General features: G+C 70.1%; 46 protein-coding genes (2 of these 46 only partly in view). 21 read left to right on the plus strand and 25 right to left on the minus strand.

All coding sequences use genetic code 11. The annotated features are described in order from the left end of the window. The 3 genes in view from AC6CCG_RS28295 to AC6CCG_RS28305 are tightly spaced (each overlapping or abutting the next) and all read right to left on the minus strand, a layout consistent with a single transcriptional unit that may run on beyond the window. Positions 1 to 920, minus strand: partial view of a carbon-phosphorus lyase complex subunit PhnI gene (locus AC6CCG_RS28295; protein ID WP_496658108.1) — the 5' portion only. 232 nt of this gene lie to the left of the window's left edge; only the first 920 of its 1152 coding nucleotides appear in the window; its start codon is at positions 918 to 920; its stop codon lies beyond the left edge, outside the window. Continuing rightward, complete coding sequence (gene phnH / locus AC6CCG_RS28300) at positions 920 to 1540, minus strand: phosphonate C-P lyase system protein PhnH (RefSeq protein ID WP_496658109.1); 621 nt, start codon at positions 1538 to 1540, stop codon at positions 920 to 922. The genes AC6CCG_RS28295 and phnH overlap by 1 nt, the downstream gene beginning before the upstream one ends. Then, a complete protein-coding gene (locus AC6CCG_RS28305) occupies positions 1537 to 1959 on the minus strand; it encodes a phosphonate C-P lyase system protein PhnG (protein ID WP_496658110.1) in 423 nt (140 codons plus the stop codon). The genes phnH and AC6CCG_RS28305 overlap by 4 nt, the downstream gene beginning before the upstream one ends. Positions 1960 to 2312: 353 nt before the next feature. Here AC6CCG_RS28305 and AC6CCG_RS28310 point away from each other — a divergent pair, with 353 nt between their 5' ends. Further along, the gene (locus AC6CCG_RS28310) at positions 2313 to 3485 is read left to right on the plus strand and encodes an amidase (RefSeq protein WP_496658111.1); all 1173 of its coding nucleotides are present in this window, start codon (positions 2313 to 2315) and stop codon (positions 3483 to 3485) included. On the opposite strand, the gene phnE is transcribed toward AC6CCG_RS28310, so the two are convergent. The 5 genes from phnE to AC6CCG_RS28335 all read right to left on the minus strand — a co-directional run bounded on the left by phnE (position 3478) and on the right by AC6CCG_RS28335 (position 8563). Then, positions 3478 to 5232 carry a phosphonate ABC transporter, permease protein PhnE gene (gene phnE, locus AC6CCG_RS28315; protein ID WP_496658112.1) on the minus strand — a complete coding sequence of 585 codons (1755 nt, stop codon included), beginning with the start codon at positions 5230 to 5232 and terminating at the stop codon, positions 3478 to 3480. The genes AC6CCG_RS28310 and phnE overlap by 8 nt on opposite strands. Positions 5233 to 5238: 6 nt before the next feature. After that, on the minus strand, positions 5239 to 6060 hold the full coding sequence (gene phnC, locus AC6CCG_RS28320; protein ID WP_496658113.1) for a phosphonate ABC transporter ATP-binding protein: 822 nt from the start codon (positions 6058 to 6060) through the stop codon (positions 5239 to 5241). A gap of 2 nt (positions 6061 to 6062) precedes the next feature. Then, positions 6063 to 7052 carry a phosphate/phosphite/phosphonate ABC transporter substrate-binding protein gene (locus AC6CCG_RS28325; RefSeq protein WP_496658114.1) on the minus strand — a complete coding sequence of 330 codons (990 nt, stop codon included), beginning with the start codon at positions 7050 to 7052 and terminating at the stop codon, positions 6063 to 6065. A 144-nt stretch (positions 7053 to 7196) separates the two neighbouring features. Continuing rightward, the gene (locus AC6CCG_RS28330) at positions 7197 to 7904 is read right to left on the minus strand and encodes a GntR family transcriptional regulator (RefSeq protein ID WP_496658115.1); all 708 of its coding nucleotides are present in this window, start codon (positions 7902 to 7904) and stop codon (positions 7197 to 7199) included. A gap of 83 nt (positions 7905 to 7987) precedes the next feature. Then, entirely contained in the window at positions 7988 to 8563 is a 576-nt protein-coding gene (locus AC6CCG_RS28335) for a TetR/AcrR family transcriptional regulator (protein WP_496658116.1), read from the minus strand. Positions 8564 to 8694: 131 nt separating this feature from the next. On the opposite strand from AC6CCG_RS28335, the gene AC6CCG_RS28340 reads away from it, so the two are divergent. Continuing rightward, on the plus strand, positions 8695 to 9123 hold the full coding sequence (locus AC6CCG_RS28340) for a nuclear transport factor 2 family protein (protein WP_496658117.1): 429 nt from the start codon (positions 8695 to 8697) through the stop codon (positions 9121 to 9123). A 222-nt stretch (positions 9124 to 9345) separates the two neighbouring features. Next, on the plus strand, positions 9346 to 10866 hold the full coding sequence (locus AC6CCG_RS28345) for a sodium:solute symporter family protein (RefSeq protein WP_496658118.1): 1521 nt from the start codon (positions 9346 to 9348) through the stop codon (positions 10864 to 10866). 52 nt (positions 10867 to 10918) lie between these two features. On the opposite strand, the gene AC6CCG_RS28350 is transcribed toward AC6CCG_RS28345, so the two are convergent. The 3 genes from AC6CCG_RS28350 to AC6CCG_RS28360 form a co-directional block, all read right to left on the minus strand. Next, the gene (locus AC6CCG_RS28350) at positions 10919 to 15067 is read right to left on the minus strand and encodes a heparinase II/III domain-containing protein (protein WP_496658119.1); all 4149 of its coding nucleotides are present in this window, start codon (positions 15065 to 15067) and stop codon (positions 10919 to 10921) included. Positions 15068 to 15128: 61 nt separating this feature from the next. Next, positions 15129 to 17420: a hypothetical protein gene (locus AC6CCG_RS28355; protein WP_496658120.1), complete on the minus strand. Its 2292-nt coding sequence runs from the start codon at positions 17418 to 17420 to the stop codon at positions 15129 to 15131. Between the two features lie 15 nt (positions 17421 to 17435). Continuing rightward, the gene (locus tag AC6CCG_RS28360; RefSeq protein WP_496658121.1) at positions 17436 to 20633 is read right to left on the minus strand and encodes a heparinase II/III domain-containing protein; all 3198 of its coding nucleotides are present in this window, start codon (positions 20631 to 20633) and stop codon (positions 17436 to 17438) included. Between the two features lie 145 nt (positions 20634 to 20778). Here AC6CCG_RS28360 and AC6CCG_RS28365 point away from each other — a divergent pair, with 145 nt between their 5' ends. Continuing rightward, on the plus strand, positions 20779 to 22167 hold the full coding sequence (locus AC6CCG_RS28365) for a hypothetical protein (RefSeq protein WP_496658122.1): 1389 nt from the start codon (positions 20779 to 20781) through the stop codon (positions 22165 to 22167). A gap of 94 nt (positions 22168 to 22261) precedes the next feature. Continuing rightward, complete coding sequence (locus AC6CCG_RS28370) at positions 22262 to 24064, plus strand: hypothetical protein (protein ID WP_496658123.1); 1803 nt, start codon at positions 22262 to 22264, stop codon at positions 24062 to 24064. Here the strand turns inward: AC6CCG_RS28370 and AC6CCG_RS28375 are convergent, their stop codons facing one another. Further along, positions 24065 to 24979, minus strand: a complete 915-nt coding sequence (locus tag AC6CCG_RS28375; RefSeq protein WP_496658171.1) for a VOC family protein — start codon at positions 24977 to 24979, stop codon at positions 24065 to 24067. On the opposite strand from AC6CCG_RS28375, the gene AC6CCG_RS28380 reads away from it, so the two are divergent. Beyond that, positions 24911 to 25258 (plus strand): hypothetical protein, encoded by a 348-nt coding sequence (locus tag AC6CCG_RS28380; protein WP_496658174.1) that lies wholly within the window; start codon positions 24911 to 24913, stop codon positions 25256 to 25258. The genes AC6CCG_RS28375 and AC6CCG_RS28380 overlap by 69 nt on opposite strands. A gap of 447 nt (positions 25259 to 25705) precedes the next feature. Continuing rightward, a complete protein-coding gene (locus tag AC6CCG_RS28385; protein ID WP_496658124.1) occupies positions 25706 to 27616 on the plus strand; it encodes a DUF4838 domain-containing protein in 1911 nt (636 codons plus the stop codon). On the opposite strand, the gene AC6CCG_RS28390 is transcribed toward AC6CCG_RS28385, so the two are convergent. After that, on the minus strand, positions 27564 to 28928 hold the full coding sequence (locus AC6CCG_RS28390) for a neutral/alkaline non-lysosomal ceramidase N-terminal domain-containing protein (protein ID WP_496658125.1): 1365 nt from the start codon (positions 28926 to 28928) through the stop codon (positions 27564 to 27566). The genes AC6CCG_RS28385 and AC6CCG_RS28390 overlap by 53 nt on opposite strands. 10 nt (positions 28929 to 28938) lie before the next feature. Further along, positions 28939 to 30165 (minus strand): DegT/DnrJ/EryC1/StrS family aminotransferase, encoded by a 1227-nt coding sequence (locus AC6CCG_RS28395; protein WP_496658126.1) that lies wholly within the window; start codon positions 30163 to 30165, stop codon positions 28939 to 28941. A gap of 169 nt (positions 30166 to 30334) precedes the next feature. Here AC6CCG_RS28395 and AC6CCG_RS28400 point away from each other — a divergent pair, with 169 nt between their 5' ends. The 8 genes from AC6CCG_RS28400 (at position 30335) to AC6CCG_RS28435 (ending at position 38404) form a co-directional block, all read left to right on the plus strand. Beyond that, positions 30335 to 31543, plus strand: a complete 1209-nt coding sequence (locus tag AC6CCG_RS28400) for a DegT/DnrJ/EryC1/StrS family aminotransferase (RefSeq protein ID WP_496658127.1) — start codon at positions 30335 to 30337, stop codon at positions 31541 to 31543. A 29-nt stretch (positions 31544 to 31572) separates the two neighbouring features. Then, positions 31573 to 32589 carry an NAD-dependent epimerase/dehydratase family protein gene (locus AC6CCG_RS28405; protein WP_496658129.1) on the plus strand — a complete coding sequence of 339 codons (1017 nt, stop codon included), beginning with the start codon at positions 31573 to 31575 and terminating at the stop codon, positions 32587 to 32589. Then, entirely contained in the window at positions 32589 to 33641 is a 1053-nt protein-coding gene (locus tag AC6CCG_RS28410; RefSeq protein ID WP_496658130.1) for a dihydrodipicolinate synthase family protein, read from the plus strand. The genes AC6CCG_RS28405 and AC6CCG_RS28410 overlap by 1 nt, the downstream gene beginning before the upstream one ends. A gap of 282 nt (positions 33642 to 33923) precedes the next feature. Further along, the gene (locus AC6CCG_RS28415) at positions 33924 to 34691 is read left to right on the plus strand and encodes a putative ABC transporter permease (RefSeq protein ID WP_496658131.1); all 768 of its coding nucleotides are present in this window, start codon (positions 33924 to 33926) and stop codon (positions 34689 to 34691) included. A gap of 158 nt (positions 34692 to 34849) precedes the next feature. Beyond that, a complete protein-coding gene (locus AC6CCG_RS28420; protein WP_496658132.1) occupies positions 34850 to 35125 on the plus strand; it encodes a hypothetical protein in 276 nt (91 codons plus the stop codon). A gap of 89 nt (positions 35126 to 35214) precedes the next feature. Further along, positions 35215 to 35871, plus strand: a complete 657-nt coding sequence (locus AC6CCG_RS28425) for a TetR/AcrR family transcriptional regulator (protein ID WP_496658133.1) — start codon at positions 35215 to 35217, stop codon at positions 35869 to 35871. Then, positions 35868 to 36797 carry an ABC transporter ATP-binding protein gene (locus tag AC6CCG_RS28430; protein WP_496658134.1) on the plus strand — a complete coding sequence of 310 codons (930 nt, stop codon included), beginning with the start codon at positions 35868 to 35870 and terminating at the stop codon, positions 36795 to 36797. Before AC6CCG_RS28425 ends, AC6CCG_RS28430 begins: the two co-directional genes overlap by 4 nt. Further along, on the plus strand, positions 36794 to 38404 hold the full coding sequence (locus tag AC6CCG_RS28435; RefSeq protein ID WP_496658136.1) for an ABC transporter permease: 1611 nt from the start codon (positions 36794 to 36796) through the stop codon (positions 38402 to 38404). The genes AC6CCG_RS28430 and AC6CCG_RS28435 overlap by 4 nt, the downstream gene beginning before the upstream one ends. Before the next feature lie 30 nt (positions 38405 to 38434). Here AC6CCG_RS28435 and AC6CCG_RS28440 read toward each other — a convergent pair whose 3' ends face one another. From AC6CCG_RS28440 to AC6CCG_RS28470, 7 genes are read right to left on the minus strand one after another with little or no spacing between them, the layout of a single operon-like run. Continuing rightward, the gene (locus tag AC6CCG_RS28440; RefSeq protein WP_496658137.1) at positions 38435 to 40069 is read right to left on the minus strand and encodes an extracellular solute-binding protein; all 1635 of its coding nucleotides are present in this window, start codon (positions 40067 to 40069) and stop codon (positions 38435 to 38437) included. Positions 40070 to 40074: 5 nt separating this feature from the next. Next, a complete protein-coding gene (locus AC6CCG_RS28445) occupies positions 40075 to 41733 on the minus strand; it encodes a heparinase II/III domain-containing protein (RefSeq protein WP_496658139.1) in 1659 nt (552 codons plus the stop codon). Then, the gene (locus AC6CCG_RS28450; protein WP_496658140.1) at positions 41730 to 42482 is read right to left on the minus strand and encodes an SDR family oxidoreductase; all 753 of its coding nucleotides are present in this window, start codon (positions 42480 to 42482) and stop codon (positions 41730 to 41732) included. Before AC6CCG_RS28450 ends, AC6CCG_RS28445 begins: the two co-directional genes overlap by 4 nt. 11 nt (positions 42483 to 42493) lie before the next feature. Continuing rightward, a complete protein-coding gene (locus AC6CCG_RS28455) occupies positions 42494 to 43558 on the minus strand; it encodes a zinc-dependent alcohol dehydrogenase (protein ID WP_496658141.1) in 1065 nt (354 codons plus the stop codon). Further along, positions 43555 to 44391 (minus strand): amidohydrolase family protein, encoded by an 837-nt coding sequence (locus AC6CCG_RS28460; RefSeq protein ID WP_496658142.1) that lies wholly within the window; start codon positions 44389 to 44391, stop codon positions 43555 to 43557. The genes AC6CCG_RS28455 and AC6CCG_RS28460 overlap by 4 nt, the downstream gene beginning before the upstream one ends. Then, positions 44388 to 45140 (minus strand): amidohydrolase family protein, encoded by a 753-nt coding sequence (locus AC6CCG_RS28465; RefSeq protein ID WP_496658143.1) that lies wholly within the window; start codon positions 45138 to 45140, stop codon positions 44388 to 44390. Before AC6CCG_RS28465 ends, AC6CCG_RS28460 begins: the two co-directional genes overlap by 4 nt. Then, entirely contained in the window at positions 45137 to 46417 is a 1281-nt protein-coding gene (locus tag AC6CCG_RS28470; protein ID WP_496658144.1) for an aminotransferase class III-fold pyridoxal phosphate-dependent enzyme, read from the minus strand. Before AC6CCG_RS28470 ends, AC6CCG_RS28465 begins: the two co-directional genes overlap by 4 nt. Before the next feature lie 133 nt (positions 46418 to 46550). On the opposite strand from AC6CCG_RS28470, the gene AC6CCG_RS28475 reads away from it, so the two are divergent. From AC6CCG_RS28475 to srmL, 4 genes are all read left to right on the plus strand, one after another. Beyond that, the gene (locus AC6CCG_RS28475) at positions 46551 to 47591 is read left to right on the plus strand and encodes a Gfo/Idh/MocA family protein (protein WP_496658145.1); all 1041 of its coding nucleotides are present in this window, start codon (positions 46551 to 46553) and stop codon (positions 47589 to 47591) included. A gap of 13 nt (positions 47592 to 47604) precedes the next feature. Beyond that, positions 47605 to 48591 carry a Gfo/Idh/MocA family protein gene (locus tag AC6CCG_RS28480; RefSeq protein ID WP_496658146.1) on the plus strand — a complete coding sequence of 329 codons (987 nt, stop codon included), beginning with the start codon at positions 47605 to 47607 and terminating at the stop codon, positions 48589 to 48591. A gap of 244 nt (positions 48592 to 48835) precedes the next feature. Continuing rightward, the gene (locus AC6CCG_RS28485; RefSeq protein WP_496658147.1) at positions 48836 to 49600 is read left to right on the plus strand and encodes an IclR family transcriptional regulator; all 765 of its coding nucleotides are present in this window, start codon (positions 48836 to 48838) and stop codon (positions 49598 to 49600) included. Between the two features lie 280 nt (positions 49601 to 49880). Beyond that, positions 49881 to 51011 carry a PheS-related mystery ligase SrmL gene (gene srmL / locus AC6CCG_RS28490; RefSeq protein WP_496658148.1) on the plus strand — a complete coding sequence of 377 codons (1131 nt, stop codon included), beginning with the start codon at positions 49881 to 49883 and terminating at the stop codon, positions 51009 to 51011. A 523-nt stretch (positions 51012 to 51534) separates the two neighbouring features. On the opposite strand, the gene AC6CCG_RS28495 is transcribed toward srmL, so the two are convergent. Beyond that, positions 51535 to 52743 (minus strand): Gfo/Idh/MocA family protein, encoded by a 1209-nt coding sequence (locus AC6CCG_RS28495; RefSeq protein ID WP_496658149.1) that lies wholly within the window; start codon positions 52741 to 52743, stop codon positions 51535 to 51537. Between the two features lie 146 nt (positions 52744 to 52889). On the opposite strand from AC6CCG_RS28495, the gene AC6CCG_RS28500 reads away from it, so the two are divergent. Next, a complete protein-coding gene (locus AC6CCG_RS28500; RefSeq protein WP_496658150.1) occupies positions 52890 to 54155 on the plus strand; it encodes a hypothetical protein in 1266 nt (421 codons plus the stop codon). Here AC6CCG_RS28500 and AC6CCG_RS28505 read toward each other — a convergent pair whose 3' ends face one another. Together AC6CCG_RS28505 and AC6CCG_RS28510 are read right to left on the minus strand one after the other, a co-directional pair. Then, a complete protein-coding gene (locus AC6CCG_RS28505; RefSeq protein WP_496658151.1) occupies positions 54156 to 55163 on the minus strand; it encodes a Gfo/Idh/MocA family protein in 1008 nt (335 codons plus the stop codon). Next, positions 55160 to 56161: an alcohol dehydrogenase catalytic domain-containing protein gene (locus tag AC6CCG_RS28510; protein ID WP_496658172.1), complete on the minus strand. Its 1002-nt coding sequence runs from the start codon at positions 56159 to 56161 to the stop codon at positions 55160 to 55162. Before AC6CCG_RS28510 ends, AC6CCG_RS28505 begins: the two co-directional genes overlap by 4 nt. 142 nt (positions 56162 to 56303) lie before the next feature. Between AC6CCG_RS28510 and AC6CCG_RS28515 the strand changes: the two genes are divergently transcribed. Further along, positions 56304 to 57221 (plus strand): dienelactone hydrolase family protein, encoded by a 918-nt coding sequence (locus AC6CCG_RS28515; RefSeq protein ID WP_496658152.1) that lies wholly within the window; start codon positions 56304 to 56306, stop codon positions 57219 to 57221. Positions 57222 to 57224: 3 nt separating this feature from the next. Here AC6CCG_RS28515 and AC6CCG_RS28520 read toward each other — a convergent pair whose 3' ends face one another. Continuing rightward, positions 57225 to 57671 carry the final stretch of a LacI family DNA-binding transcriptional regulator gene (locus AC6CCG_RS28520; RefSeq protein WP_496658153.1) on the minus strand. 534 nt of this gene lie beyond the right edge of the window, so only the last 447 of its 981 coding nucleotides appear in the window; its start codon lies off the right edge, out of view; its stop codon occupies positions 57225 to 57227.

Below are 57671 nucleotides of genomic sequence, written 5' to 3' on the forward strand. Positions count from 1 at the left end.
GCGGCCAGATCGAGACTGGCCATCGCGATCGTCTTCCGCTCGTTGTGGCCGAGTGCCATCCCGTAGCCGACGTCGAACCTTGCGGCGTCCTCGCCACGGTCGGTGAGGTGGGTGATCGCCTCGGTCTCGGTCACCCGGATCCGGCCGATCTGCACCGGGTTGCCGGTGTGCGGATGGCGGACCCGGACCGGCACCCGGCCGTGCCGTACCTCACCGAGGGTGACCGACTCGTCGGTGTAGCCGTCCGGGCCGATGATCGACTGGTACCAGATGTTGATCAAGCCGCCGGTCTCGGCGAGCGCCATCGCGGACAACAGGGCCGACCGGTCGGCCGGCAGCTGCGGCGCCACCAGAGCCAGGTCGAACGGCTCCGGGTCGTCGGGACCGTGGCGGTCGGCCAGCACACCTCGGTCGGCCAGGTAGTCGCGGTAGCGGCGGAACGGTACGTCCTGCGGCGGCTCCGCCGGCTCTTCGTCGGGAGCCGGCGGTTCGACCGGCAGCGGCGGTTCGCTGTCCCACGGCGCGTCCGGCGGGTGCAGCAGGCGGGCCGTGTAGTCGACGGTCTCGCCGAGCAGCTGCGGGCCGTCCGGCTTGCGGTGGGCCGGCACGATCCGGCGCAGCAACTCCAGTTCCTGGGGATTCACCGGTTCCGAGTACGCCAGCCGCGGCAGGGTCGACCGGTGCGCCCGGAGCAGGTGCACCGCCTCCGCGGAGTCGCCGCCGGCCTGCAGGAACGCGGTGGCCGCGGTCCGCGGATCCCACAGCCCGCCCTCCCCCATGATCTTGTCCAAGGCACTCGGGAAGCCTTCGATCACCTGGTCGACGGTGATCATGCCGTCCAGCATCGCCCGCCGCTGCAGCACCAGCCGCTCGGCCGCGATGATCGCCTCGGTGCCGCCCTTGTTCGTACCCGCGTACATCAGCCGACCTCGATCCGGGTCGTCCGCGGGATGCCGATCATGGTCCCGTCGTCGGTGATCAACACCAGGTCGACACCGGTCGGGAACGCCGCGGTCAGCTCGGCCCGCGCGGCGAGGAACGCGCCGCTGAGCCCGGTGACCGTGATCTTGGTCGTGTCCTTGATGCCTGGCCCGCTCAGCGTCAACTCCGTGCCCTGAGCCTGTCCGAGGGCCGCGACCCGCTGGCTGAGCAGGGCGCCGAACTCGGGCGACCAGGTGCTGCCGACGGGCAGCCGGAGCAGCTCCTCGTGATCATCGTCGAGCGCTACGGCGAACCTCGCCTGGTCGGGTTCGACGTACCGGGCTCCGGTCGCGGTCGCGATCCGGCGGGCCAGACCGGCCGCCCGGCCGAGACCGGTCAGCGGTGTCATCAGGTCGGTCAGGGCCAGCGGGACCAGCGCCGCAGCAGGAACTTGGGCGGGCAGTTCGCCGGTCGGCAGCCGGTGCGCGGTGCCGGGCCGGGCCAGCGCGCCGAGGCAGGCGCGGAACACCTGCTGGGACGCCGTCGGCGACAGGGCGGGGAGCACCGGCCACGCGGAGCCGGGCGCGGCGGTCGGTGTGGAGCGGGCGGTCAGCGTCACGGGATCTCCTCGAACTCGACGACGGACGGAGCCAGCCGGGCCCATTCGGCGGCCCGCTCGGCCTCCCGGCGGGCCCTGCCCTCACGGCACAGGTCGAGCACCCGGCTCGCGTACGGGCCGGACGAGACGACCTCGGCGTCGCAGATCGCCGCCGCCAGCGCGGCCCGCCGGTCAGAACCCAGCCGCATCCCCCAGCCGAGGTGGCCGCGCAGGCTGACCTCGGCGGAGCAGGCGAGCGCGTCGGCGAGGATGAATCGCTGCTCGGCCACGGGTTCGCGGACCTGGGTGACCACACTGCCGACGGTCGGCGGCCTGGTGATCATGAGGTCGGGTTCGTCGGCGACGCACTCGTCGGCGAGCGCGATCAGTCCGGACGCGTCGATCATGCTCAACTCGGAACAGACGTCTTCCCTGGTCATCGCATCCATCGGGCCTCGATTCTCGGCGGGGTGCTGGACGTCTCCGAGCCTGCAGCGCCAGCCCTGCGCCAGACTCGCCGCAACCTGACCGACCGATGAACACCCCAGAAACACCGGATCCCGTTGTCACCTCCGCGAGATCACCGGACAACGTGGAACCCGGCGCCGGGTCTGGTGCCCTCGAAGTTCCACGTTGACCCTGGGATGGGCGTGCCGCAGTGTCGACGAACCGACGCCGTGGCTCGGATGGGCCGTGAGAAGGTCGACAACGCCGCACTCTCCTGGAGCGATGACCGGGGCGAGCCGGGTCGAGTGTGGTGCCAGGGGTCGGAGGGTACGCCACGGTTAGTCTCGTGACGGTGGACATCGAGGAGCGGGTCGAGGCCGCGTTGTCGGCCATGGCCCGGCTCGATGCCGATCTTCATTTCGTCGTCGAGCCTTGGCCGGAGACGGCTCGTGCCCTGATCCGCAAGGTCGCCGCTCAACCGGCCGCCGAGCGCGGGACCCTGGCCGGGGTGCCGTTCATGATCAAGGACGGCACCGGGCCGGAGACGCCGATCGTGCAGCGCCTCATCGAGGCCGGGGCCGTACCGATCGGCACCACGACCCGCCCCGATCCCCGGGTCAGTTCACAGACCTGGGGCTGGAACGGTCGTGATCACACGCGCAATCCCTGGTCGCTGGATCGCACGTCGGGCGGCTCCTCGGCCGGTGCGGCAGTGGCGGTCGCGGCCGGGGTGGTCCCGTTCGCGACCGGCGGCGACAGCGCCGGCTCGCTGCGGATCCCGGCCGCGTTCTGCGGCGTCGTCGGGTTCAAGCCGACGGCGGGCCGGATCCCGCGGACCGGCGGCCGGGGCCTGGCCCAGCTGACCTGCGCCGGCGTCATCGGCGCCACGCTCGACGACGTCGTCGCCGCTGTCCGGACAGCGAGCGGCAGCCATCCATTGGACCCGACCGCGCTGCCGCCCTGGCAGCCGGCCGACCCGACGGCCGAAGGTCCGCCGCGCGTGGCGTTCTCCGCCGATCTCGGGTTCGCCGCCCCGGGTCCCGTCCTCGCCGCGTCGGTACGAGATCGCGTCGCGGCCCTGGCCGACGCAGGTGAGGTGGCCTTGGTCGACCGACCGGTGCACCTGGAGGACCCGCGCGACGCCTGGCACACCCTCTACGCCCTGGACCGGGGCGCCGACGTCGATCATGAGGACCTGCGGTCGGCGCTCGCGTACCGCAAGGTCCTGGACAGCGCACTGGCCGGCTTCTTCGCCGAGGCGGATGCCTTGATCACGCCGGCCACCCCGCAGACCGCCTTCCCGTACCGGGACTACCAGGATCATGTCGCCTGCGACCTCTGCTGGGCGTTCAACGTGTCCGGGCATCCGGCGATCACGGTCCCCATCGGGCTGCTCGACGGCCTGCCGGTCGGCGCGCAGGTGATCGCCGCTCCGTATCGGGACGACGTCGCGGTCCGGGTTGCCCGGCGGGTCATGGAGCGGCTACCGCGTACGCCCCACGCGCTCCGGCTCAGCTGACCCGGCGGCGGACCCAGATCGCCAGCGCCTCGATGGTCAGGATCACCACCAGGATCATGATCATGCAGCTGGTCACGACCTGATAGTTGAGCACCCGGTTGGCGTTGGTCATGTAGTAGCCGATGCCGCCCGCGCCGACGACGCCGAGGTTGGTCGCGCCCCGTACGTTCACGTCGAGCTGGTGCATCACGTGGGCGACCACGGACGGCGCCGCCTGGCGCAGCGTGGCGGCACCGAAGACCTGCAGCCCGCCGCCGCCGGTGGACCGGACCGCCTCCTGCACCGCGACATCGGTCTCCTCGATCGAGTCGGCGATGATCTTGCTCAGGAAGCCGACCGCACCGAAGGAGAGGGCCAGTGCACCGGCGACCGGACCGAGACCGGTGATCACGACGATGCAGATCGCGATGATCAGGTCGGGGAACGCGCGGACGCCGACGATGATCACCCGGCAGCAGGTCGCCACGCCGGGCCGAGGCGCGACGTTCCGGGCCGCCAGGACGCCGATCGGGATCGCGGTGACCAGCCCGATCAAGGTCCCGGCCAGGCCCATCTGCACGGTCTCCAGCATGGCGGCGACCAGCTTGTCGCCGATCCCGCCGAGTCCCGGCGGCAGGTAGAGCGAGCTGATCTGCAGCGCCTGCTGCAGGCCGCCGGCGATCTGTTCCGGGGTGATCTGGGCACCGGCCAGCGATGCGCCGATGACGACGGCCGTCAGCAGGTACGACAGCGTGCGGCCGATCCGCTCCGCGTTCCACGGCGGACTGACCCGGCCCGCCGCCCCGCCACCCGGAACCGGTGCAACCGCCTGCGCCGAACCGCTCACCCAGCCGCCCGCTGCCCGGTCGGCCCGGTCCCGGAGCCGCCGCGCCCAGGCCAGCGGTGAGCGCCGGGTCGTGGTCCGGCCGAGCAGTGCCATCCGGATCAGCCCGGACAACAGCTCGGTGACCAGGCAGATCACCAGCAGGATCATCGCCAGCGCCAGTCCGCGCCGGTAGTTCATCGTGTTGAGTGCCCCGGCGAGCTCGAGCCCGATCCCGCCGACCCCGACGAAGCCGAGGATCACGGAGCCGCGGAGATTGATGTCGAACCGGTGCAGCGCGGTCGCGACCAGGGCCGGGCCGAGCCGCGGCAGGATCGCCCCGGTGAGTTGCTGCAGACCGGAGGCGCCGGTGGCCCGGACTGCCTCCCGCGGGCCCGGGTCGAGTTCCTCGATCGCGTCCGCGTACAGCTTGGCGACCATGCCGACCGAGTGCAGCCCGAGCGCCAGGATGCCGGCCAGCGCGCCGAGTCCGAAGATCCGCAGGAAGAACATCGCCAAGATCAACTCGGGCAGCGCCCGGGCCACCACGATGATCACCCGGGCGCCGCCGCGGGTGGCCGAGTTGATCGTGGTGTTCCGGGCGGCGAGCAGCGCGACCGGCACGCTGAGCAGCACCGACAGCACGGTGGCGCAGACCACGATGGCCAGGGTCTGCCCCACCATGGTGAGGATCTCGCCCGGCGGCGGGAAGTCCAGCGGCACCACTCGGCGCAGGAACGCGATCGCGTAGTCGATCCCGTCGATCATGGTGGCCAGGTTGATCTTGAGGTCGACGATCGACCAGATCGCGGCACCGAGCAGGCCGAGCAGCACGACGTTCATGATCACGTGGCCGAGCGGCGTCCGCGGCCGCGGCGGGAACCGGACCGGTTCGCGGCCGCCGGTGCCCGGACCGACGCCGGACCGGGTGTCCAGGACGGTCATCGACCGCTACCCGGCCAGTGCGGGCTGTCCCACCCGGACCGGCCGGGCCGGCACCGTCGCTCTCTCCGGCTGGACGACGACGGAGCCGTAGATCTCCATCGCCTGCTCCCGGGAGAGCCCGGCCGCGGCGCGGTCCAGCACGACCGCTCCGGACCGCAGGCCGACGATCCGGTCGGCGAAGTCGAGGGCCAGCTCGACCTGGTGCAGGCTGCACAGCACGGTCAGGTCGTCCTCGGCACCGATCGCGCGGATCAGCTCCATCACCTGTGCGCTGGACTCCGGATCGAGCGAGGCGACCGGCTCGTCGGCCAGCAGAATCTTCGGCCGCTGCACCAGGGCTCGCGCGATCGCGACCCGCTGCTGCTGCCCGCCGGACAGGGTGTCGGCCCGCTGGAACGCCCGGTCGGCCAGCCCGACCCGGTCCAGTTGTTCCAGCGCCTGCCGGCGGACCGAGCGCGGATACATGGCGAGCCCGAGCCGGGGCCCGAACAGCGAGCCGAGCAGTCCCGTACACACGTTCTCCAGCACCGTGCACGGCCCGACCAGATGGAAGTTCTGGAACACGAAGCCGATCTGCCGCCGCAGTGCGCGCAGCGACCGGCCGCGGGTGTCCGACACCTCCGCGCCGAGCACCCGTACCGTCCCGGTGGTCGGCTGCTGCAGCCCGTTCACCTGCCGGAGCAGCGTGGACTTGCCGGAGCCGGACAGGCCGAGCAGCACCACCACGGTGCCGGCCTCGACCGCGAACGTCACGTCGTCCAGCGCGACGGTGTCGCCGAACCGCTTGCCGACGCCGTCGAACTCGATCACCGTCGTATGGCCGGTCATGATCAACTCACCTGGCAGGAGTCGGACTTGGTGATCGTGCAGACCTCACGGATGCCGTCGTACGTGGAGTCCTCGACCGGCTTGAAGCCCCAGGCGCTGGAGCTCTCCTCGCCCGGCAGCGGGCAGTCGTCGGCGCCGGCGCAGTAGCCGTTGGCGGACAGCCAGTCGACGTTGAGCTTGTTCGTGAAGATGTCGGTGAGCTTCTCCTTCAGCGGAGCCGACAGCGAGTCGCTCATCACGATCGGCGAGGACGGGATCAGGGCCGACTCCCAGACCTCGGTCACCGCTCCGTCGGCGATCTGGCCGCTCTTGGTGAGTTCCTCCGGCATCGAGTCCTGGGAGAACCCGGCCTCACACTGCCGGTTGGCGATCGCGATCACCGACGAGTCGTGGCCGCCCGCGAACACGGGGGTCACGTCCTTCTTCGGATCCAGCCCGGCCTCGAGCAGACCGGCCGAGGGATAGAGATAGCCCGACGTCGAGGTCGGATCGACGAAGCAGACTCGTCTGCCCTTGAAGCCGGCCAGATCCTTGATCGGCGAGCCCTTCGGCACCCAGGCGACCGAGTGGTAGCCGCCGGTCGAGTCCTTGCTGTCGGCGAGGAACCCGAGGGCGGTGATCCCGACGCCGCTGTCCTTCGCGACCACGTACGAGAACGGGCCGTAGGACGCCAGTTGCACCTTGCCCGCCCGCTGCGCCTCGATCACCGCGGCATAGCTGGTCGCCGGCTGGAACTCGACCTTCTTGCCGGTCTCCTTCTCGATCACCTTCATCACGAGCCCGTACTCCTCGTCGATGTTGTTGGAGTTCTCGCTCGGGATGTGACCGAGCATCAACACGTCCGGGTCGGCGCCTTGCTCCGGTCCCGCCACGGCGCTCTCGCCGCAGCCGGCCAGAACGCCCGCGCCGACGAGCAGCGCCGCGGCCAGCACGGCCCGGCCCTTCCTGGTCGCGACCGCGACCTTCCCCCTGCTGAGCGGGCCGACCTTCATGTGGACTCCTCGCGAATCGGATCGTCAACTGCCGTCGTCGATCACTGTCCGCGCCGGGCCTGACGCCCACGTCAGGCCGAGGTGAACAATCGGAAATCCTCGCTGACAATCGCCGCGGGTCTGGCGGACAAGTTCGTGATGGACTCATTCCTCCAACTCGAGGACCATCCGGACGAGGTCCGGCCGGGTCCAGGCGGTGCTGCACATCAGCTGCCGCGCGTCGCCCCGGTTCCGGGTCAGGCTCTCCACGATCCAGGTCGGTCGCGGCCCGTCCAGCCCGAGCCGCTCGCCGACCGCGGTCGGCGGGGTGTCCAGGCCGATCCGGCACCAGGCCCGGACGGGGTCGTAGCCGCGGCCGCGGAGCACCTGGTCCAGCGATTCGATCACTCGCAGCCCGACCTCGATGTGATCGCAGACGTCGAGGCTGATCCATTCCTCCGAATAGCCGGACACCTCGTCGTCGATGTAGCTCATCCGGATCAGCCGTTGCGCCTCGGTTCCCGGAGCCAGGCCGAGCCGTTCGGCGACCTGCTCCGGCACGGCACGGAGTTCTGCACCGACCAGATGGGTGTACGCCTTCGCACCGGCGCCGGCGATCGTCTCGTGCAGCGACGGCCGGCGGCTGCGTGAGATGACGTAGTCGATCCGCCGGTTGACGAACGTCCCCGACCCCTGCACCCGGCGCACCAGATATTGATCATGGAGTTCCTTCAGCGCGGCGCGGACCGTGCTGCGGCTGACTCCGAACCGCTTCATGATCGCGTGCTCCCCGTCCAGCCGATGCCCGGCCGGCAGTTCGCGGATCTCGGCCGCCAGCACCGCGGCGACTTCCCGGGACAGTTTGGCCACCATGGTTCGACGATGGGCCTTCGACCTGCCCTCCGGGCGAGCGGCACCCGACGACGGACTGAACCCGGCCTGAACGGGACCTGAACTCAGCCCGGACGCATCCCGGCGAAGATGATCTTGGTGGTACGGTCCCGCAGCTCGGCGTTCCAGCCGGCCGACAGCGCCGCCTGACAGGTGCCGATCAGCAGCGCCATCACCTCGGGCACCTCGATGTCGCGGCGCACCTGGCCGGCCTCCTTGGCCCGCTCCAGCAGCGGGGCGATCATCGCCTGCAGCGAACCGATCGGCTTGTCGACGCTCAGGTCCACCCCCTCCAGCGCCAGCGCGTCGACGACCGACTTCCGCCCGGCGGCGATGGCGACCAGGTCGCCGAAGAAGGTGAAGAAGGCGTCCGGGTCCTCGGCTTGGTTCAGCTGCTCGGCCAACTCGGCGACCCGTACCCAACGATCCTTGACGATCGCCGAGAGCAGGTCGCGCTTGGTCGGGAAGTGCCGGAACACGGTGCCGACGCCGACCCCGGCGACCCGGGCGATCTCCGCCGTCGACGCGCTCGGGCCGGACCGGTCGAAGACCTCCTCGGCGGCGGCCAGCACCCGCGCGCGGTTGCGGACGGCGTCCGCGCGTTGCCTGGAGACCGGAGGGGTCGGTTCGTTGCTCGGCACAGTGCCTTGAATCTAGCGACTCGCCGACCGCGGCACCCGACTTCTTGCGAACCGGAGCCAGCACTCCGTATTCTGGATGCAAGCGGACTGGCTGCTCCGCTTCACTCGGAGGAAGAGATGAGGACTCGCACATGACCCCCAAGGAGATCTACCTGCGCCAGCTCGAACTGGCCATCGCCGGCGATCGGGACGCCCAGGCGACCTACTACGCGCCGGATGCGGTCGTCCATTTCCCGTTCGCCCCGCCCGGCGTGCCGGACCGGTTCGAGGGCCGGGACGCGATCCGGGCCATGTCCGTCGCACTGGACCGAGCCCGTGGCGAGACCGCACCCGTGCCGGCCGAGTCCGACCTGACCGTGCACGAGACCACCGACCCGGAGTTGATCATCGCCGAACTCAATGCCGTGGTGGTCGACCCTGCGTCAGGGGTACGGCAGCGGATCCGGCAGATCCACGTGGTCCGGGTCCGGGACGAGTTGATCATCGAACACCGCGACTACTTCGCCGGCGCCTCGGCCGACCTGGTCCGACAAGCACTGGCGACCCCGACCGCGCCCTGAACCTGTCGAAGGGCCGGACCACCCCCCGCAACCGCGCCCTGAGCCTGTCGAAGGGCCGAACCACCCCCACAACCGCACCCTGAGCCTGTCGAAGGGCCGAGCCAGATGCAGCCTTGCCCTTCGACACACTCAGGGAGCACCGTGGCCGGCTGACCCCTTCGACAAGCTCAGGATGCGTCGCCACCCCTTGACCTGCAACCGATTGCATGCCACCGTTTCCCGATGCAGGCACTGGACTGGGTGATCGTCGGCGGCTACTTCCTGGTCATGATCGGGATCGGCCTCTGGGCGAAGGCGCGGGTGAAGGACTCGGCCGACTACTTCACCGCGGGCGGCCGGATGCCCTGGTGGCTGTCCGGCATCTCCCACCACATGTCGGGCTACAGCGCGGCGGTGTTCGTCGGCTACGCCGCGATCGCGTACACCGAAGGCTTCGTGCTCTACGTGTGGTGGGCGCTCGGGATCACGGTCGCCATGGTCGTCGGCGCGTTCCTCTTCGCACCGCGCTGGCCCCGGCTCCGGCAGCGACTGAACATCATCTCGCCACTGGAGTACCTCAAGATCAGGTACAACCTGCCGACCCAGCAGCTGCTGGCCTGGAGCGGCACAGCCCTGAAGGTGTTCGATGTCGGAGCGAAGTGGACCGCGATGGGCATCCTGCTCAACGTCTTCGCCGGGGTCCCGCTGGTCTGGGGCATCCTGCTCACCGGCGGGGTGACCCTGGTCTACTCGACGGTCGGCGGACTCTGGGCCGACGCGCTGACCGATACCGGCCAGTTCCTGATCCAGTTCGTGGCCGGGATCGTGCTGTTCGTCGTCGTGCTGACCTCACTGGACGGCGTGGCCACGCTGTGGACGTTGTGGGACCGGCTGCCGGAGGGCCACGGCGACGCGTTCAACGGGCAGTACACGGTGCTGTTCGTCGCGGTCTATCTGTTGATCAACACGCTGTCGTACAACGGCGGCACCTGGAACCTCGCCCAGCGCTTCATCGCGTCACCGACCGGCAGTACCGCCCGCCGGGCCGCACTGCTCTCGGCCGGGCTCTACCTGGTCTGGCCGCTGATCATGTTCTTCCCGATGTGGGCGGCGCCACTGCTGGTGCCGGACCTGGCCGACCCGTCCCAGGCCTACGCGCGGCTCGCCCTGCAGCTGCTGCCGGCCGGCCTGGTCGGGCTGGTGCTGGCCGGACTGTTCTCGCACACGATGGCGATGACGGGATCCGATGCGAACGCGATCTCCTCCGTCGTCACCCGGGACATCCTGCCCGCACTCTGGCGGCGCCCGGGCGGCCTGAGCACGCGGACCGAACTGACCGTCGGCCGGATCGCGGTGTTCAGCTTCATCGCCCTGAGCATGGTGATCGCCCTGACCTCGGGCTCCTTCGGCGGTGTGCTCGGGTTGTTGATCACTTGGTTCGGCGGCCTGGTCGGGCCGATCGCGATCCCGATGCTGCTCGGCCTGCTGCCGGCCTTCAAACGGTGCGGCCCGTCCGCGGCGATCATCTCCTGGGCCGCCGGCCTGGCCGTCTTCGTGATCACCAAGTTCGTCCTGCCGAAGCAGATCGCCGCGCTCGCGCCGGACCAGGCCACGGCGATCACCGTCGGCGGCCCGGTGCTGGTCGCACTGGTGATCTTCATCGCAATCGGCCTGGTCCGGCCCTGGCGGAACACCGAGTCGGACCGGCTGGTCGACTCGCTGGGTACGGACTCCACGTCCGACGCCGAAACCGGCCGCGCGTGACCGGGAGGTCGGCGGCGCCGTACCTGGCCGGGTCCGTGTCGCGGCACGGTCACTACGCCGAGTAGGACGCCTGGTTCTCGATCCGGAACGTGGTGTCGCCGGTCCAGCGGGTGAACGGCAGGAACTGCAGTTCGGTGCTGCCGTCGTCGTTGAACCGGAAGCCCGGGTCGATGCCGTCGATCTCCAGCTCCTGCCCGGCGACCGCCTTGATCGGGTACCCGTGCGTCTTGCCGTCCGGATGGGTCACCACGAGGGTCCTGCCGATCATGGTCTCCGGTACGGCGACGTCGGTCACGAACCCGTTCTTGGCATCGCCGTCGGGCCGCCGCAGCACGCCGGTGATCTTGCCCGTGACGGGCCCGTCCGCGGTCACCTCGGCCGCTCCGTGGCTGAGCCCGGTGCCGCCGATCACGATCAACCTGGTGACGGTGCCGCCGACGATCCGGACCAGGCCGAGCTTGCCGGTCAGGGTGGCGCCGCCGGCCGTCATCGCCGACTCCGGATCGGCCGAGCTGAGCACCAGGTCGGTCACGTCGCCGTAGCTGATCTTGACCGCGATCGAACCGTCCGCGGCCTGGTCCGGGACGATCCGCTCGATCCGTTCCACCCGGGTCTGCTTGCCCGGGCCGTGCGGTTCGATCATGGTCACGAACTGGCTGCGCAGGTCGCTGCCGTCCTTGCGCAGCACCGCGGTCGGCAGCCAGTACTTGACCGCCTCGTTGTTGGTGTCCTTGCTGGTGCCGGCGGTCCGGGTGGCCCGTAGCGACGGCGATTCGCCGAGGAACAACTCGGCGGTGCCGTCGCCGGCCAGGCCCAGGATCCTTGCCCCGGCGAGGTTCTTGCCCGCCGCGTCGACGGTGTTCAGCCGCAGCCCGTACGCGCCGTCGGCCACCTCGCCGCGCTTGACCTTCCGGACGTAGATGTAGCCGTAGTAGTGGCCCTCCGCGTCGCCCTGGTCGTTCTCCGTCGTCGGCTCCCTGACCTGTACGCCCTCCGGCAGCAGGTACGGCCCGTAGTCGGCGAGCTCGGCGTCGGCGACGAAGGTCGCGTCCCGGTTGGCGTCGCCGTGCAGCGCGTACTCGTGCCGCTCGCCGCCGGTGACCCGGAACAGATCGAGTAGGTAGCCTTCGTTGTTGTCGGCGCCGTCGAAGCCGATCTGCCACACCTCGCGGACATACTCCGACGTCTCCGGGTACGCATCCGGCTCGGCGGCCCGCATCACCTGCACCACCTCGTCGGTGTGCTCGAGGATCTCGACGTTGCCGCCGTGCTGGGCCTGGCCGGACGTGATCATGTTCTTGCTGTTCACGACCACGGTGTTGTGGGCCAACGTCGACAGCGTCCACTGCCGATAGAACGTATGCGTGTAACCGATGTCGGGCAGCAGTTCCTGGCCCTCGGCGAACACGGCGAGGCTGAGCGGGTCGTAGTGGTGGTGCCCGTACTTCGGCGAGTACACCAGGTAGGCCTGGGCCGGGTTGCCGGTCGGCTCGCCGGCCGCGTCACGTTCCGCCTGGGCCGCTTCGTCCAGCAGCGCGAACTGGACGAGGCCCAGCTTGAAGTTGGTCGACGCGTCGTTCTTGCCGACTCCGAGGAACGTGATCACGTGCGCGCCCGCGGCCAACTGCACTGAGCCGACGGTCGCGAACTTCGCCACTCCGCCGGAGCCGTAGAAGTCGACCTCGCCCACCACGGTCTCGTCGATCGACACCCGATAGCGGCCGTAGCTGCCGGCCCGGAACGGCTGCAGATCAAGATCGAAAGTGCCGGCGGCCGGCGCCTCGAAGGCGAGCCTGATCGACTGGCCGACCGTCGTCGCCTCCAGCTGGATCGTGCCGCTGTCGGGATACTCCGTGTGCGGTACGGACTGGGCAGTGATCTCGAGCTGGGGGAAGCCGAAGATCACGCCGAAGTAGTCGGACGGGTCGACGGTCCGGCCGCGGGCCAGCCGGGCCACACCGCCGGCCGGCATCAGGAACGCGCCGAGGTCGTGCTGCGGCCGGCCGCTGGTCGCGTTCGCCCAGGTGTCGTTCATCGGGAAGTGCTTGCCGTCCGGGTAGCAGAGTCGGTTGGCCACCTCGATGGCGTTGGCCAGCACCGGCACCTCCGCCCCGAGATCGAGATCGGCGAACCGCTCGCCGGACCGCGGCGACGCATAGCCTTCCGGGTCGGTCCAGCCGGCCAGTTGGTCGATCACCTGGACCAGGCCGTTGGTGGCCTGGTTGTGGTACGAGAGCGTGTTCTCCTTGTAGTAGCCGTCGAAGAGGTAGGTGATCCGGCCGTACTCCCGGGCCCACTCGACGGTCTCGTGGATGTAGCTCGGATCGGCGAACGCCTTGCCCATCGCGATCAGGCCGACCGCGTTGGTGTAGTCCATGTTGTGGTACAAGATCACGTAACTGCGGTAGAACTCCACCGACGGCAGCAGCATCTCGTTCTTGATCTTGGCCGCGACGTCCTCGCCGACCTCGTCGCTGAGCACGTCGAAGGCGTTGGTGTCGGCGACGATCGCGTACGCGTAGGGCAGGTTGCGGAACGTGTTCAGCTCGCTGGCCGACCAGCGGCTCCAGGTGCCGCCCCAGTAGTAGTTGACCGGCAGCGAAGCCGGCTCGGTCGGCCGGGTGAACCACGGGTACTCGTTCGTCGGCACCCAACCCGGGTAGACCTCGGCGAAGCGGTGCATCACCCGGGCGGCGCCGAGCGGGTCCGCCTTGGCCAGGTCCTGCAGCCGGTTGAGCACGTACTCGCGGCGGCGGAACCACAGGTGCGCGGTGAGGAAGAACCGCCGCCCGGTGCCCGGATCCTCGTAGTAGCGGTATTCCTGCTGCTGGCCGAGCCGGTTGGTGACCGTGATCGACTTGTCCTCCGGATAGTCCGGATGGTTCGGGTAGCGCTCGTCGGTGTAGTTCGACTGCAGCACGTCCGGATCGGCCGGATCGAAGGTGTAGAGGTTGTTCGGGTGCAGCTGCGGCTGGTCCGGGATCCCGACGAAGATGAACCCGTTGCGGTCCGAGATCCAGCTGATCAACCGGTCCACCTCGGCCGAGGCGGGCGCCGGCTTGACCGTGGTCGGCTTGCCGCTGCGGCCGGGCAGCGTGATCGACGAGTCGCCGGCCCGGATCAGCGCCAACCGATCGAACGTCAGCACCGCCAGGCCGTCCGGCTGCCGTCGGTCGCCTCGCTCGATGATGATCTTGAGCTGGTACTGGCCCTTGCGGACCGGTCCCGGGTGGCCGAACCGGATGGTCAACTGCCGACTGCCCCGCTCGGGCCGCGGGTCGGCGACCGGCGCCCAACCGGCGCCGGGCGAGCGCCATTCCAGCCGAACCTGATCCTTCGGCCCGATGCCGTCCTGGTCGAACGCGATCACCTTCTCGGTGAAGCTCGCGTACGTCAGCCTGCCGTTCTTGATCGGGTACGGCTCCGGCGGCGCCGGCCGGTCGGCCGCGGGCGGCGTGCCGAGGAACACGCTGCCGAGTCGGTCATGCTGAGCCACCTCGGCCCGCACCGCGGCGGAACCCCCGCCCTGGTAGGAATTGGTGGCCGTCCGGAGCGGCGTCCAGGAACTCAACGGCCGGGTCATCATGGCGTGCTGCAAGATCACGTTGATCCGCCACTCGGCACCCGCGTCGGCCCGGGCCCCGCCGAGCGCACTGAACGGCACCGCAATCTCCGCGGTGATCCCTCCCTCGACCGACCTGGTCGCGAGGTCCGCGCCGCTGACGTCGGTCAGCCCTGGACCCCAGTCGTTGCGGTACTCGACATCGGGCTCGTGCACAGTCACCGGAAGCCGGAAACCCGCCGAGCCCGTGTTGATCAGGATCTCGATCCCGGCCAGCGACGCGGCCCCGCCGGGATCCGTGTAGCGCACCGCGAGGTAGAGCGCCCGGTCGTCGTAGGCGATCTTGACCGACGCCTCGCCGTCGATCGCCTCAAGGTAGTACGGCGTGACGAAGCCCGTGATTGTGGCCGCGTCGGACCAGATCGGATCGTCCAGCCGCCCGTCGATCGCCGGCGCCGCCTTGCTGCGGGTCGCGACCGTCCACCGGTCGGTGGCGAACGCGACCGCGCCCTTGGGCAGGTCGGCGCCGCCGAGGCCCGGATCGACGGGCTCGTCGGCCCAGGCCCGCTCGGTCGCCCCGACCAGTCCCGGAACCAGGGACGCGGCCAGTGCGGTGATGAGAAACCGTCGTCGTTCCATGTCGCTCCCCTATCGGTCCTGCGGGTCCGGGATCATCGCACCGGAAGGCATCGCCTGATGATCATGACCGCGCCGCGGCGGCGGCCAACGCGTCGGCTTCGGCCTCGGTGATCACGCCCGAGCTGGTCAGTTGCTCGGCCACGTCGGCCACGTGGGCCACGAACCGGCCGTGGGTCGGCCAGTCGCGGTCGTCCAAGATCAGGTCGTTCACCGTGCAGCCGTCGTCCGTGTAGCGGTTGCCGACCCCGCTGTCCACCGTGCCGGTGAACACCGTCGGACGAAGATCCGAACCCGGGCAGGCGTCCGCCGGCGGGCGGTAGCGGAGCAACCGGTTGATGTTGGACCCCGAGCCGGAATGCAGCAGATAGAGATCACCGCGGGGATCGACGGTCAGCCGCCGGGTCCCGCCCTGCCTGATGATCGTCGCCTTCTTGGACAGCGGGTCGATCCGGAACAGCCGGGCTGCCGAGTGTCCGTAGACGTACTCGCCGCCGACGATCACCAGGTCGCCGTCGGTCTCGCCGGCGTTGCCGTCGAAGATCTCGGTCGTCGACAGCACCTCGTGCGTCTTCGGGTCCAGCACGAACAGGGTTCCGTCGGCCAGTCCCCACAGGTTGCCGTCGGGACCGACCAGCAGCGCGTTGATGCTGTAGGCGCCCGGCACCGGAGCGAACTCGCCCGTCTTCTCGCCGGTGACCGGATCCGCCGTGAACAGCTTGGCCTCGGTCGCGATCGGATCGGTTCCGCCGCCACCCGCGATGCTGGTGCCGCCGTAGACAACGCCGTCCAGCAAGGCGATCGAGGACACCGTCTGGTTCTGGACGATGTGCCGGTGCACCGTGTAGTCGCCCGAGCCGAGATCGACGACGGTCAGTGCACCGCCGTGCTCGCCGTAGTCCGGCGTCGTGCCGGCGTAGAGCCTGCCGTCCGCCGCTGCCATGGCCGTCGGCCGGTTCTGCAGATGATCTTCGGCGAGGTTGACCAGGACCCGTGGGTTTCCGTTCCCCCAGGGCCGTGCCGGGTCGTACTCGCGCAGGCTCCCGGTCGGATAGGTGCCGATGTAGAGCTTCCCCTCGTACCAGGTCCAGCCCTCCACCTGGCCGAGCCGCGGGAACTGCTCCGACGTCTCGGTCGCGGGGTCGTAGACGCCAAGATCACCGTTGATGTACGCACTCGTGTAGACCTTGCCGTCGCCGTCGGCCCCGGCGTGAACCTGGGACAGGTCGACCGGCACCGGCTGGAACGGCAGCGAGTACTTCTCCAGCGTCTCAGCCTGCGGATCGAGGGTGAAGGCGCGGCCGCCGTAGTTGCCGGCGAGGCCGTACAGGACCTGCTGGGACGGGGCCTGGGACGACGGGAGCCAGGCGAACCCGATCCCGGCGCCGTCGACCGCGGCGGGAGCGCCGTCGATCATGACCGGCCTGGTGGTGCTGGTCTCGAGGTCGTAGACCCAGACGCTGCCGGCGGCCGCCGTGTAGTAGACCGACCGCCCGTCCGGAGCCAGTGGGGCCGTTCCCCGCGAGGCGATCGGCACCCGGTCGGCGGTCTGCCCGGTCGAGGCGTCGGTGATCGGGACGAGGTCGCGCGTGACCGGATCGAGGACGGCGAGCTTGACGTCGGTCCCGTTGTGGACCTTGATCAACAGCCGGCCGCCGGCGTAGTCGAGGTCGTAGACGAACGCATAGCCGGCCAGGCTGTCCGGCAGTACGTCGGTCCGTTCGCCCGTCGCCAGGTCGATCCGGACCAGGCCGGCCCGCGCCCCGATGCCGGCGAACAGGTAGCCGTGATCAGGATCGTAGGCGACCGACCGGACGTAGTTCTGCTCCGGATCCATCCGGCCGAAGTCGGTGACACCCTTCGTCGGCGAGAAGCTGAACAGGTGCGCGTTCGGGTAGGTGCCGCCGTAGACGGTGCCGTCCGGCCCCGGCACCAGGTGGTAGAGCAGACCCTCGCCGGGGACCGGCTGGCCGAGGTCCGTCAGCCGGTCCGCCTCCGGCTCGTACCGGTAGAGCCGACCGTTGTTGTAGCTGCCGATGTAGACGCTGCCGTCGGTCGCCGTCGTCGCACCCCAGCCGCCCGAGGCACCGGGGAGCGCGATCGTCTTGATCAACTCCCGGGTCCGGACGTCGATCAGGTTCAGCTTGGTGTTGTCCCCGGCGACCACGGCATAGACGCAGTCCGAGCCGCCGGGACACTTCGCGTACGTGCCCTCCATCACGGTCAGCGACGTCACCGTCGGACCGAGATCCGTGAACGTCCCGGTCGGTGGCTCGGCCGTCGCCGGAGCGACACCGAGTGTCGTGATCAACAGCATCGTTCCGGCCAGCGCCGCGACCAGGCCCCGAAACCGCATCGGTCTCTCCTCGGTTCAGTCGGACCAGGTCCGGAGCTGCGGGATCCGTGCCTTGCGGCCCTGCGCCACGTCGTAACGGAAGCCGGCGTCCGGGTCGGTGTCCTTGACGTAGCCGCGGATGAACGTCGTGTCGGTGGTGATCTTGAGCGTGCTGCCCGAGGCCTCGGCGGCCGTGATCGCGTAGACCGCGTTCCGTTCACCGTCGTCCTCGGCGTAGACGTACCGGCCGATCAGGTCCTCCGCCTTGAGGTCGTAGTCCTCCCACGGCCGGTCCAGCGTGATGGTCAGCACGTTCTCGTTGACCAGGTCCCGAGTGAAGTCGGCCACCACGCCGGTCACCGGAGCGGCCGTGATCTCCAACTCCCGGGCGCCGCGCCCGTTGATCTTCGCCGCCGACACGTCGGAACCGGACGCCCAGATCACCTTGTCACCCTCGAACCGGACCACCGCGAGCCGGCCGGTCACCTCCAGCCGGCCGTCGACGACCAGGGCGACCTCCGGCCGGGCGTTGTGCACCACGTAGTCCACCCGGCCGTCGGCGAGCGTGATCTTGACCGCCGCCGCGTCGTCCGGCTCCAGCGTGCCCCGGGCCACGACCCGGACCGGTTCGATCTTGCCGAGCTTGCGCTGACCGACGTACGGCTCGAGGACGGACAGGAACTGGGTGGTCAGCGCCGCCGTCCCGCGCCGCCGGGCCAGCAGGTAGCGCAGCGACTCCGGGTTGCCCGGCTTGTTCTGCGGCGGGATCCCGTCGGCGAACGCGACCTCGTCGACCTTGGTCAGCATGGTCAGCCGGAGATGGCTGTCCGGGTCCTGCTCGTGCACGTTCCAGGTGTCCGGCACCTTCCAGTCCACCGAGAACGCGCCAGCCACGTCGGTGTCGCGCTCGACGTTGACCAGGTAGTCGAACCCGTTCGCGTCCGGCCTGGGATTGGCCAGCGGATCCGGCGCCGGCACGTCCGGACCGGCATAGTTGCCGCGCTCCTGGGCCACCAACTGGAGCCCGCTCGTGGTGACCGCCGGGGCCACCGCGTGGAACGAGTACAGATGATCACTGCCGCCGCGGACCCGGAACACGTCGACCAGGTAGGAATCGGCCTCGTCGACGTCGACCATGATCACGCTGCGCCGGTACCGCGACGTCTGCGGGTACGGCTTCGGTGCCTCGACATCGACGTACCGGACGCCGGGCTCCCCCTCCGTGTCGCCGAAGTCGATCGGCCGGCCGACCAGCTGGGTCGCCTGCGGTTTCGCGTCCACCACGACCGTGTTGCCGGCCACTGTGGTCGACTCCCATTCCCGGCGCAGCGCCTTGCCGTCGGCGTAGGACGGGTAGCCGAGCGGCGAGGCGAGGTCGAGCCCGAACCCGTACAGGTCGATCGCGAGGGTGTTGCGATGGCCGTGCCCGAACGAGATGCCGTGATAGAGCCAGGCGCCCCGCTGATCATCGCCGGAGCCTGTGCGCAGGGCCGCGAACCCGTGGCCGGTCTGATGATCACTGGGCAGGCCGAGCTCACCGTGTTCGGCGATGATCGCCCGGATCCGGTCCTGCAGATCACCGGCCTCGGTGAAGATGTCGGTGTAGAGATTGTCCGCCGAGTTGCCGTTCTGCTGGTATGCCAACTGCGCGTCCACCTTGCGGCCGTACGTGACGAAGGCCGCCGCGTACTCGGTCGCGCTGCCCAGCGCGGCCGGCTGGCCGGTGGTCCCGCTGTCGCCGTAGGTCGGCGTGTACTTGCCGATCATGGTCAGCGTGCCGCGGGTGGTCACCATCGCCTCGTACTTGGGGTTGGCGTAGATGTCCGCGGCCGGATAGGTGTCGTACCCGTTCAGGATGTCCGCGATCGTCTTGATGTGGCCGATGCCGAGCCGGTTGTAGCCCGGCGCGCCCTCGTTCAGCCAGCCGTCCCGGTCCAGCACGTTGATCAACTGCGGGCCGACGTTGCCGCCGGTGCACCGGTACGGGTTGGTCAGGATGCCGCCGGCGGCGAACACGAAGTCCAGCCACTCCTTGGCGGCCGTCGGCTCGTCGAGCACCACCGCCGCGAGCGACAGCGTGCTCTGGTGCATGCCGAAGTTGCCGAAGATCTGGGTCGTCTTCACGGCCGGGTAGATCTGCCGCAGGATGCCGTTCTCCAGGTTCAACCGGAGGTCGGCCGTGGTGGCCTTCGGATTCAGCCCGTACTGCTGCGACTTCGCCTGCAGGAAGTCGATCACGCCGGCCTGGTCCTCGTCGGCGATGGCCGGATAGAAGGCGTCGTAGCACTGGACCAGGCCGCGGGCCAGGCCGGTCTCCCAGATGCCGCCGATCACCTTCCCGGTGCCGCGCAGACCGTCGGAGTGGAAGTAGCCGTCGGCCCGCTTGTACGGCGCCGTGTCCATCGACGGATAGACGTCGGCACACCGGTCGAGCAAGATCAATCCGGCGTGGGCGTACTTCAGGTCACCCGTGTAGAGGTAGGTGTCGCGGAGTGCGTACAGGCCCTGGTAGAGCATCGAGTAGTCGATCTGGGCGCCGTACCAACAGAACCAGTGGTTGTAGTAGGCCACGAAGGTCCACTTGTTGCCGTCGTCGTCGATCCAGCCGAAGCCGTCGTCGACACCCCAGTCCGACCCGCGATCCGGGTACAGCTCATTGACCAGGAACTGCGGATCGGCGAGCTCCCGATTGAAGTTCCCATGATCATCCAGGCCGCTGGCGTAGTACGCGGCGAAGTCGTTGGTCGGGAACACGTAGTCCGACGACGGGTCGACGATCTTCCACGGGCGCTCGATCGGGTCGGCCCGCCACGGGTAGGCGCCGAAGTCGTAGATGTCCCGGCCGGTGATCGGCGACCCGAGGTCCTGGTTCACCGCGTAGCTGCGCGGCACGCCCTGGGTCGAGACCGTGTTCCAGAGTTGATCATCGGTCAGGGCGACCATCCGGTCGGCGAGCGGCCTGATCTTGGCGGCAAGATCACTCGCCCAGGGATAGGCCGCGATGTTCGCCCGGGCCGCGGCGATCTTCTCCGGCGTGTAGTAGGTGGCCCGGGTCTTCACCGGTGCGTCGGCCAGCACCGGCTCGGCGGCAGCCGGCAGCGCGCCGACTCCACCGGCGGCGGCTCCGACGCCGACCAGGCCGGCCAGTCCGGCGGCCTGCAGGAATTGCCGACGGGTCCGCGGCGGCAGGCCGGCAGGGGTCCCGAAGGGCGTGTGAAGTGAGTGATCAGCCATGCCTGTCTCCTCCGTCGGGCGGCGATCTATGGGCATGACCTTCGCACAAACCTGCAATTAACGACAAGACTCAAATCACATTTTTCTGCGTCCGATTTGGTCGAGTTACGGCACTTTCGGCAATTTCGGCTATAGAGTTCGCGCTATGGCTGTCCATAATTCCGACGCAACGCGCGAGGAAGTCACCATCGGGCTGGTGGGCGCGGACGAGTTCGTCCAGAAAGCGGCTGAGCTCGCCCGCAGCAGCAGTTACCCCGGCCTGCGGTTGGTGCCTGCCGTCTACCGGCGCGAGGACCAGGCCGCCGAGGCGGCGAGCAAGATCACGGACCGGGTCGACGCGATCCTGTTCGCGGGTCCGCTGCCGTACGACATCGCCATGAAGGCCGGCGACCTGACCGTGCCGGCGACCTATGTCCCGACCGGCGGGCCGGCACTGCACAGCACGCTGGTCCGCGGCATCCGGTCCGGCATCCTCGACCCGCAGCGGGTCAGCATCGACTCGATGGGCGAACGGGACGTGCTGGACAGCTATGCCGAGATCGAGATCGACCCGAAGGACGTGCACTACGTCCGCTACGACGAGTCGATCACGCCCGAGGGCTACCTGAAGTTCCATCTCGACCTGTTCCGGTCCGGCAAGACGAGCGGAGCGATCTCGACCATCCCGACCGTGATGGCCGGGCTGGCCGCCGAGAACGTACCGGCGCTGAAGATGTCGCCGTCGCCGCTGACCCTGCGGCAGGCCCTGAACACGGCCGTGCTGACGGCCAGCGGGGCGAAGTTCTCCGAGTCCCGGATCGCCATCGTGCTGGTGCAGCTGGCCGACTCGGCGCTGCCGCCGCGGACCAGCCCGGCCCAGTACTGGTACCAGGACCTCCGGCTCACGCTGCACCGCGAACTGCTGCACGACGCGCGCCGGATGGACGCCATCGTGCTGCCCCATGATCAGCGCAGCTACATGGTGATCACCACGCTCGGCATGCTCCGGCCGGTCACCGATGATCTTGCCGTCGCGCCGTTCCTGGCCCGCGCCAGCGCGTCGCTGAACGTCGATCTCGAGGTCGGGATCGGGCTCGGGCGGTCCACCGTCGAGGCGGAGAACAATGCGTACCGGGCGGTCAGCAAGGCCTCGGCCGAGGGGTCCCGGCAGGCGTACCTGATCGGCCCGGACGAGCTGACCCTCCGGCTGCCGGCCAGCCCCGACGGGGACACCGACCCGACGCCGCAACGGCCGACCGAGTCGAAGGATCAGGCGCTGCTCCGGACGCTCGTGGACAAGCTCGGCGAGGAGGAGTCCGAGTCGCTGGTGATCGACGCCGAGCGGGTGGCGCAGCTGCTCCAGGTCACCCTGCGCACCGCGCGCCGGACCCTGCAGGGCCTGGTCCGAGCCGGGCTCGCCTGGCCGATGCCACCGTCGCGGTCCCGGAAGGTCGGCCGGCCGCCGATGCAGTACCAGCTGCTCGGCGAGCGCCTGGAGACGACCGCGCCCGTCCCCAACAACGTCCCTAAGTCGGATAATAGCGCGCCCAAATAGCAGTTAGTGCTTGCCCCTAAAGCAGCCAATCGGGCAGAGTAGGACCATCGGTCCGGCCAGCACGCCGGACGGTTCTCACCCAGGAGGTCGTTCGGTGTCTCGCCCCCAGTCCCCTGTCCCCACCCTGCCCGCGGCCCGGCTCGCGGTCGTGATCGACGAGCAGGCGACCCGGGCGGCGCACGCGGCGGGTGACGACGCCTGGTGGCTGTACGCGACCGAGGTGCTCGGCCATGCCGGTCTTGATCATCGGCGGCTGGGCTCGGTGCCGGCGCGGCTGGACGACCTGGACGTGATGATCATCGCCTCGCCGCAGCGCGTGGCGGCGGAATCGGTACGGGCTCTGGACGACTGGCTGAGCGCGGGCGGGACCTTGATCATCACTGCGATCGTGCCGGAGCTGGACGCGCTCGCCGGCGTCACCGTCGGCCCGGACCGGGTCGAGGACACCGTCACGCTGGCCGAAGATCCGTCCTGGACCACGCGGCCGGAACTGCCGCTGCGCGGGATCGGCGGCCGGGTGCTGGAACCCGCCACCGATGCGGAGGTGCTCGCCGGCTGGTCCGACGGTGCTGCCGCCGTGGTACGGAAGCGGCACGGGGACGGCACCGTGATCAGCTACGGCGTCGACCTGTGGCGGACGATCGTCACCATCCAGCAGGGCTACCCGGTCGCCGGCGACGGCAAGCCGGCGTCCGACGGCACCGCGCCGATCGACGACGGGATCCTCAAGTGCGAGGACGGCATGGCGCTCGACTACGCCGACCGGGTGCTGCCGCCCGGCGAGCCCGAGATCGCCGCCGACTTCACGCACAGCTACCCGCCGCCGAGCGCCGTACCGCTCTTCTCCACCGCCCAGGCCGACCAGTGGTGGATCACCCTGCTGCAACAGATCTGGGCCGGGCATGATCATCGCCGGCAGGCCTCGGCCTGGCTGCACTACTGGCCGGCCGGAGTGTCCGCCGTGGCGCACATGTCGCACGACGCCGACGGGAACGTCGAGGAGGACGGCCTGGCCGCGCTGGACGCGTTCGCCGAGGCCGAGGTGGCGGTGACCTGGTGCCAGGTGTTCCCGGGCGGCTACTCCCCCGAGCTGTACGCCAAGATCGGCGAGGCCGGGCACGAGCACGCCCTGCACTACAACGCGATGGGCGACGCCGACCTGGCCAGCTGGGGCTGGCCGCAGTTCCGCGCGCAGCACGCCTGGGCCCAGGCCGTGACCGGCACCGACGCCATCGTCTCCAACAAGAACCACTACACCCGGTGGGAAGGCTGGACCGAGTTCTACACCTGGTGCGAGCGGGTCGGGGTCAAGATCGACGAGTCCCGCGGGCCGAGCAAACAGGGCACCGTCGGCTTCCCGTTCGGCACCGCCCACCTGTCCTTCCCGATCGGCGACGTGTCCGTGCACAACCGGCCGATGGACGTGCTGAACCTCCCCCTGCACACCCAGGACCTCGCCTGGGCCGGCCACATCGCCTGCCGCGACGTGATCTTGGACGGCGCCGAGGCGGTCCACGGCGTGGCCCACTTCCTGTTCCACGGGCCGCACCTGCGCGGCAAGCCGGCCACCCGCGAGGCCTGCCCCGAGGTGGCCCGGCTGGCCCGGGAACGTGGCATGGAATGGTGGACCGCCGGCCAGCTGAGCGAGTGGGAACGCGCCCGGCGCGGGGTCCGGGTGACGATCACCGAGGAGGCCGACGGCTGGCTGGTGTCGGTCGACGCCGACCAGCCGATCGCCCGGGCCGGCCTGGTGCTGCAGCTGCCCGGTGTCGATCAAGCTCCGACCGCGGCCGACGAGGGCGCCGGAGTCTCCGAGGTGACCCGACACGGCCGCCGCTTCCACGAGCTGGCCGTCGACCTCCCCGCCGGGCGGAGCAGCTGGCGGATCAACCGCTGATCAACTCACCAGCTCCAACTCGTTACCCTCCAGGTCCGCAACGACCCAGCGAACGGGCGCAGCCGTACTGTCGATGATCGTTCCCCCGGCCTCGACCGCCGCCTCCAGCCTCGGCCGTACCTGATCGTGCGGTACGGCGAGCCGGAGCCGGATCCGGTTGCGTTGCAAGCGCCGCGCCTCGTCATCGGCCTCCATCTGTTGGAACCACACCACGGGGCCGCGTCGTCGGGGGTCGACGATGTCGGTGACGAAACTCCTCGGATCGGCCTGATAGCCCAGCGCAGTGAGCCAGAACCGCTGTACGGCGGCGATGTCCACGGCATCGATCGCCACCTGCACGTGCCGCAGCCCAGCGCCCGGATCCGCGACCAGTCCGAGGTTGCGAGCCGACGCCTGGACGTCTCGGGCGAGTTCGCGAAAGCCTGCGTCCAGGCCGAAGTTCTCGTCCTCCTGCTGGTCCTTGCCGGAGTCGATGATCACGGCACCCGAGCGGACATCGACGATCAGCGGTTTGCCGGCATCGTCGGCGATCCTCGCGACTGCCGCAGTCAGCTCGGCCGCTTGGGCGAGCGACGAAATCGGATACCGGACCACGGCCCCCATCAACTGTCGCCAGTCCGCCAGCTCGGCCGTGTCGTCGAGGAGCGCAGGCGGCCGGAACGGGATGCAGACTTCGTTGCCGTCCGCATCAGCCGAGATCGCGTCCCGGATGATGTGCCCTCCGACTCGCTTCAGCTTCGCGACGCGGTCGGGAGTGAAGGCTCGTCCTGCATCGACATCGAGATGGATCCGGTTCCGCAACGGACGGGTCTCCGCCGATGCGGTGAAGCGCAGGACGGGATCGCGGTGCAGCGCGTCCACAAGATCATCGCCCGAGCGCTGGTAGTCGCAGACGAGGCGCCAGCACTCGATCACCGCCGCCGGATCGGGCGACTCGATCCCGATCTCGAACCGCTGGACGGAGCCCGGTTCGGACCGAAGGCCCGCACTGCCGGCCAGGTCGGAGATCGTGCCAGCCAGAACCGGGTCGAGGCCGGGGACCTGCTGCTGGATCCGTACGTTCACTCCCGTCCGGCGAAGATCGAACTCCGGCACCGGGCCGGGCAGATCGAGTCGCGCGAGCTCGGAGATCAGCCGAGCACCGGCGGCATGCGAGGGCCCCGCGAACCAGCACTCCGCACGGCCCTCGAGTAACGCCCACTCCCGACCAGGCCCCCATCCGCCGTCAGCCATGGCCCCGAGCATGCCAGAGAACGCACTCCGTAGGAACGGATCCACCAAGCCCAGTGAGCGTGAGCCCGCATCATTGCTGCTGCATCCGGTATCAACTCAGCGGTGGGTCGAGTCGATTCCGATGAGGACCCCGGTTGTTGATCATGGGATTCTGATCAGGCTCGGGTCGGTGCGGGATCCACGGATCCCCGCCGTGATGCGGCGGGGCCAGGCCAGTCCCGCATCGGGCTCTCCACAAGCACCGTGACCTGGCCCGGGGCACAGTCACGTGCTTGACTGAATTTCTGCCGGTTACTCCCGGCGGGAATTCACTCAGGTCTTGCGGTCGCACGCGTGAGGTCGGTGCGGACCGAGCGAGGAATGGCACACGGGTTCCGCTGTGTGGTGCGGTGACGTACCTTGATCATCATGGGCCATGACTCGATCCTGCTCGCCGTCGATCATGATGACGAGGCCTCCCCCACCGTGCGTTTCGCCGCCGAGGAGCTGCGCCGGCTGCTGTTCCGGATCACCGGGCGTCCGGTCATGATCGTGGACGCGGCGGCCGGGCCGGACCGGGCGCTGACGCTGAGCGTCGAGCCGGAGCGTGGGAAGGACCCGTTCGATGACGCGATCGCCATCGACACCAGAGGAGCGGGCGGGCGGATCAGCGGGGCCAGTCCGCGGGCCCTGCTGATCGCTGTCTATCGCTACCTCACCGAGCTCGGCTGCCGCTGGGTCCGGCCCGGTCCCGACGGCGAGTACGTACCGTCGGTCGAGCTGGGCGGCACCTCGGTCAAGATCATCGAGCGGCCGAGGTTCCGGCACCGCGGGGTCTGCATCGAGGGTGCGAACAGCCTGACCAACCTGCGCGACCTGGTCGACTGGCTGCCGAAGGTCGGGCTGAACAGCTACTTCATCCAGTTCGAGGATCCGCACGTCTTCCTCAGGTCCTGGTACGAGCGCCACGGCGATCCGGGCGGCCCGCCGACGACCTACCCGCGCACCGAACGCACGGCCGCGGCCCACGCGGCTCTGCTCGAGGAGATCGAGCGTCGCGGACTGAGCCACCACGCCGTGGGCCACGGTTGGACGTCAGGCGTGATCGGGGTCGCCGCCGACGGCTGGAACGCGGTCGAGGGCGCCGAGTTCCGGCGTGACCTGGTGGCCGAGGTCGGCGGGGTCCGGGGTCTTTGGCAGGGCATCCCGCTGAACACCGAGCTCTGCTACGCGCGGCCGGAGGCGCGGGCCGCGATGGCCCGGTTGATCGCCGACCACGCCGCCGCCCATCCTGAGATCGACGTGCTGCACGTCTGGCTCTCCGACGGCACCGCCAACCACTGCGAGTGCCGGGACTGCTCGCAGCGACGGCCCGCCGACTGGTACGTCCTGGTGCTCAACGAGGTGGCCGCCCGGCTCACCGAGGCCGGCACGCCGACCAAGATCGCGTTCCTCGCCTACCACCAGCTGCTCTGGCCGCCCCTGTCCGCGACGATCGACGACCCGGACCGGTTCGTGTTCATGTTCGCGCCGATCCGCCGTGATCATCGACGCTCGCTGGCCGACGCGGAGCCCGGCACCCTGCCGCCGTACCAGGGCAACGCAACCGAGGCTCCGCACAGCCGAGCCGATCACCTGGCCCTGCTGCGCGCCTGGCAACAGGTCTTCACCGGGTCCTCGTTCGACTTCGACTACCACCTGATGTGGCAGCACTGGTTCGATCCGGGCCAGTTGATCACCGCCCGGGTCCTCGCCGACGACATCCGGGCCTTCCCGGCGCTGGGTCTGGACGGGTTGATCAGCTGTCAGTCGCAGCGGGTCTTCCTGCCGCACGGGTTCGCTCTGACGATCATGGCCCGAACCCTGTGGAATCCCGAGATCGAGATCGATGCCGAACTGGCTGATCACCTGGCCGCGGCGTACGGCCCGGACGCCGCCGTCGTCCGGCGCCACCTGGAGCAGCTCTCGGCGGACTTCCTGGGCTGGAACCTCGATCACCGGCTGCTCCACCGGCCGGCCCTCGACCCCGCCGAGATCTCCGGGACCATCGATCGGCTCAGCGCGTTCGGTGCCGTGATCGACGATCATCGCGATCTCGATCATCCGGTCTGGGCGGCCTCCTGGCGAGCCCTCGGCTTTCACCGCGAACTGGCTCTCGGGCTCTGCCGGGTCTTCGCCGCCGTGGCGATCCAGGACTGGGCGGCGGTCCGCCGGCGCTGGACGGACACGAAGATCACCGCCTGGCGCGGCCAGGACGCGCACCAGGCGGTGTTCGACGCCGGCCTATTCAGTCAGACGATCGAGCGTTACCTTGAGCGGCTGGAGCCAGCAGTCGGCTGATTCGATCATGGAGTTGGTCCTCGGTGCCGGGCAGATAGCGCCCGGTCCGGAAGTGCCGCTGGTTGGAGTCGAGCACCTCGTACCCGTACTCCTCGAACTGCCGCGCGACCGGGACATAGCCGACCATCCCGTTGGCGTAGCCGAGCGGGAACACCGCGCCGAACCGCTCACCATGATCACGTTTCAGCCGCAGCCCGTGCTCGACGGTCATCTCACCAGCCATCGCGATCATGGCCACGGAATCGCCGAAGGCCACCGTCTGGACCTCGAACGGCACCCGGTCCAGGTCCGGTACGCCGCGATCCAGCCGGTCCAGCAGGACCTCGGCCCAGGACCGCCGGAACGGGGCCGACGGCCGGTCCCGCTCGGCCTCCAGCCTCGCCCGGTCGACCGGCTCGGTACGCAGGACCTCGATCCCGGAGCCGACCGTGATCGGCCCGGTGACCGGGGTCAGCCCGGACCGGATCACGGCCTCCACGGCGTCGCCCAGTTCGTCGCCCAGTTCCCGTACCTGATCGACGGTACGGGTACCGAACACCTCCGCCCCGGCCTGGTGCGGCCGCGGCTTCTGATCACCGGCGCAGCCCTGCAGGAACAGCGGTTGCGCGAACGGGAACGCCTGCTCCAGCCGGTCGTAGGCGTACCCGACGTAGTCACCGCCGATCCGCAGCCCGCTCCGGGACGTCGGATGGCAGGCGTAGTTGATCATGATCCCACGGAGCATCCCGTCGTCGGCGGACTCGACGGTGATCACGCCGACCTCATGATCGGTGAGGCCGTCCGGGTTCGGCAGCATCGCGTCGAACACCCGGCCCGGCCGCTCCGGGTCCGGACGGCGCCGGTTCATCGCGATCGAGCACGTCCCGACGCCCCAGCGCAGCACGGCCGGATAGCGATGCCGGGCCGCGATCCCGGCCGCGCCGGCGATCTTCTGGATCGCCGACTCGAGGTAGTCCTCGTCGATCCAGCCGTGCTCGGCGTAGTCGGCCTCCCGGATCGCCGGCCCGCAATGGGTGTGCGAGGCGTTGAGCAGGATCCGCTGCTCGGCGATCCCGGTCCGCTCGGCCAGCACGCGCCGCAGCCGGGGCGCCTGGTCGTAGCAGCCGAGCCACTCCAGGGCGACCACCAGCAGGTCGGTCCGGCCGTCGTCGATCACCGTCACCACGGCACGCAGCGGGTGATCGACTCCGGTGCTGGTGTGCTGAGCGCGAGCGGCGAAGCCGGCCAGCGGGGCGCCGACCGGCGGCGTGATGTCCGCCGTCGCGATGCCGACCCGGTACGGCCCACCGACGGGCTCAGAACGCGCGGTCATGATCGACGCCTCAGCCGGCGACCTGCTTGCTGGCCAGGCGCAGCGCGGCGGCGATGTCGTCGACGTCGGCCACGGTGTAGTTCTCGTTCCAGCCGATCACCAGCAGCCGGCCGCTGATCAAGGACTCGGTCACCGGGCACAGCCCCTCGGCGTAACGATCACGGACCTCGGCCAGCGGGAAGCCCGAGTCCCCGTACGTCTTCGCCTCGCTGAGCACCGGGTTGAGGTACAGCGGCCGCTGGATGTAGCCGGGGCCGGCTCCGACGCCGTTCTCACCGAGCACTTTCGCGTACGGATGCCCGTCGCCGCCGGCCAACTCCGGATCGATGAAGAGCGGGAACTGCCAGTAGCTGGAACCCTCGACCGGCGCGGCGCGCAGGCCGGGCAGGTCGGCGATCGCCTCGGTGAGCTGGATTGCCCGATCCCTGCGGTCCTTGACGATTCCGTCCAGCTTCGGCAGCTGGGCCCGGGCCACCGCGGCCTGCAGTTCGGTCATCCGGTAGTTCAGGCTGAGGAACAGGTGGGTCCGCTCGTTCGTGTCGCGCGGCCAGGCCTTGTCGGCGAACAGCCGGGCCCGGCGGATGAGTTCCGGCTCGTTCTTGCTGATCACCATGCCGCCGTCGCCGGCGGTGATGTGCTTGGACTGCTGCAGGCTGAAGCAGCCCAGATGGCCCACAGTGCCGGCCCGCGCACCCGAGGCGGTCAGCGTCCCGTACGCCTGCGCACAGTCCTCGATCAAGATCACGCCGTGCCGGTCGGCGATCGCGCGCAGCTCCTCGACCGGAGCGGGTACGCCGAACAGGTGCACGACGATGATCGCCTTGGTCCGGTCGGTGATCGCCGCCTCGACCGAGGCCGGGTCGAGGATGCCGGTGTGCTGATCGACATCGGCGAACACCGGGATCGCGTTCTGCATGACGATCGGCAGCACCGTGCCGGCGTCGGAGAGGCCGGTGGTGATGATCTCGTCGCCCGGGCCCGGGTTCACCGCCGCGACGGCGAGGTGCAGCGCTGACGTACCGGAGGAGCAGGCTACGACGTGCTCCACCCCGCAGTACGCGCCGAACTCCTGTTCCCAGGCCCGCGTCTCGCCGCCGACCGTACTGTTCAATTGACCGCTGTTGATCACGCGGGTGACGGCCTCGAGTTCCTCTGCGCCGATCCGACGACCGGACAGGTCGTTGACGGTCGGAAAGGGCGTGGTGCGGATCGGGCCGGCGGGTTCTGTAGTGGTCATCGCTGAGTCCTACCTCGACGCTTGGTAATTTAGGCGCTAATCTAATGCAAAATACTGCGCGCCGAAACTACCCGCAGCTTGCGGATCGAGAGTCGAGACGCACGTAAGGAAGTCTCAGAGAGGTGACGACGTGACCAACACGACTGCGCGAGCCGATGGAGGTTTGGCCGTGGAGGGCGGGCGCCCCGCGCTCGAGGGCCTGCCCGCGTTCCCGTCCTGGCCGCAGCATTCCGAGGCCGACGCCCAGGCCCTGCTCGGAGTGCTCGAGTCCGGCAAGTGGGGCAGCACCCACGGCGAGATCGTCTCGACCTTCGAGTCGGAGTTCGCCGCTGCGCACGGCGCCAAGTACGGCGTCGCCCTGACCAACGGCACGCTGGCCATCGCGGCCGCGCTGCGCGCCGCGGGGGTCGGCGTCGGCGACGAGGTGATCGTGCCGCCGTACACCTTCATCGCGACCGCCTCGGCCGCCCTGTTCGTCGGCGCGGTGCCGACGTTCGCCGACGTCGAGCCGGACACCCACCTGATCGACCCGGCGTCGGTCGAGCGGGCCATCACCCCGCGGACCAAGGCGATCATCGCGGTCCATCTGGCCGGTTCGGTGGCCAACCTGGACGCCCTCAACCACATCGCCGAGACCCGCGGCCTGACCTTGATCGAGGACGCGGCGCAGGCCACCGGCGCCGCCTGGCGCGGCCGGCCGGTCGGTGCGATCGGCCACCTCGGCACCTTCAGCTTCCAGTCCAGCAAGAACATCACGGCCGGTGAGGGCGGCATCGTCCTCACCGACGACGAGCGGCTCGCCTCCGGCGTCTACTCCCTGGTCAATGTCGGCCGGGTCCGCGGCGGCGGCTGGTACGAGCACGCGTCGGTCGGCTACAACCTGCGGCTGACCGAGTTCCAGGGCGCCCTGCTCCGCGGCCAGCTGACCCGGCTGCCCGAGCAGCAGAAGGTGCGCGACGAGAACGCCAAGCTGCTCACCCAGCTGCTGGCCGACGTCGAGGGCGTCGAGGTGGACCGCGAGCCCGCCGAGATGACCGCCCACGGCCGGCACCTGTTCATGTTCCGGGTACCCGATCTCGGCAAGGCCGGGCTGCGCGACGCGGCCGCCAAGGCCCTGAACGCCGAGGGCGTCGTCGGTGCCTCCGGCGGTTACGTACCGCTGCACCGCAACGAGGCCCTGCTCGCCGAGTCCACGGCGCTGGCCGAGCGACTCGGGCAGCCGTACCCGCAGGCCGAGTGCCCGGTCTCCGACCTGGTCTGCACCGACACCATCTGGTTCCCGCAGACGATCATGCTCGGCAGCACCGAGCAGATCCACGCCGTCGCCGACGCCATCACCAAGGTCGTCGGGGCCGGTGACGCCCTGAAGTCCAGTTGAGCCGTTCGCCCTATCTGAAAGGGAGTTGCGTGAAGACTCTTGCCGAACTCGACCACGCGCTGAGCGAACCCGGCGATGATCTCGTCGCTGACCTCAGCCGTCTGCGGGGTGACATCGTCGTCCTCGGCGCCGCAGGAAAGCTCGGACCGAGCTTGATCGAACTCGCCTGCCGCGGGATCGCCGCGGCAGGCACCGGGGCCAAGGTGCATGCGGTGTCCCGGTTCAGCCGCGGCGAGCTCGCCGACCGGCTGGAACGGGCCGGCGCCGGGGTCATCCGCGCCGACATCACCGACGACCAGGCGCTGGCCACGCTCCCCGATGCGGAGAACGTGATCTTCCTGGTCGGCTCCAAGTTCGGCACCCAGGGCAACGAATCCGCGACCTGGGCGACCAACACCTACCTGCCCGGCCGGGTCGCCGAGCGGTACTCGGCGGCCAAGATCGTCGCCCTGTCCACCGGCAACGTGTACCCGCTGTCCCCCGTCACCTCGGGCGGCAGCACCGAGGACGACCCGGTCGGGCCGGTCGGGGACTACGCCATGTCGTGCCTCGGCCGGGAACGCATCCTGACCCACTTCGCCAAGACCAACCAGACCAAGCTCGCCTTGATCAGGTTGAACTACGCGGTGGAGTTGCAGTACGGGGTGCTGGTCGATCTGGCCACCAAGATCAAGAACGGTGAGCCGGTCGACCTGACCACCGGGTTCGCCAACGTGGTCTGGCAGGGCTACTGCAACGAGGTGATCCTGCGCTCGCTGCACCACGCCGACACGTCACCGTTCATCCTGAACCTGACCGGGCCGGAGACCCTCTCGATCCGCCGTGCGGCAGCGAAACTGGCCGCCAGGATGGGTCTCGAGGTGACGTACACGGGAAGCGAGGCGGACACCGCCCTGCTCTCCGACGCGACCAAGTGCCACCGCCTGTTCGGTTACCCGAACGTGCCTCTTGATCAAGTGATCGAGTGGACCGCGGACTGGGTGGCCGCGGGCGGCGCGATGCTGGGCAAGCCGACGCACTTCGAGACGAGGGACGGGAAGTTCTGATGAGTGCCCCCTACACCTCCCCGGCACTGCGCCGATTCGCCGCTGGGACCGTAATCCCGGCGCAGCCATTGGCGCTGACCGAGAACCTGCAACTGGACGAGCGGCGGCAGCGCGCGCTGTCCCGCTACTACCTGGCGGCGGGCGCCGGCGGCATCGCGGTCGGAGTGCACAGCACCCAGTTCGGGATCCACTTCGAGCACAACCACCTGCTGAAGCCGGTGCTGTCGCTCGCCGCGGATGTGGTCAAGGAGTCCGGCGACGAGGACGCGGTCCTGGTCGCCGGCGCCTGCGGCCCGACCGAGCAGGCCGTCGCCGAGACCCAGCTGGCCGCGGAGCTCGGTTACGACGCGGTACTACTGGCACCGTACGGCGCCGGTGATCTTGATCTGGACCAGCTGCTGGAGCGGGCCCGCGCCGTGTCCGAGGTGCTGCCGCTGATCGGGTTCTACCTGCAGCCGAGCGTCGGCGGCCGACCGCTGCCGCGCCGGTTCTGGACCGGGATGGCGGAGATCGAGAACCTGATCGGGATCAAGATCGCCCCGTTCGACCGGTACGCGACGCTGGACGTACTGACCGGCATCGCCGAGTCCGACCGCGCCCTGGACATCGCGCTCTACACCGGCAACGACGATCACATCGCCGGCGACCTGCTGATGCACTTCCCGCTGCCGGGTGGCCGGCGGCTCGAGTTCGTCGGCGGACTGCTCGGCCAGTGGTCGCTCTGGACCGCCGAAGCCGTCAAGCTGCTCGAGGACAGCAAGCTGGCCAAGGCCGGCGACACCGAGGCACTGAATCGTGTGCTCGCCGTCGACGGCCCGCTGACCGACGCGAACGCGGCGATCTTCGACGCCGCGAACCAGTTCCACGGCTGCCTCCCCGGCATCCACGAAATCCTCCGCCGCCAGGGCCTGCTGCAGGGCCTCTGGTGCCTGGAGCCAGGCGAGGTGCTCAGCCCCGGCCAGCTCGAGGAGATCGACCGGATCTGGGCCGCCTACCCCCAGCTGCGCGATGACACCTTCGTCGCCGAGCACCTGGACACCTGGCTCGCCTGACCCCACCCCCTTTCCGCCGACCGGTCACCAAAGCAGCGCTTTCTGCGGCGTGTCGCTGCGGAAGTGACCTGTCGGCGGGGTGGGCGGCGGTGCCGCAGCAAGCCACGGGAGCTCGCCGCCTCGGCGTTCGCGCTGTCGCGATGGCTCTTCAGTTCAGCCGGTTCAACGTGGTGATGGCGTCCGGCGGTCCAGTTCAAGCGTTCGTGACGAGTCGGTGAGCGACCACCCGGCCCTGCGCGCGTCGCGGCGGCGGCCGGTCGGCGGATGGCTAGGGTTCGAGCCATGTTCACGCTGACGATTCTCGGGGCTGAGCTGTATTTCATCCTGTGGTTCTTCTTCATCTTCAGCGTGCTCGGCGTCATCGTCGAGATGCTGTACGCGATCGCGCAGGACGGGGTGATCGAGTCCCGGCGCGGCCTGCTCTACCTCCCGCTGAGCCCGATCTACGGGCTCGGCGGCGTGTTGATCACGCTCTTCCTGCTGCCGTACGTGCAGGAGCCGTTGATCTTGTTCTTCGTCGGGATGCTGGTCGGCAGCGTGCTGGAATATGTGGCGAGCTTCGTCATGGAGAAGGCCTTCAACACCGTCTTCTGGGACTACAGCAAGGAACCGCTGAACCTGCACGGCCGGATCTGCCTGCGCTACTCGTTCTACTGGGGCCTGCTCTCCCTGTTGTTGATCTACGTGATCGGGCGCTGGACGTACCGGGCGGTGGAGGCGATCGACCGGTCGGTCGGTGAGACCGTCCTGATCGTGATCATCGTGCCTACGGTGGTCTCGATCGTGATCACCCTGTTCGCTTTCGATCGGCTGAAGCGCAAGGTGTCCGAACTCCACGCCGCCGACGTGGGCGGCACGGCGGCCTTCCATCCCGGCCACGGCCGCGCCGCCGCCCTGCTGGACCGGATCGCACCCGACCAGCTGATCGTCAACACCTTCCCCCGGATGAGCCTGGTCGTCGAGTACTGCCGGCTGACCGAACTCAAGCCGCGCCAGATCGAGGTCGGCCTGCGGGCGCCGAGACGAGTCCGGGACCGCCTGGTCCGCTGACCGGCCCCGCGACTCCGGCCTGGGCTCATCCGGCAATGGATCGTGACAGGAGTCACTGGTCCGCGCCGCTGGCTCCGACCATGATCGTTCCGCGGGCCGGCGCAGGTCGCTGCGCGTCTTGACGGCGTCCGCAACCGGAGCAGGACGGAAGGAGCTCGGTGCGTTCGAGCCGGCGGTCGGCAGCAGGGAGCGCGGTCGGGCCGGCTTACGTGGCCCTCGCGGTGCCCGCGAACGGTGCTCTCGGCCTCCACGCGGGCGTCAGCGTCGTGGAGCTGGAAACGCGAGGCGTGATCGCGCAATCCGCGACGACGATGGCCGAGTGGGACGGTGATGCGGCCGACGTCGAGCTCACCGCGCTCGGGTTCGTCCGGACCCATCCTTGGCACGACTCCGGCGGTCAGTGGGCTGCCCGAGTCGAGCCGGCGTCCCGCTGAGACTCGCCTCGAATCCCGGAGACCCACATCACTACACGCACGTGTAGTAAACAACTCGCGTGAGTAGTACGCTCGCGGTGGAGGTAGTGATGACGAGCGTTTCCGACCCGGAGGACCTGACCGCCCGCGCGCGGATCAGGGAGGCCGCGATCCAGCAGTTCGGCGAGCACGGGTTCGACCGGGCGACGATCCGCGGGATCGCCACGGCGGCAGGGGTTTCGTCGGGACTGGTCCGGCACCACTTCGGGTCCAAGCAGGCGCTGCGGGAGGCCTGCGACGACCATCTGACCAAGATCATCGGGCGACTGAACGAGCAGGCGCACGCCTTCCCGGCGGCCGGTCCGATCAACCCGGCGGCCGAGCTGCGCCGCTATCAGAGTTACCTGGTCCGCAGCCTGACCGACGGAGGACCGAGTGCGATCTTCGATCACATGGCGGCCCTCTCGACCGAGTGGCTGACCGCGACCGACGCGGCCGACGAGGACCCGCCGCGCACGCCCGCGACCGCCCGGGCCGCGTTGCTGACCGCGATGAGCCTCTCGGTCGCCCTGCTTCGCCCGCATCTCGCGCGCAGCTTCGGCGTCGACCCGGAATCGCCCGAGGGCGAACTGCTGCTGATGCGGTCCCTGGTCGACCTCTACTCGCATCCCATCCTCACCCGGCCCGAGGCCGAGCGGATCCACGACTCGCTCGACACGATGGCGGCCGGCACCGATCACCAACCACTCCCAAGGAGAACTCGATGACCGACGCCATCACGGTGTCCGGGTTGATCAAGAACTTCGGCGCCAACCGGGCTCTGGACCGGTTCGACCTCAGCGTCACGCACGGCGAGATCCACGGCTTCCTCGGCCCGAACGGAGCCGGGAAGACGACCACCATCCGCATCCTGCTCGGCATGATCAGGCCCGACGGCGGCCGGATCTCCTTGCTGGGCGGCGATCCCTGGACCGAGGCCACCGACCTGCACCGGCGATTGAGCTACGTGCCGGGCGATGTCACCCTCTGGCCCAACCTCACCGGCGGCGAGGTGATCGACCTGCTGGCCAGGCTCCGCGGCGGCCAGGACCGGCAGCGCCGGGACGAGTTGATCGAGCGGTTCGAGCTGGATCCGCGCAAGCGCAGCCGGACCTATTCCAAGGGCAACCGGCAGAAGGTCGCCCTGATCGCGGCGCTGTCCGCGGACGCCGAGTTGTTGATCTTGGACGAACCGACGTCGGGCCTCGATCCGCTGATGGAGGCGGTCTTCCGGGAGGTCGTCGCCGAACTGCACGAACGGTCCGGCACCACGGTGCTGCTGTCCAGCCACATCCTGTCCGAGGTCGAGGCGCTCTGCGACCGGGTGACGATCATCCGGGACGGCCGCACCGTCGAGTCCGGCACCCTTGATCAGCTGCGACACCTGACCCGGACCTCGATCCAGGCCGAACTGGCCGGCCCGGCACCGTCCCTGGCGAACCTGCCGGGCGTGCACGGGCTGGAGGCGGACGGGACCAAGATCAGGTTCGACGTCGATCCCGAGCAGCTGGACGCGGTGCTCGGCCTCCTGGTCGAGGTCGGTGTCCGCGGGCTGATCAGCCAGCCGCCGACCTTGGAACAGCTCTTCCTCCGCCACTACGAGTCGTCCGCGCGGAACGCCGAGCGGGTGCCGACCGGGTCCGGTGCCCGGTGAACCGCACCTTCACCGGCACCGGGGCGATGATGCGGCTCTTCCTACGCCGGGACCGCTGGTTCCTGCCCGGGATCGCGGTCTTCCCGGGTCTGGTGCAGCTCGTCTTCGTGGCGGCCTTCACGGCCACCGCGCCGACCCCCGAGGCCCGCCAGGCCTATGCCGAGACGAGCGTGCACAACGCCGCGTTCTGCGTCACATACGGGGTGCTGCGCGGTTCCAGCCTGGGCGAGCTGGTCACCTGGAGGTCCGGCTTCATGCCGGTGATCGTCGCCGTGATCGTGCTGTTGTTGATCATGCGACACACCCGGTCCGAGGAGGCGGCCGGCCGGCGCGAGCTGGTCGCGGCCACCCGGGTCGGCCGGCACGCCGCGCTGACTGCGGCCATGATCGAGTACGGCGCCGTGAGCCTGCTGGTCGGTCTCGGCTCGACCGCCGCGCTGGCCGTCTCGGGCCTGCCGGTCGCCGGCTCGCTGGCGTACGGGCTCGGACTGACCCTGGTCGGCTGCACGTTCGCAGCGATCGGCGGCCTGGTCGCGCAGCTCACCACCGAGGCCGGCACCGCCCGGGTGATCGGCGTGGTGATCATCTCCGTGGCCTTCCTGATCCGCGGAGTCGGCGACGTGAGCGCCCAGACCGGCGGCAGCCTCGGCTGGCTGTCCTGGGTCTCCCCCATCTCCTGGGCCGGCCAGCTGTACCCGTTCAGCGGCGAACGCTGGTGGGTGGTCGCCGTCGTCGCCGTGATCATCGGGCTGGTCGTCGCCGCGGCGTTGTGGGTGTCCGGCCGCCGTGATCTCGGCAGCGGCGTGATCCGGCCGCGGCCCGGACCCGCCACCGCTCCGGCATCGCTCAGGTCGCCGCTGACGCTGGCCTGGCGGCTGCACCGCGGCGGCCTGGCCAGCTGGGCCGCCGGCTTCGCCCTGGTCGGCCTGCTCACCGGGGTGATCGGGCTCAGCATCGCCGAACTGCTGGACCGCAGCGAGGCCGGCCGTCAGGCCGTCGCCCGGATCGGCGGGCCGGGCAGCGTGATCGACCAGTACGTCGTCGGGATGATGATGCTCGCCGGTGTCGTCGCCGCCTGCAGTGCCGTCAACGCGGTGCTGCGGCTCCGGGTCGAGGAGCGCGACGGGCGGGCCGAACTCCTGCTCGCCGCGCCCGTCGACCGGCTTCGCTGGGCCACCGGACACCTGGTGCTGGCACTGCTCAACGGAACCGTCGGCATCGTCGCGGGCGGGCTGTTCCACGGCCTCGGCCTCGGCCTGATCACCGGACGGCTCGGCGAGGACCTGGCCCGGGTGCTGCCCGGTTCGCTCGTCTACCTGCCACTGGTCTGGCTGTTCACCGCGATCGCGTTCGCGCTGTTCGGCTGGCGGCCGCGGCTGGCCGTGATCACGTACGCGCTCGCCGGGATCAGCCTGTTCTTCGGCTGGATCACCGGCGAGCTCGCACCGGGCCACTGGGTGTCCCGGCTGTCGGTGTTCGAGTACGTACCGGAGCTGCCCGGCGGCACCTTCACCCCGCTGCCGCTGCTGATCATGATCGGCGCGTCACTGGTGTTGATCATGGCCGGCCTGGCTGCGCTGCGCCGTCGTGATCTCCCGGTCGGCTGATCACCCGGTCGGCTGATCGGCCGGCCGGAGTCAGCGCGGCCCGCGCTGCTGGAAGCCCTCCTCGAGTTCCTTGCGCTGGGCGTCGCCGGTCTCGCTCTTCCACTGCTTGACCGCGTCGTCCCAGCCGGACACCGGCTTGCGGCCGACGATGATCTCGGTCTGGGCGTCCTTCATCCGGGCCGTCGCCGCGGCGCCCTTGGTCACGCTCTCCTCCGAGTACAGACCGAGGGCCGCGTTCAGGACGCCGTCCTTGAGGATCTTGCTCGCGTAGGCGTGCATCGCCTTGACCCGGTCGGGATCCCCTGGCATGTAAAGGGATCCGTACTGCTGGGACCCGCAGTAGTGCAGACCCTGCGGTGAGTTGATCGCCGCGTTCTCGGTGAGGATCGGGTCGGTCCCCTTCAACGTGTGATCGGTGCCCTCGGCGCCGAAGTTCACGGTCAGATACTCGGCGGTGCCGAACGGCGAGGCGATGTAGTCGACGAACGTCAGCAGTTCCTTGACCCGGTCCTCCGAGCCGGCCTTGATCCCGCACCAGGCCCCGTACGCCGGGTTGCCGAGGTGCTTCTGCGCCGCGCCACCGCCACTCCACTTGGGCAGGGTGAGCACGTTGATCCGCCACTGCGGATAGAGCCGGCCGTAGCGCATCCACTGCGAGAAGTCCTGCAGGTAGATCGACGTGGTGCCGCCCATCCACCACGGCCAGTTCTGCGACGGGTTCGCGACCCCGTCCGGATGGATCAGGCCCTCCTGATACATCTTGCCGGTCTCGGACAGCGCGTCCTTCATGATCGGCGACTCGTACTCGTGGGTGAACGCGCCGTTCTCCTCGGACCAGTTGTTCGGGCCGCCCATCATCTCCAGCATCGACTGCAGCATCCAGTCCGCCGGGTGCGCACCCATCGCGAACTTGGACCGCTTCGGATCGGTCAGCTGCCGGCACAGGTCGAGGAAGTCCTTGCCGTCGGACAGTTCCGGCGGTTCGGTGATCCCGAACGATTCGAACAGATCGCTGCGGTAGCTGGCGATCTGGCCGCCGTGCGGCCGCGGCTGCGGGACGCCCCAGATCCGACCGTTCTGCATCGGCACCTGCCAGGCCAGCGTCGGGATCGACGCCAGGGCCGGATAGTCCTTGATCTTGTCGCCGGACAGGTGATCGGAGAGATCGGCGAAGTACTTCTCCAGCATCCCCGGCATGCCCGGGACGTTGATCACCTGGACCAGATCGGGGATCTGGCCGCCGGCGATGGTGGTCTGGAACTTCGCCTGGTAATCGGTCGATGTCACGGTGTTGATCTCCACCGTGACTCCGGACTGCTTCTCGATCCCCTGCCACCAGGAGTTCCGGTCGCGCTGGGCGATCACCTGATCGGACTGCAACAGGGTGGTCACCGGCGCCGACAGCGACAGCGGGAAGCCGTCCCGCTCGACCGGATCGGCCGGGTAGGCGAAGTAGCCGGCCGGGATGCCGCCGTCGCCCTCCGGCAGGTCGGGTTTCACTCCCGTGTACGGAATCCGCGTGGGCGGCGCCACCGCCTCCGCGTTCGCACCCCCACCCGGGCCGCCCGAGGTCGGACTGGAACAGCCGGCCAGGGCGAATCCGGTGGCCGCGGCGCCGAGCGAGACGCCGGCCAGGAAGCCGCGTCGGCCAAGGGTTCTGCTCACCTTGTTCATGATCGCTTCTCCAAGATCGATTTCGATGGGGGTTGCCAACCGGCCGACGGATCGAGGACGAACACCCAGTCGGTCCGCTCCGTCGTCGTCGGTACGGTCAGCGTGAGCTGGCCGCGACTGCCCGGGTGCCGGCCGAGCCAGCGGGGCGACAGGTCCGTGCTCGAGCAGCCGAACCACACCGCCTCTTCTTGATCATCGACCGAGAGCCGGACCCAGCCGTCGACGAACTGCCAGTGCAGATCGGCCGCGGCCAGCCAGTGCGTGACCGCCTCGGTCGCACCGCCCAGGTCGTCCCGGACGAGCACCCTGTCCTCGTCCAGCCGGACGGTCCGGCGCAGCACTCCGGGCGATTCGGGGTAGCAGCCGCCGAGGTCGACGACCGCCTCGGTCGCCGACAACGCGGTCAGGACGGCGGCCCGCCGGGTCTGGCCGGCGCCGTCGATCACCGGAGCGTTGTGCGCTCCATGATCAAGAGTGAAGTCCCGCTCCGCACCGGCCCGGTACTGCTGATAGCCGGGATCGGAGATCCAGGTCCGGCCGCGCCAGCCGAGGACCAGGTGACCGGCGTCGTGATGGAGGTGCCCGACCTCGACCCGCGGGGTGGCCACCGCGACCAGCACATCACCGGCCGAACCGTGACCGGTCGTCCGCAATGCCACCGCGCCGGGCTGCCGGACGCCGGTGATCATGAGTTCCGATGGCTCGGCATCGGGCTCGGTCCAGGCGAGCATCCGGGTCAGCGCGGCGGACGGGAACGCCCGCAACGGCACCGTACGGCACCAGGCCGCAAGACCGGGCTCGGTGGCCGCCACCGCCGCGATCACGGTCAGCCACTGGGTCATCTCGGGTTCGACGTCGCCGAGCGGCACCTGGACCTCGGGCCGGCCCGGCAACGCCGTCGCCGGCCAGCCCAGTGCCGCCTGCCGGATCTCCTCCATCGCCTCCGGATCGGGTGCCACGGCAAGCCACTCCAGCAGGTGCTCGATCAGATAGCCGTCGTAGCCGACGCCCTCCGTGTAGCCGGTGGCGCGACGCAGCCGTACCCACGAGGACACGGCCTGATCGGCGAGCTCACCGATCTCGGGCAGCGCCGGATGATCAAGAACCGCCGCCAGCCGGCCCGCCGTGAAGAGCGGGATCAGCCGGATGTTCTGCAGCCGGCGCAGGTCGTCCGCCGGCGGCTCGGTGCGCTCCCGCCGGTAGCGCGGCAGCAGCGACTCCGTGATCAGCCGATCGGCGATGCCGGTCAGCGCGGCCCGGTCCGGGCCGGAGGTCACGTCGAGCCCACGAGTCAGCCAGAGCGCCACCGACGCGGTGATCAGGCCGGCCTGCTCGCTGTCGTCGACGAAGCTGGACCAGCCGGCCAGGCCGGCCAGTTCCTGGACCAGCGTCTCGGTGTCGCCCGCGTTGTGCAGGGCGGCCCAGCGTTCCTCCAGGCCCCAGCCGATCCAGACCAGCCATGGGTAGATCGGAATACCCGGGATCGGTGCCGGGAAGTCCTGCGGCCGGGCGGTGATCGGCAACAGCCAGCTCAGCCGGTAGCCGATCCGGTAGTAGTCGACCGGGAGTTCCCCGGCCCGGGCCGCGGATGCACCACGGCGGGCGATCTCCGCCCGAAGTTGATCAATGCCCCAGCGATCCGGGTCCATGATCATTCCGAAACGACCTCCCGGGTCATCGGCAGATTTCCGGCCAGCAGACCGCCGTCCACCGGCAGCGCCACCCCGGTGATCCAGGCGGCGTCGTCGGACGCCAGGAACAGCGCGGCCATGGCCACGTCCTCCGGCGCGCCCACTCGGCCGAGCGGGTACCAGCGGGCCACCTTCTCCAACCGGTCCGGCTCGGCGGCCAGCCGGTCGTCCCAGATCGGCGTCCGGATCGTGCCGGGCAGGATGGCGTTGCAGCGGACGTTGTCGGCCCCGTACCGGACCGCGATGCTGCGGGTGAGGCTGAGCAGGCCGGACTTGGCCGCGCTGTAGGCCTCGTTGCCGAGATACTGCGCGCCGTTGACCGAGCCGATGTTGACGATGCTGCCCGAACGGCGTGCGATCATCCCCGGCAGCACAGCCTGGCTGCACAGGAAACTGCCCTTGAGCGTGACCGCCACCTCGGTGTCCCACTGTTCCTCGGCCAGCTCCAGGAACGGCGTGTCGGCGGCCACCGCGGCGTTGTTGATCAACACGTCGACCCGGCCCAGATCGGCCTCGATCTCGGCGACGGCCGCCCGGACGGCGGCACGGTCGGTGACGTCGACGACCCGGCCGCCGGGACGCTCCGCGACCGCTGCGTCGCGGTCGAAGGCGATCACCGAGGCTCCCTCGGCGGCGAACAGGTCCGCCATCGTGGCGCCGATTCCCGAACCGCCGCCCGTGATGATCACGACCCGATCCCGGAATCTCGCCATCGTCGTCTCCCTCAGTCCGGATCCGGGTAGCTGAACAGGACGGCCATCGCCTCGCCCGGCGACTCCTCGACCAGCCGGTAGCCGTCCGGGGCCTCGGTGATCGGGAACCGGTGGGTGATCAGGCCGGTCAGGTCGAGCCGGCCCGGATCGTCCGCCGGCCGGCTGATCAGGTCGAGCAGTGTCTCCACGTTGCGCCGGACCGGGGAACTGACATAGACGGTCGGGTAGTCCGCACCGCTCTCGTAGACCGGATCCCGGTAGCCCGGACCGGCCTTGGCCGAGCTGAGGAACTCGATGTTGCCGAGGTTGGAGGCCAGCAGCAGCGTCGCCCGGGCCCCGCCGGGGAAGACGACCCGGCCGTGCGGCACCCCGTCCGGCGCGGTCGCCATGATCAGCTTCAGCCGCTCTATGGTCTCGCTGGCGTCGCCGCCGAACGCGACGCAGGCATGCTCGATCCCGTACGGCTTCGCCCACTCGGCCAGCCCGGCCCAACCATGATCATCGGTCGTGAAGGTCGCGATGCCGGACGGCACCAGCGACAGCCGGTACGGCTCCGAGTCCACGATCGCCACCCGGGCACCGCCGATCCGGTACAGCCGCGCGGCCAACTGCCCCATCATGCCGGCGCCGAACACGACCACCGACTGTCCGATCCGGGCCGCGGACTTGTGCACCGCCTCCAGGGCGAAGCAGCACATGGCCATCGTCGCCGCGTCGGCCAGGTCCACCTCGTCCGGCAGCGGCACCACGAGATTGCGGGCCACCAGGGTGCGTGAGGCGTGGTAGGCGCCGGCGCCGATCGCGACCACCCGGTCCCCGACGGCGATCCGGTCGACCCGTTCGCCGACAGCCAGCACGGTGCCCGCCTGGCTGTAGCCGGGCTGCGCCGAAGGTCGCTCGCCGGCCGCCGCGGAGCGGTAGGAACGCAGCGACATCAACTCGGTGCCGGCGCTGAGGTAGCTGAACGCGGGCGCGATCAACACCTCGTCCGGACCGGGCTGGTCGAGCTTGCCCTCCGTCACCACCACGCCGTCGCCGGCCTGGAACCACGCCTGCACGGTCTGCACCGGGGTCACTCCTCCTCCGTGTCGAACCAGCGCCGGGCGTTGTCGCCGCTGAGCCGGGCTCGTTGATCTTGGTCCAGGTCGGCGGCACCCAGCTGGTACGCCGTCGCGACCAGCTCCTGCACCGGATGGCAGCTGCCGAAGCCGAACAACCGGTCCAGCCCGCTCCGGCACAGCTCACCGAGCGCGCCCACCGGCCCGTTGGTGAACCAGAGGTCCACCAGCACCCGGGAGAGATCATGACCATGATCGAGATGCGCCGCGATCTCCGGCCAGTCGGTGTACTTGATCCCACTCAGCCCGAGCCGGCGACCGGCCCTGGCGCGGATCAGTTCGGCGATCGCCGACGAGTCGATCGAGTCCACCGCGTAGCGCGGGTGCCGGACCCGCTCGTCGTCGAGGTTGACACAGACCTGCACCGGCAGTCCGAGATCGTCGGCGGCCCCGAAGAGGTCCGCGACCGCCGGCCCGGACAGCCCGAAGCCCTGATAGGCGGGCACCAGCCGGATCCCGCGCGCCCCGTTCCGCGTCGCCCGTTCCAGTTCCTCGGTCCAGCCGGGCTCGGTCGGGTTGATGATCACGAACGGCCACAGCCGTTGATCATCCGCCGCGGCCTGCCAGAGCGCCTCGTTGCCGGCGTTGGTGTCGAACCCGAACACGGAGGCGAGGTGACTCACGCAGAGTCCTTCGAGGCCGAGCCGGTCGGCGAACCCGGTCAGCCGGGCCGGGTCGGCAGTCGCCTGCAAGCGCCACGGCCAGGTGCCGACGAACGCCGTCAGGTCGACGGCCCGCTGGGCGGCGAAGATCGCCAGCGGGTCACCGGCCGGGATCGTGGGCGTGCTCATCGCCGTACCTCCGCGAGCAGGGCCGCCATGTTGCCGCCGAGCACCAGTGCCTGGTCGGACGGCGACAACTCGGCGGCGAGGATCTTGCCGATGTTGACCGCAAGATCACCGCCGTGCAGGTCGGACCCGAAGATCACCCGCTCCGCGCCGAGGCGCTGCACCGCGATCGCGACCTCGGCACCGCCGATCAGCGAGCCGGAGGTGTCGGTGCGGATGTTCGGGTACGGCGCGATCGCGTTCATCGCACTCTCGGTCTGCCCGCCCAGATGGGCCATGATGATCGAAGCCTCCGGGTAGCGCCGGCCGAGCCGCGCCACGTTCTCCGCCGTCGACTCGTACGACAGCTGACCGACCGTCTTCCGCCAGGCGTGCACCAGCACCGGCAGCCGGTACGCGATCGCCTGCTCGATCACCGGATCGACCAGCGGATCGTCGCACCGGGTGGCCACCCAGAGCTTGATCCCGATCATGCCCTGCTCCTCGACCCGACGGCGCAGGTCGTCCAACGCCGGCTTGCCGTGCCGCGGATTGACGTAGCAGTAGCCGAGCACCAGGTCCGGATGCGCCCGCATCACCTCGACCAGCGCGTCGTTGGCCCGGCTGACCTGCTGGTCGACCGGGTAGTGCCGGTAACCGGCGATCGACGAGCAGACGATCTTGTCCACGCCGAGCCGGGCGCACTCGGCGACCGCGACGTCGGTCAGGGCCGACTCGCCGGCGGTCAGGTGGGTGTGCGCGTCGATGATCATGATCGGGCGCCCTCCGCGACCGGGGCACCGGCGAGCTCGGCGGCCACGTCGGCGGCGGCCCGGGCCAGCCGGTCCCGGGCCTCGTCCAGGTCGGCCGGGCGGTGACTGAAGTTCACGTACGAGATCGTGTAGAGGGACACGCCGTGCCGGTAGGCCGCTCGGAAGAAGCGGTCCAGCACACCGGCCGGAGCATCGTCCGCGGCGACGAACGCCGGGCAGGGCGAATAGCCCTTGATCGTGATAGGCACGCCCTGGTCGGCGAGCACCCGGTCCACCTGACCCCAGAAGCGCTCGCCCTCCCGCCACAGATACCCGACGACGTCGTCCTCGACGTAGACGTCCATCGCGGCGCGGGCCGCGGCCAGCGAGAGCGTCTCGCCGCCGAAGGTGGAGGAGATCACCGCGCCGCCCGGGCCGCAGGCCGCCATCACATCGCGGCGGCCGGCATACACCGAGATCGGCATCCCGTTGGCGATCCCCTTGCCGAACACGGCCAGGTCGGGGCGTACCCCGAAGTACTCGGTCACCCCGCCGATCGCGATCCGGAATCCGGTCACGATCTCGTCGAAGATCAACAACGTTCCGTGATCATCGGCGAGCTTGCGCAGGGCCGGGTAGAACCGCCAGCCGGCGCCGATGCCCGCGTAGTCGGCCGCGACGACGATCGCGGCGATCTGGCCCGGATGCTCGGCCAGGATTCGTTCCACGCCGGCGACGTCGTTCCAGGCGGCCGGGTGGTGCAGTTCGCTGAGCGCCTTCGGCACGCCGGCCACCGCGCCGGCCTGGCCGGGCAGCACGACCCCGCCGCCGCCGAGACTGTTCAGCCAGCCGTTGTAGCCGACCTGGATGATCCGCTCCCGGCCGGTGTGCGCGCGGGCGATCCGGATCGCCGCCGCGATCGCCTCGCCGCCGGTCTTCAGGAAGCGGGCCTGTTCCATGCCCGGCACAAGATCACAGAACCGCTCCGCCACCTCGCACTCGATCGGGTGCGGGTGCCCGAAGACGATGCCCCGGTCAAGCTGGTCGCGGATGGCCTGGTCGATTGCCGGGTACCGATAGCCGAGCGTCACAGGACCGAGCGAGTTGCGGAAGTCGATGAACTCGCGATCTTGGTCGTCGACCACGCGGCAGCCGTCGCCGCGAACGATCACGGTCGGTTCCTCGGGAGTCAGCCGGGCTCGCTTGGAGGACGTACTGGAGCCGAACGGCATGATCCGGTCGAACCTCGTCGCCCAGTCGCGGTCGGGGCCGGGGGTGGTTTCCGTACTCCGTGTCATTGAGAAGCTACCCATGTCTGCGAGGCGGGTGGGAGTGCGTGCGGTGAAACGCTGATTCGAGGAACTCTAGCAGTCACCCGACAGGCCTGCAATCGGTTGCATCATGATCGGCAAGAGCATAGGTTTGGGCCCCATGATCCCCGCGAACCGCCTCGGCGTCGGCATCATCGGCCTCGGCAGCATCGGTGTCACCCATGCCCGGGCGCTCGCGGCGATCGCCGAAGCGGGTGATCAGCCGGTTTCCCTGGTGGCCTACAGCGGCGGCAGCCCGGCCAAGGCGGCCGAGGCGGGCTGGCCGGACGCCGAGCAGCTCTCCGCGGAGGCCGTGATCGAGCACCCGGACGTGGCCGTGATCGCCGTCGCCGCGCCGTCGCAGACCCACGGCGAGCTGACCGTCGCGGCGCTCGAGGCCGGCAAGCACGTCCTGGTCGAGAAGCCGCTGACCCTCGCCGTCGCCGAGGCGGAACGGATCCGGCAGCTCGCGCAGGAGCGGGGCCGGATCGTCCGGATGGTCGCGCAACGCCACTACGAGTCCGAGTACGCCCACGTCAAGCAACTGATCGACGGTGGCGAGCTGGGCGCTTTGCGGCTGGCCGCGACGCAGGTGCACTGGTGGCGCGATGACGACTACTACGCGGCGGTCGAGTGGCGCGGTTCGATGGCCGCCGGCGGCGGCTCGGTGATGAACCAGGGCGTCCACAACATCGATCTGCTGCGCTGGCTGGCCGGCCCGGTCGCCACCGTCACCGCCCAGTACGCGACGCTCGGCCACGCCATCGACGCCGAGGACACGACGGTGGCGACGCTGTCGTTCCGGTCCGGCGCGCTCGGCATGATCAGCACCTCGACCGCGACCCCGCCCGGCACCCCGGCGACGGTGACCCTGCAGTTCGCGTCCGGCGGCATCGAGCTCGGTCAGGGCGAGGTGATCCGCTGGGACGTGCCGCTCCCCCCGCCCGCCGCCGGCGAGGAGGTCAAGAGCGGTGCCGCCGACCCGGCGAACATCGGCATCGCCGGCCACGTCACGCAGTGGCTGCAGCTGATCGACGCGCTCGGTTCCGATCCGCAAGATCAGCCGGACCTCGACGACGCCGTCGCCACCGTACGACTGCTCTGTGCGATCTATGCCGCGGCCGAATCCGGCCGGGCCGTGAACCCCGACGAACTTTCCTGATCAAGGAGAAGCCATGCTTCAGGTCGCCGTACTCGGCGCAGCCCACCCGCACATCGGCGAGGCGCTGGAGGAGATCGCCTGGCGCGACGACGTCGCCCTGGTCGCCGCGAGCGAGCCCGACGCCGCCATGCGGGAACGCTTCCTCGGCGGCGTTTCGGCGCCCGTCTACGCCAGCCACGCCGAGCTGCTGGAGCGGCACAAGATCGATGTCGCCGTCGTCTCCGGGATCTATGCGCAGCGCAGCGAGGCCGTCCTGACCGCGCTCGCGGCCGGCGCTCATGTCTTCGCCGACAAGCCGCTCTGCACCACCCTGGAGCAGCTGGACCAGATCGCCAAGGCCTTCGCCGACAGCGATCGCAGGCTCGGGCTGATGTTCACCAAGCGGTTCTCGGCGGCGACCGTCGCGGCCAAGCGACTGGTCGACGAGGGCGTACTCGGTGAGCTGGCACTGATCGCGAGCACCGGCCCGCACAAGCTCACCCAGTCCAACCGGCCGGCCTGGTTCTTCGACTCGGCGGCGTACGGCGGCGCGGCGGGCGACCTGCCGGTGCACGATGTCGATCTTGCTCTGTTCTTCACCGGCGCCACCAGCGGTACGGTCTCGGCGGCGACCGGCAACGTCCGCAGCGCCGATCATCCGGACTTCGATGATCATGTCGCGCTGCTGCTCCGGGCCGGCTCCGCGATCGCCACCATCGAGGCGAACTGGCTGTCCCCGGAGGCGGCCGAACTGCACGGGCACTACCGGATGCGGCTGAGCGGGTCCGAGGGCACGGCCGAGATCGACTGGGGCTACGAGACCCTGACCGTGGCCACCCACGACCGGCCGACCTGGACCGAGCCACTGGAGGCGCCGCTGCGGCCGATGCAGTTCTTCTTCGACGCGATCATCGCCGGCACCGAGCCGGCCGTGACGACCGAGGAGAGCCTGCTCGCGACCCGGGTCGCCCTGCTGGCCCAGCAGAGCGCGGAGACCGGCGGCGCGCCGATCGGCTGGTAGCGCAGGGATCCATCTTTCTGGCCAGTACGTTCTCGGCAGGGCTCTAGCCTGGATCCGTGGGCGGTCGCCTACTGCGCGACGCCAGAGCGGCACGCTGGCGGCGTCGCCGACACTCAATGGTCAACCAGACCACCCTCGCGCCGGCGACACCGCCAGCGCACCCCTCTGACGCCGCTCGCTACGGCGCCCGTCCACGGATCCAGGCTAACCTGAGTGCCCGCCGACGGAACTGGAGTGTCAGCAGATGGATCAGCCCTCGACCAACGCGTACTCGATCCGCGCCGTCCAGCGGGTCTGCGACATCCTCGACCTGATCCAGGAGAACCCCGAGGGTTTCACGCTGACCCAGGTCGCGGAGCGGGCCGCGTTCCCGAAGAGCTCCGCCTTCCGCTATCTGGCGACGCTCGAGGAGCGGCGGTACGTGCGCCGCGACGAGCCGACCGGACTGTTCCGGATCGGCGCCGCGTTCCTGCCGTTGCAGTCGCAGCAGCTCAACGTCCTGGCCGATCGGGCGCGCCCGCAACTGAACCGGCTGCGGGACCAGTTCTCCGAGACGATCAACCTCGGCATCCTGGACCGGAACCGGGTCTCCTACATCGAGATCGTGGAGAGCCCGAAGAGCGTGCGGCTGGCGGCCCGGCCGGGCGACCGGGACCCGATCCACTGCACGGCGCTCGGCAAGGCGATCGCCTCGACCCTGGACGTGGACCGGGTGAAGGCGATCCTCGCCGCCGAGGGGATGCCGCGCCGGACCCGTACCACGATCACCTCCGTGCGGGCGTACCTGAGCGAACTGGACCGGATCCGCGAGCTCGGCTACGCCATCGACGACCAGGAGAACGAGGAGGAGGGCCGCTGCGTCGCCGTGCCGCTGCCCGGCATCGGGCTGCCCGCCTCGATCAGCCTGTCCGCCCCGGCCAGCCGGTTCGCCACCGACGAGGTGCCCGCCGTCGCCGCGGAACTGAAGCGCGCCGCCGAGGCCCTGGTCAAGGACTTCAGCGGCACCTGAGGCCACACGCGTCCCACCGCACCACGTTTCTTGCCGCTTTACCTGGGTTGTTTCTCTGGTAAAGCGGCGGTTTTTCACGCAACGTGAAAAACCGCCGCGGCCCGACCGACTTGAGGATCGGTAACGGCCCGCGTTATCGTTTTGATCATGATCGACAGTCGGCGATTTCTCCGCCCTCGGCCGCAGTCCGGCCGGGGCGTGCTGACGCTGCGCTGATCCGGTCCGGAGTGGTCGAGGGGTTCTCTCCCCTGTTCCAGACCTCCAGCGAAGGACCACTCCCATGTCTCAGCTTCACTATCTCTCGCCGTCCGAACTGTCCGCCGCGCTCGCCGTACCCGATCTGACCGATCCGGCGGTCGGCCGGCACTCCCTCCAGTTGATCTTGAAGGAGATCCTCGACGCGGTCGGCCGGGACGCCGGTGTGCCCGTCGTCGAGCACCGGCTGCCGCCGCTGGTCGCGACGGCCGACAACTACGACCGGCTCGGCTACGCGGGCGACGACATCACCCGGGATTCCCGCTATTCAAGGCATCTCAGCCCGTCGGTGATGCTGCGCAGCCATACCAGCGCGGGCGTGCCCGGCCTGCTCGACGGGCTGCGTGACGCGCCCCCCGGTCATGATCGGATCCTGGCCCTGCCCGGCCTGGTGTACCGGCGCGACGTGATCGATCGGACCCACGTCGGGACCCCGCACCAGGTCGACCTGTGGCGACTGAGCAACGGGCCTCGCCTCGGAGTCGACGATCTGCACCGGCTGGCCCGGACCGTCGTCAACGCGGTACTGCCCGGGGCCCGATGGCGGGTGATCCCCGCCGTGCACCCGTACACCTCGCACGGGTTGCAGGTCGACGTCAGCATCGACGGCGAATGGCTCGAACTGGCCGAGTGCGGCCTGGCCGGGCGCACCGTGCTGACCCGTTCCGATCTTGATCCGGACGTCTGGTCCGGCCTGGCCCTGGGGCTCGGGCTCGATCGCGCGCTCATGATCAGGAAGGGCATCGGCGACATCCGGCTGTTGCGGTCCCGTCATCCCGAGACCGTACGACAGCTCCGCGATCTGGAGCCCTGGCACCCGGTCTCGGTGATGCCGGCGATCCGGCGGGACATCTCGATCGTGATCGACGAGGCACCCGACCCGGAGCTGCTCGGCGATCTCGCCCGGGCCGAACTCGGGGACGACGCGGACCTACTGGCCGACCTCGCCGTCGTCACCGACACCCCGGCGACGGCTCTGCCGGCCGGTGCCGTCGAACGGCTGCGGATCCGGCCTGGTCAGCACAACGCCCTGATCCGGCTCACCTGGCAGGCCCTCGACCGCACCCTCACCGACGCCGAGGCCAACCTGCTCCGCGACCGCGTCTACCGGTCCCTCCACCGAGGCCCGATCCAGGAGCTGATCGCCACCCCCTGAAAAGCCCGCCGACCGGTCACAAAAGCAGGCATTCTGCCGGCGTGTCGCTGCACTGGTGACCGGTCGGCCCGAGGGGTCACGGCCTACGCCTGGCCGGCCCGGTGACGCGGGCTCCGGGGCCGGCCGATCCGACGTCCGGGGCGGAGGGATGGCTGCAGCCTGCAGAGGAGGCGGCCCCGAGCTTCGACGACCAGTCATCACTGCGTCCCCTGACACGCCGGCGAGGGCGCTCGGCCGTCGCGCTGGAGGTCGAATTCCGGGGCCGCGAATCCAGGCCGTGATCCAGCCGGCCCACGACATGGGACCTCCGCCCACCGCGAACACCGCGCACTGTGCCCGCCCACCGCGGGCTTACACACACCCGCCCACCGGAGACCTACAAAGGCCGCCCACCGGAGACCTACACACGCCCCGCCCGCCGCGGCTTGCGCACGAACCTCCGCCAACGCTGTCTACCGTGCCCCTTCACCGACCGGTCACCACTGCAGCGACACGCCGCCGAAACGGCTGCTTCGGTGACCGGTCAGCGGAGGTGGGGCGGGAATTGCACCGGAGTTCCGCCCTGGCGGATGGACTCCGCGCTGAGTGGGACCACCGCACTCCACAGGACGGCGTCGTGGACATCGATCATGGGTGCCCGACCCTCGCTGATCGAGGCCGCGAACTCCTCCAGGACGAAGAAGTCGCCGCCGCCGTGACCCGACTCGGCGGCAACGCCCATCCGGTCCCGCCAGCGGTCGGACTCGTACTCGCCCGCGTAGTCCCACAGGGAGGTCCAGTGCCGTTCCGGCTCGGTGCCGGCCTCGGCCGGGGCGGCGTCGCGGGCCAGCCAGACCAGGGGGTCCTCGCCGTCGTGCCGGGCGGACTGGTAGGCCCCGGCCCGTCCCTGCAGGGCGTAGTGGGTCATGTTGTGCGGCCGCGGCGAGGCGGCGTCGATCCGCAGCGAGATCAGCGCGCCGGAGCTGGTCGTGATCATCGCGGTGCCCGAGTCGCCCTGCCGCCAGTAGCCCGGGTCGGCGGCCGGATGATCATGGCCGAACTGGTCGGCGAAGTGATCGGAGACGGCGGCGTTCCTCGTGGTGAAGGCCGAGACCGACAGTAAACGATCATCGGCGCCGTTCGCGGCCCGGAGCCAGCGGGCGATCGGGCCGAGCGAGTGGGTCGGGTAGTAGACGGAGTTGGTGTCCACCCGGAGCCGGCCGCGCCAGGTGAGCTCGCCGGTCGGCGTGTGCATCAGGTGCCGACAGTCGTGCAGATAGCCGCCCTCGAGGTAGGTCACCTCGCCGAAGATCCCTTGTGCGGCAAGGTTCTCGACCATCAGGTTGGGCCGCATGAAGCAGTAGTTCTCGGCCAGCATGTACGTCAGCCCGGTGCGCCGGACCGCGTCGATCAGGGCCGCACCCTCGTCCAGGGTGGTGATGGCCGTGACCTCGCTGAGCACGTGCTTTCCCGCGTCCAGCGCCGCGATCGCCTGGCCGGCGTGCAACGGCAGCGGGGTGGCCAGGAAGACCGCGTCGACCTGGTCGTCGGCGAGCAGGTCCTCGAAGCTCTGGTACGTCCTCGCCGCGGGGAACTCGGCCCGCCAGGCGTCCAGCACCTCGGTCGACAGGTCGCACACCGCGGTGAGCCGGATCCGGTCGGCCAGCCGGCCCAGCGCGCGCCCGAAGTGCCGGCCGCGACGCCCGCCGACCACCGCCAACCGCAGCACCGTGTCCACCATCGCGGTCTCCATCCGTCGAGCAGGCCCGTTGCCGGGCAGGCTCCGGCCGTTGCGGAGCCGGGGCTTACGATAACGTCGGCCCGGAAGCGGATCCGGGTCGTCGCGTGACCATCTTGCCGGGCGGGAAGCTCCCCCTCATACAGTGAAAGCGACCCTCAGTGAACGCACGGATCACCATCGGAACCGACCGCACCGACCTGCCGTTGCCGCTGCCGATCGCCCTGGCCGGCTTCGCCGCCCGGGCCGCGGACGGGCCGGCCGACCGGGTCCTGTCGCCGCTGCGGCTGCGTACCCTCGCCCTCGGCACCGACCATGATCATCCGGTGCTGCTCGTCTCGGCCGACCTGCTGTTCTGGGGCGACGACGTCGTGGAGCTGATCAAGGACCGCTTCCACGAGACGTACGGCATCCACCGCGATCACCTGATCCTGCACGCCACCCACACCCACTCCGGGCCGCAGGCCGGCCGGCGCTTCCTCGGCTCGCTCGGCGTCCCGGACGACCGGTTCCTCGACCTGCTGACGGACACCGTCCTCGCCTCGGCGAAGCGGGCCCTGGCCGGCCAGCAGCCGGTCACGGTGGAGCGGTCGTCGATCATGGTCCCGCTCGGCGTCGACCGGCGGCACGCCCGCACCGCCGGTGCCCATCCGTTGACCGAACTCGATCACGAGGCGACCGTGATCAGGTTCCGGTCCGCTGCCGGCGAACCGGTCGCGCTGCTGGTCCAGCACGCCTGCCATCCGGTGCTGCACCACGCGAACGCGATCACGTCCGACTTCACCGGCGCGGCGATGTCGGCCCTCGAGGACGGCGGCGCGGGGATCGCCCTCTACCTGCAGGGTTGCTGCGGCGACGTGAACCCGGATCGCTATGTGGGTACGGAATTCCCGGCGGCCGAACAGGCCGAGGTGGAGGCGTTCGGTGGTCGGCTCGCCGACGCCGTGCAGGAGCTCCTCCGGACCGGCGACTGGCGTCCCGAGACGCCGGCGGTGGCGGTCACCCAGCGTCCGTTCGAGGTGCCGGTCCCCGATCGCCGGACGCCGGGCGAGCTGCGCGCCCTGGCGACCGGTGACGGGCACGTCGCCGAATGGGCCCGGCTGATGCTGGCTGAGCCGGACCGGTTGGTCGCCCCGGTGACCGTACAGCTGACCGACCTCCGGCTGACCGAGTCGACCCGGTTCCTCGGCTTCTCCGCCGAGCTGGTCACCCGGTTCGGCCGCCATGCCAAGGACCGCACGGATTCCGGCGCCATCGTGCTCGGCTACACGAACGGGATGACCGGCTACCTGATCACTGCCCGGCACATGGCCGAAGGCGGCTACGAGCCCGCCGAGTCGCCGTACTACTTCGGCCTGCCCGGCCTGTTCGACCCAGCGGTCGAGGACGTCGTGCTGGCCGAGATCGACCGGGCGCTCAGTTCCTGATCATGAGCCGGTCGGCACCTCGACCCGGCGGCCGGTGCGGTCGGACGCGATCGCGGCGTGCGCCAGCCGCAGCGCCCGACGACCGGCCCGGGCCGGCACCGGCGGAGGGTCCCCGGCCCGGAGCGCGGTGATCACCGCGTCGACGTGCCGGTCGAAGGTGGTGTGGAAGGACCGCGCCTCGTCGTTGAAGTAGCCGGCCTGCCAGACCCGGCTCTCCTCGTCGCCGGCCGTGGAGATCGTCAGCCGCCGGACCGTGTCCTCGATCAGCGCCCGGCCGCGATCCCCGTTGAGCTCGATCACCTGCGTGCCCGGGTACGCGTAGGAGGAGCCGTAGCTGCCGAGCAGCGTGCCGACGGCACCGCCGGCGAACTCCAGGGCCAACGCGACCGTCCGGTGCGCGCCGTCGATCGTGGGGCCGAACCGCGCCATCACCGAGGTGATCGGGCCACCCAGGTGCTCCAGCAGATCGAAGCCGTGGCACTGGGTCTCGATCAGGTTGCCGTGCGCCGACGCGCCCAGGTTCGGCTCGCCGCCGAATCTCCAACTGAGGAAGGACAGTTCGCCCAGCTCGCCGGCGTCCAGCGCCGCCTTGGCCCGGACCACCGGCTCGGCATAGCGGTGGTTGAAGTTGATCGCGAAGAAGATGCCGGCCTGGTCGGCGCTCTCGATCAGGAAGTCGGCCTGGTCCAGCTCGAACACCAGCGGCTTCTCCACCAGCAGGGCGATGCCGGCCTCGATCAGCCGCAGTGTCACGTCGTAGTGATCTTCGTTGGGCAGGCACACCGTGATCAGGTCCGGCCGCTCGGCGTCGATCATCGCCGCCAGGTCGGTGTAGGGCCGGGTGTCGAAGGCGGCGGCCCGGGCGGCGGTCCGGCGGGGGTCGCGGCCGAGCACGCCGACCAGTTCGGTGTCCGGCCGGCCGGCGAAGATCCGGGCGTGCTGAGTGCCCCAGCCGCCGGTGCCGACCACGGCGACCTTCAGCGGGGCGACGTTCCGCGGGGCGGTCACGCGTCGAACTCCTGGGTGATCACGACCTTGCCGGTCTCGCCGGTCCAGAACAGCGCGAACGCCTCGGCGATCCGGGACACGTCGAACCGATGGGTGATCACCCGTTCGACCAGGTGCCGATGCTTCCGCAGCAGGTCCAGGTTGGTGGGCAGTTCGTCGTACCGGAAGTATTCGCTGCCGAGGACGGCCCGCTCGGGCGCGATCAGGTCCGCCGAGACGTTCAGCTCCAGGCCCTCCCCGTGCCCGACACAGACCAGCGCACCGCGCTTGCTCAACGCGGACAGCGCCGTCCGCCGCGCGGCGGTCTTCCCGGTGGAGTCGAACGCGACGTCCGGACCAAGATCACGCAGCGCCGCCTCGTCCTCGACCACGGTCGCGCCGAGCGAAGCGGCCAGGTCACGCCGCCAGGGGTTCAGCTCACTGACGAAGATCGGGAAGCCGCTGCCGTACCTGATCACCGCCATGACGATCAGGCCGAGCCCGATCGGCCCGGCACCGGCCACGTACACGCTCTCGATGTCGTCCCGGATCCGTTCCGCGCGGCCGAGCGCGTGCCCGCTGGTGCCCATCACGTCGAGCAACATGGTCGCGGTCGCGAGCGGCAGGTCCGCGTCGATCGGGAAGAAGTTGGTCTCGTGCACGATGGCGTACGGGCCGTAGCCGCCGTCGGTGTTCTGGCCGACGTCGCCGCGCTTGGCGAAGCACTGGTTGGTCGCACCGGCCCGGCAGCTGCGGCAGTCGCCGCAGTAGTCCATCAGGAAGATCACGCCTGGCGTGCCCTGGGCGAGGCTGACGCCGGAGCCGGTCGCGGCGACCACCCCGGCGGCCTCGTGGCCGGGCACGATCGGGCTGCCCTGGAAGTACTCGTGCCGATCGGTGCCGCAGATCGCGTTCGCCCCGATCCGGACCAGCACCTCGCCCGGCCCGGGGTCGCGATACTCGTGCGACGCGAACTCGATCACTCCGTCGCCACGGAACCTCGGCACCTCGACCGTCATCGGCACGATGCATCACCGTCCAGGGATCGGGTCGCCCCCGACGCCGGGCGCGACGAGCTTCCAGCCTAATGATCTTGACCCGGGCCGGAGCACCCCGCATCCCGCCGATCGGACCGCGGCGAGGATCGGGCAGGCTTGGCCCATGGCGATCTCGCAGGCCGGAGCGGACCGACGCTGGTGGATCGACTGGCTCGGCGCCGAACCCGACCCGGACGGCTCGCTGACCGCGATCGCGGAGCGGCCGGTCGGCGACCGGACCGGGCGGGTGCTGCGCCTGCACAGCTTCGGCGACGATCTGGACTGCCTGCTGGTCCGGCCGGACCGCGACGGGCCGCACCCCTTGGTGATCATGCCCTTCTACGAGGTGGAGCCGCTGTTCGGGCTGGTCGGCCGTCGTCCGGCCGCACCGCCGGACCAGCCGTCCCGGGCCTTCGGCTCCGCCCTGCTGGCGTACGGGCTCGCGGTGCTGGCCGTGCCGTGGTGGTTCGAGGTCGAGGCGGCCGACGACGCACCCCTTGATCTGGCCGGCCGGTACGGGCCGCCGGCCGCCCGGCACGCCACACGACTGCCGGGCACCGGACTCGGTCGCAGCATCGCGGACCTGCGCCTGGTCCTCGACAAGATCACCGAACCCGGGGCCACCGACCGGCTCGGCGTGGCCGGCGTCGACCCGGGACGGCTCGGCGTCTTCGGGCATTCGCTGGGCGGCAAACTCGCCCTGCACCTGGCCGCGCTGGACGAGCGGATCGGTGCCGCGGTCGCCCACGAGCCGGGACTCGGTCTTGATCACTCGAACTGGGACGCGCCCTGGTACCACGGTGATCACCGGCCGGACCGCGATCATGATCAACTGCTGGCGCTGGCCGCGCCGCGGCCGTTCCTGCTGGTCGGTGGCGGCGACAGCGACGGGCCGGCCAATCTGCCGCTGGCCGAGCGAGCCAAGGCGGCCTGGCCGGAGCCGTACGGGCTGAGCACGCTGCTGCACGATCGCGGCCACCCGGCGCCCGCCCACGTGGTCGCCGGCTGCGGCCGCTGGCTGGCCGACGCGCTCCGCGCCTGAGGCTCAGGCGGTGGCGGGTCCGGTGGAGTCCCGGGGCACGAAGGCGCCGGGCAACCGGACCGGATCCGGCTCGTTGCCGGCCAGGGCGTCCTCCAGCATCCGTACCGCCGTGGTGCCGAGATCGTCCACCGGCGCGGTGATCGTGGTCAGACTGGGCGTCAGCACCCGGGCCAGCAGCACGTCGTCGCAGCCGATCACCGACCGGTGCTCGGGCACCCTCAGGCCCCGGTCGGCCAGCCCGGCGACCACTCCGCAGGCGGCAAGATCATCGAAGGCGAACACCGCGGTCGCCGCGGACTCGGCGAAGGCCTCGGCCCCGGCCCGGCCGCCGTCGAAGGACGCCTCGAACGGGCCGAGCTCGACCAGCGTCACGTCGGCCTTCCGGGCCCAGGTCCGGACCGCCTCGGCCCGCCGCTGCGCCGCCCAGGACGCCGACGGCCCACGGAGCAG

The sequence above is a fragment of the Microlunatus sp. YIM B11417 genome (genome assembly GCF_059617205.1).

Excerpts from the sequence above, each read along its gene's own strand:
- AC6CCG_RS28305 (WP_496658110.1), bottom strand. The coding sequence starts at position 1,959 with ATGACCAGGGAAGACGTCTGTTCCGAGTTGAGCATGATCGACGCGTCC.
- phnE (WP_496658112.1), bottom strand. The coding sequence starts at position 5,232 with ATGACCGTCCTGGACACCCGGTCCGGCGTCGGTCCGGGCACCGGCGGC.
- phnC (WP_496658113.1), bottom strand. The coding sequence starts at position 6,060 with ATGACCGGCCATACGACGGTGATCGAGTTCGACGGCGTCGGCAAGCGG.
- AC6CCG_RS28325 (WP_496658114.1), bottom strand. The coding sequence starts at position 7,052 with ATGAAGGTCGGCCCGCTCAGCAGGGGGAAGGTCGCGGTCGCGACCAGG.
- AC6CCG_RS28330 (WP_496658115.1), bottom strand. The coding sequence starts at position 7,904 with ATGGTGGCCAAACTGTCCCGGGAAGTCGCCGCGGTGCTGGCGGCCGAG.
- AC6CCG_RS28340 (WP_496658117.1), top strand. The coding sequence starts at position 8,695 with ATGACCCCCAAGGAGATCTACCTGCGCCAGCTCGAACTGGCCATCGCC.
- AC6CCG_RS28345 (WP_496658118.1), top strand. The coding sequence starts at position 9,346 with ATGCAGGCACTGGACTGGGTGATCGTCGGCGGCTACTTCCTGGTCATG.
- AC6CCG_RS28350 (WP_496658119.1), bottom strand. The coding sequence starts at position 15,067 with ATGGAACGACGACGGTTTCTCATCACCGCACTGGCCGCGTCCCTGGTT.
- AC6CCG_RS28355 (WP_496658120.1), bottom strand. The coding sequence starts at position 17,420 with ATGCGGTTTCGGGGCCTGGTCGCGGCGCTGGCCGGAACGATGCTGTTG.
- AC6CCG_RS28360 (WP_496658121.1), bottom strand. The coding sequence starts at position 20,633 with ATGGCTGATCACTCACTTCACACGCCCTTCGGGACCCCTGCCGGCCTG.
- AC6CCG_RS28365 (WP_496658122.1), top strand. The coding sequence starts at position 20,779 with ATGGCTGTCCATAATTCCGACGCAACGCGCGAGGAAGTCACCATCGGG.
- AC6CCG_RS28385 (WP_496658124.1), top strand. The coding sequence starts at position 25,706 with ATGGGCCATGACTCGATCCTGCTCGCCGTCGATCATGATGACGAGGCC.
- AC6CCG_RS28390 (WP_496658125.1), bottom strand. The coding sequence starts at position 28,928 with ATGACCGCGCGTTCTGAGCCCGTCGGTGGGCCGTACCGGGTCGGCATC.
- AC6CCG_RS28395 (WP_496658126.1), bottom strand. The coding sequence starts at position 30,165 with ATGACCACTACAGAACCCGCCGGCCCGATCCGCACCACGCCCTTTCCG.
- AC6CCG_RS28410 (WP_496658130.1), top strand. The coding sequence starts at position 32,589 with ATGAGTGCCCCCTACACCTCCCCGGCACTGCGCCGATTCGCCGCTGGG.
- AC6CCG_RS28415 (WP_496658131.1), top strand. The coding sequence starts at position 33,924 with ATGTTCACGCTGACGATTCTCGGGGCTGAGCTGTATTTCATCCTGTGG.
- AC6CCG_RS28425 (WP_496658133.1), top strand. The coding sequence starts at position 35,215 with ATGACGAGCGTTTCCGACCCGGAGGACCTGACCGCCCGCGCGCGGATC.
- AC6CCG_RS28430 (WP_496658134.1), top strand. The coding sequence starts at position 35,868 with ATGACCGACGCCATCACGGTGTCCGGGTTGATCAAGAACTTCGGCGCC.
- AC6CCG_RS28445 (WP_496658139.1), bottom strand. The coding sequence starts at position 41,733 with ATGATCATGGACCCGGATCGCTGGGGCATTGATCAACTTCGGGCGGAG.
- AC6CCG_RS28450 (WP_496658140.1), bottom strand. The coding sequence starts at position 42,482 with ATGGCGAGATTCCGGGATCGGGTCGTGATCATCACGGGCGGCGGTTCG.
- AC6CCG_RS28460 (WP_496658142.1), bottom strand. The coding sequence starts at position 44,391 with ATGAGCACGCCCACGATCCCGGCCGGTGACCCGCTGGCGATCTTCGCC.
- AC6CCG_RS28465 (WP_496658143.1), bottom strand. The coding sequence starts at position 45,140 with ATGATCATCGACGCGCACACCCACCTGACCGCCGGCGAGTCGGCCCTG.
- AC6CCG_RS28470 (WP_496658144.1), bottom strand. The coding sequence starts at position 46,417 with ATGACACGGAGTACGGAAACCACCCCCGGCCCCGACCGCGACTGGGCG.
- AC6CCG_RS28475 (WP_496658145.1), top strand. The coding sequence starts at position 46,551 with ATGATCCCCGCGAACCGCCTCGGCGTCGGCATCATCGGCCTCGGCAGC.
- AC6CCG_RS28480 (WP_496658146.1), top strand. The coding sequence starts at position 47,605 with ATGCTTCAGGTCGCCGTACTCGGCGCAGCCCACCCGCACATCGGCGAG.
- AC6CCG_RS28485 (WP_496658147.1), top strand. The coding sequence starts at position 48,836 with ATGGATCAGCCCTCGACCAACGCGTACTCGATCCGCGCCGTCCAGCGG.
- srmL (WP_496658148.1), top strand. The coding sequence starts at position 49,881 with ATGTCTCAGCTTCACTATCTCTCGCCGTCCGAACTGTCCGCCGCGCTC.
- AC6CCG_RS28495 (WP_496658149.1), bottom strand. The coding sequence starts at position 52,743 with ATGGAGACCGCGATGGTGGACACGGTGCTGCGGTTGGCGGTGGTCGGC.
- AC6CCG_RS28510 (WP_496658172.1), bottom strand. The coding sequence starts at position 56,161 with ATGACGGTCGAGGTGCCGAGGTTCCGTGGCGACGGAGTGATCGAGTTC.
- AC6CCG_RS28515 (WP_496658152.1), top strand. The coding sequence starts at position 56,304 with ATGGCGATCTCGCAGGCCGGAGCGGACCGACGCTGGTGGATCGACTGG.